Genomic DNA, 52370 nt, shown 5'->3' on the forward strand with positions numbered 1-52370 from the left:
CCCCCCCACCCCCCCCCCCCCCCCCCCGCGCCCCCCCCCCCCCCCCCCGCGCCGCGCCGCCCCCCCCCCCCCCCGGGGGGGGCCGGGGCCTCTCGCGCGCGTCCTACAGGAAGGAGTTGATCTGGATGGTCTCGGTCCGGCCGGGGCCGACGCCGATCGCCGAGATCGGGGCGCCCGACATCTCCTCCAGCGCCTTCACGTACGCCTGCGCGTTCTTCGGCAGGTCGGCGAAGGACTGCGCCTTCGAGATGTCCTCGCTCCAGCCGGGCAGGTTCTCGTAGATCGGCTTCGCGTGGTGGAAGTCCGACTGGTTGTACGGGAGTTCCTCGACCCGCCTGCCGTCGATCTCGTACGCCACGCAGACCGGGATCTGCTCCCAGCCGGTCAGCACGTCCAGCTTGGTGAGGAAGAAGTCGGTCAGGCCGTTGACCCGGGTCGCGTAGCGGGCGATCACCGCGTCGAACCAGCCGCAGCGCCGGTCGCGCCCGGTGGTGACGCCGCGCTCGCCGCCGATCCGGCGCAGCGCGTCGCCGTCGGCGTCCAGCAGCTCGGTCGGGAACGGGCCCGAGCCGACGCGGGTGGTGTACGCCTTGAGGATGCCGATGACCCGGTCGATCTTGGTCGGGCCGATGCCCGAGCCGGTGCACGCGCCGCCCGAGGTCGGGTTCGACGAGGTGACGAACGGGTACGTGCCGTGGTCCACGTCCAGCAGGGTGCCCTGGCCGCCCTCCAGCAGGACGACCTTGCCCGCCTTCAGCGCCTCGTCCAGGACGAGGGTGGTGTCGGCCAGGTACGGCTTGATCTTGTCGGCGTAGCCCAGGTACTCCTCGAGCACCAGCTCGGCCGGGATCGCGCGCCGGTTGTAGAGCTTGACCAGCAGCTGGTTCTTGTCGTGCAGCGCCGCCTCGATCTTCTGGCGCAGGATCGACTCGTCGAACAGGTCCTGGACCCGGATGCCGACCCGGTTGATCTTGTCGGCGTAGGCCGGGCCGATGCCGCGGCCGGTGGTGCCGATCCGGCGCTTGCCGAGGAAGCGCTCGGTGACCTTGTCCAGCGTCCGGTGGTACGGGGTGATCAGGTGGGCGTTGCCCGAGATCAGCAGCTTCGAGGTGTCGATGCCGCGCTCGTCCAGGCCCTTGAGCTCGGAGAGCAGCACGCCCGGGTCGATCACCACGCCGTTGCCGATCACCGGCACCACGTTCGGGCTGAGGATGCCGGAGGGCAGCAGGTGCAGGGCGTACTTCTGGTCGCCGATGACCACCGTGTGACCGGCGTTGTTGCCGCCCTGGTAGCGGACGACGTAGTCGACGGAGCCGCCGAGGAGGTCGGTGGCCTTCCCCTTGCCCTCGTCTCCCCACTGGGCGCCAACGAGCACGAGTGCCGGCACAGGCGTACACCCCTTCCGGTTGGGGCATCCTGCGTAGACCGCAGTCTGGCCCGAGATGGACGAAGCCCCTGGCGCAATGGCGCAAGGGGCTCTTGCACCGAGAGATTACCTGAGGAAGGACCGGTCGTGTCGTCGCTGTCCACGCCCGTATCCCGCCCCCCGGAGGACGCCGAGCGCCCCGGGCCGCTGCTGGTGCTGCTCGATCCGTCGGCCCGGGAGGCCGACGGCGAATCGGTGCGGATCGCCAAGGACGTGCTGTGCGGCGGCGCCGACGTGAAGGTCGCGCTGCCCGAGAGCCCGTCCGAGCTGGACCGGGTGCTCGCCCACCGGGGCCGGCGCCGGGCCGTGGTGATCGGCTCCGACCAGGCGCTCCAGCGGGTGCTCCAGGCCCTGCACCGGCAGCGGGAGTTGGACGCCGACCCGGTCGGGCTGGTCCCGGTCGGCGGCCCGGTGGCCACCGCCACCGCCCGGCTGCTCGGGGTGCCCGCCGAGCCGGTGGCGGCGGCCCGCGCGGTGCTGGCCGGCACCGCCCGCCGGCTGGACCTGCTGCTCGACGACGGCGGCGGCGTGGTCCTCGCCGAGGTGCGCTTCACCGGTCCGGGCCGTCCGGGCCGTGGGGGCCCGCACGGCCGGCGGGCGGGGGAGGGCGGCTGGCGTTCGCTATGGGCGAAATTGGCTGCGACCGAGCAGGCGAGCCCCGCCGGCCCGGAGGAACTGCGCATCGAGGCCGACGGCCGGCTGCTGGCCGACGTGCACCAGCGGGTGCGCCACCTGCGGGTGGCCGTGGTCGACGGCGCCATGGAACTCGCCCTGGACCTCGACGGCAGCCCGCTGCGCCACCGGACCGACCGGCTGACCGTCGCCGGGCGCGGCTTCGGCTACGAGGCGGACGGCTGCCCGGTCGGCCCGGTCCGCCACCGCACCTGGACGGTCCGCCCGGCCTCCTGGCGGCTGCTGCTGCCCGCCGCCTGAGCGCCCGCCCCGCCGCTCCCGCGGCCCTACCCGCCCCGCGATCACCCAGCGTGAGCAGGCTCACGTTCGACCCGCCCGTCCACTGTGCGAAAGCCTGATGACAAGGGCGTGAAGGCGGCCACCCGCTGTGCGGAAAGCTGGTAAGAGGCGGTATCTACGCGCGTACCAGGAGGCTGCCATCAGGCCGTTCGCCCCGGCTGCCCTAGACTCGGAGACGTGCCACGTGGTGACGGACGACTCAATCACGACCTGCTCCCCGGCGAGAAGGGCCCCCAGGACGCTTGCGGCGTCTTCGGGGTCTGGGCCCCCGGCGAGGAGGTCGCGAAGCTCACGTACTTCGGCCTCTATGCCCTGCAGCACCGCGGACAGGAATCCGCGGGCATCGCAGTGAGCAACGGCTCCCAGATTCTCGTCTTCAAGGACATGGGACTCGTCTCCCAGGTCTTCGACGAGACCTCCCTGGGGTCGCTGCACGGGCATATCGCCGTCGGACATGCCCGCTACTCGACCACCGGGTCCTCGGTCTGGGAGAACGCCCAGCCGACCTTCCGCGCGACCGTCCACGGCTCGCTGGCCCTCGGCCACAACGGAAACCTGGTCAACACCGCCGAACTCGCGGCGATGGTCGCCGAACTGCCGGGCGAGGAGCACGTCTCCCGCTCCGGCCGGACCGCGGCCACCAACGACACCGACCTGCTGACCGCCCTGCTGGCCGGCCACCCGGACCTCACCATCGAGGAGACGGCCCGCAAGGTCCTCCCCGGGGTGAAGGGCGCCTTCTCGCTGGTCTTCATGGACGAGCACACGCTCTACGCCGCCCGCGACCCGCAGGGCATCCGCCCGCTGGTGCTCGGCCGGATCGAGCGCGGCTGGGTGGTCGCCTCCGAGACCTCCGCCCTCGACATCGTCGGCGCCAGCTTCATCCGCGAGGTGGAGCCCGGCGAGCTGATCGCCATCGACGAGAACGGCATGCGCACCTCGCGCTTCGCCGAGGCCAAGCCCAAGGGCTGCGTCTTCGAGTACGTCTACCTGGCCCGCCCGGACACCACCATCGCCGGCCGCAACGTGCACCTCTCCCGGGTGGAGATGGGCCGCAAGCTGGCCGCCGAGTCCCCGGTCGAGGCCGACCTGGTGATAGCCACGCCCGAGTCCGGCACCCCCGCCGCGATCGGGTACGCGGAGGCCAGCGGCATCCCGTTCGGCTCCGGCCTGGTGAAGAACGCCTACGTGGGCCGCACCTTCATCCAGCCCAACCAGACCATCCGCCAGCTCGGCATCCGGCTCAAGCTCAACCCGCTCAAGGAAGTCATCCGGGGCAAGCGCCTGGTGGTCGTGGACGACTCGATCGTCCGCGGCAACACCCAGCGCGCGCTGGTGCGGATGCTGCGCGAGGCCGGCGCCGCCGAGGTGCACATCCGGATCTCCTCCCCGCCGGTGAAGTGGCCGTGCTTCTTCGGCATCGACTTCGCCACCCGCGCCGAGCTGATCGCCAACGGCCTCTCGGTCGAGGAGATCGGCCGCTCGCTGGGCGCCGACTCGCTGGCCTACATCTCGATCGACGGGATGATCGAGGCCACCAAGCAGCCCAAGGACCAGCTCTGCCGGGCCTGCTTCGACGGCGAGTACCCGATGGAGCTGCCCGACCCGGCGCTGCTCGGCAAGCTGCTGCTGGAGGCTGAAATCGCCGGTGCGGCGAACTCCGGCCACCAGGCCAAGCAGCCCGTCCGCGGCGGCCAGCAGACCAGCGACCTCGACGGCGTGCAGTCGCTGCTGGGTGGCGCCGGCGCGGCGGACGCGCTGCGCCGCCCGTAACCGTGCGCACCGCCCCCGGCGCCGGACGCCGGGGGCACCCCGTCCCGGCCCCGGCCGGGGAGGCAGCACCACCACTTCGAAAGGGCCACACCAGGTGACCAGCAACGAGACCGGGGCGACCTACGCCGCCGCGGGTGTCGACATCGAGGCCGGCGACCGTGCCGTCGAGCTGATGAAGCAGTGGGTGAGGAAGAGCAACCGGCCCGAGGTGGTCGGCGGGCTCGGCGGCTTCGCCGGACTGTTCGACGCCTCCGCCTTCAAGCGCTACGAGCGCCCGCTGCTGGCCACCGCCACCGACGGCGTCGGCACCAAGGTCGCCATCGCCCAGGCCATGGACAAGCACGACACCATCGGCCACGACCTGGTCGCCATGGTCGTCGACGACCTGGTGGTGTGCGGCGCCGAACCGCTGTTCATGACCGACTACATCTGCGTCGGCAAGGTCGTCCCGGAGCGGGTCGCCGCGATCGTCAAGGGCATCGCCGAGGGCTGCACGCTGGCCGGCTGCGCGCTGATCGGCGGCGAGACCGCCGAGCACCCGGGCCTGCTCGGCCCGGACGAGTACGACGTCGCGGGCGCCGGCACCGGCGTGGTCGAGGCCGACGCGCTGCTCGGCCCGGACCGGGTCCGGGCGGGCGACGTGGTGATCGCGATGGCCGCCTCCGGCCTGCACTCCAACGGCTACTCGCTGGTGCGGCACGTGCTGCTGGAGCGGGCCGGCTGGTCGCTGGACCGCCGGGTCGAGGAGTTCGGCCGGACCCTGGGCGAGGAACTGCTGGAGCCGACGAGGATCTACTCGCTGGACTGCCTGGCGCTGACCCGGGCCACCGAGGTCCACGCCTTCTCGCACGTCACCGGCGGCGGCCTGGCCGCCAACCTGGCCCGGGTCATCCCGGACGGCCTGCACGCCCGCCTCGACCGCGGCACCTGGTCGCCGCTGCCGGTGTTCCGCACCGTCGCCCAGGTCGGCGCGGTGCAGACGCTGGAGATCGAGAAGACCCTGAACATGGGCGTCGGCATGGTCGCCGTCGTCCCGCCGGAGTCGGTCGACGCGGTGCTCGCCGTCCTGGAGGACCGCGACGTGGAGGCCTGGCTGCTCGGCGACGTGGTCGAGCGCACCGCCGAGCACGACGGCGGCGCCGCGCTGTACAACTCCTACGAGTCGTTCTGACCCGAGGCACGGTGAGGGGCCCCGCCGCACCGCGGTGGGGCCCTTCGCACGCCCGGCCCGCCCCCGCGCCTCAGCGCGCCGCAGCGGGACGCCGGAGAACCCCGGGGTGCCGCGGCGGGACGCCGAAAACCGGCCCGGCGCTCACGGGGAGCGCTCGGACCGGCCGGGTCGGAGGGCGTTACGCGCGACGACGAGCCGGAGGGGTGTCCTCTTCCTCGTCGTCGTGGTTGTACTTGTCCGCGTACGCCGCGTAGGGGTCGTCCTCGTCGTCGTCCTCGATCGGCTCAGGCTCGATCGCGGTCGACGGAGATACACCCAGCTCATTCGACAGACGGTTTGCGTCGAACCCGCCGCTGTTGTACTTCAGCTCGCGGGCGACCTTCGTCTGCTTGGCCTTGGCCCGGCCGCGCCCCATGGGTCGACCCCCTCAACGGTGGGGCTCACGGCCCCGAGTCTGACACGTGTTGATGATCAGGTCCGGCCTGCCCGAAGTGGGAAACCGTCCCTTGGAGCATTAACGGTACCTGTTTCCGCCGCCGGACGGTACGTCGCCGGTGTGACGTGGCGCGCACCCGAGCCCCCCCGAACCAGGTCCGCCCAGGTCAGAGGGGAATTACGGGGCTTTGGCAGGCTGTCCGACCCAGGGCCGGTCCCGTCGTTCCTGCAGAGATTATCCCCCGAAGGGGGCGCGGTATCGCCCGATCGGGGGACGGACTGAGAATCCGGTTCCACATCGTGATGCGCGGGGCCGGGCGGTGCCGGCCCCGCGCGCACGGGCGGTCCGGGTCAGCCCCGGCGGGCCCCCGGGAGCAGCACCGAGCGCAGCGCGCTGATCTCCCGCATCCGCTTCTCGGCGAGCCGGTCGGCGGCCACCGCGGGCGGGACGCCGTCGGCGGCGGCCCGGGTGAAGATCTCCAGGGTGGTGTCGAAGATCCCCGTCGCCTTGGTCTTGGCCCGGTCGAAGTTGAAGCCCTCGATCTCGTCGGCGACCTGGATCACGCCGCCGGAGTTCACCAGGTAGTCGGGCGCGTACAGGATGCCGCGGTCGGCGAGGTCCTTCTCGACGCCCGGGTGGGAGAGCTGGTTGTTGGCCGCGCCGCAGACGACCGCGGTGCCGGCCGCGCCCAGCGCGGCGACGGTGTCGTCGGTGAGCGCGCCGCCGAGCGCGCAGGGGGCGTAGACGTCCAGCGCGGAGGCCAGCAGGGCGCCGGTGTCGGCCACCACCTCGACCTCCGGGTGGGTGGCCCGGACCCGGTTCACGGCGGCCTCGGAGACGTCGGTGACGACCACGGTGGCGCCGTCCGCGACCAGGTGGCCCACCAGGTAGTGGCCGACCTTGCCGACGCCGGCCACGCCGACCCGCTTGCCGCGCAGGGTGGGCCGGCCCCAGCGGGCCTGGGCCGAGGCGCGCATGCCCTGGAAGACGCCGAAGGCGGTCAGGATCGAGGAGTCGCCGGCGCCGCCGTGCTCGGGCGAGCGGCCGGTGACGAACTCGGTCTCCCGGGCCACCACGTCCATGTCCCGCACGTAGGTGCCCACGTCGCAGGCGGTGATGTAGCGGCCGCGCAGGGACTGCACGAAGCGCCCGTAGGCGCGCAGCAGCGCCTCGTTCTTGACCTTCTCGGGATCGCCGATGATCACGGCCTTGCCGCCGCCGAGGTCGAGCCCGGCGAGGGCGTTCTTGTAGCTCATCCCGCGGGAGAGGTTCAGCGCGTCCTGGAGCGCCTCCTCCTCGGTGCCGTACGGGAAGAAGCGGGTGCCGCCCAGGGCCGGGCCGAGGGCGGTGGAGTGGATGGCGATGATCGCCTTGAGGCCGGAGGAGCGGTCGTGGCAGAGCACGACCTGCTCGTGCCCCTCGCCGTCCCGGTCGGTGCCGAAGACCCGGCTCAGCACGCCTGGTGCGGTGTGCGTGGTGTGTACGTCGGTCACGGTGGTGACTCCAGTAAGGATGGCCCGCGGCGGTGGTGCGGGCGTCTGAGTGGAAGCCTAGCCTCGGGAACACCTTCGAATCCGCCCTTCGGGGGCCCCCGAAGGACAACGACCGAAGCCGTCCGCGCGACACCCTGACGGTTCCCGCGGGCGCGTGCGACGATGCCGGGCGTGACCGTCTGGCGCACGACCGTGCTTCCTCCGTACACCGCGCAGCTGCGGGTCTACGAGCCGCTGGCCGCCTTCCCCGAGCCCGACCGCGCCCGCTGGCAGGCGTACGCCGCCGAGCACGGCCCCGACGCCGAGGGGCCCGGGCAGCCGGTGACCGCGGCGGCGCTGGCCGAGCAGCGGGCCGCGCTGGCGGGCCTGGCGGCCCTGACGCCCCGTCCGCTGCCCGCCCGGGAGGACGGGCGGGCCTTCGTGCGGGCGCTGGACGGGGTGGTCTACGTCTGCCCCTGGACGACCCGGCTGCGCAGCTGGCTGGCGCTCCAGGAGCTGCAGCGGACGCTGCCCGCGCACCTGGTGGACACCGTGCTGCCGCCGGCCCTGCGGACGGCCGCGGAGGCGGACCGGGCGCGGTGGCAGCAGGAGCACCCCGACGCCCGGCCGTGGATCGCCTCCAGCCGCTGGGAGGTGCCGCTGCGCTGGTTCCTGCCGTTCGGCGAGGAGGACCGCCGGCACGTGCCGGCGGGGGAGTATGGCTCGTCGGGGGAGGGCGAGCGGCCGGAGCCGGCCGCGCTGTTCTACCTGACGCCGATGGTGCAGGCCCGCCGCCGGGTGGCCCGGGCCTACCGGCTGCTGCGCAAGGGGGTGCCCCCGGCCGAGGGCTGGGGGAGGGCGCCGGGCGGGCCGCTGGTGGACGGCGCGGAGGAGGTCGGGCGCTGGCTGGAGGAGTTCCACCCGCGCTCGCTGGTCGAGCTGGACTACGGCGGCCTGGCCCGGCTGCTGGGCCCGCGGGAGCTGGCCGAGGAGCGCTCGGTGGGCGAACTGGCGGACGGGCTGGGCGCCCTGCGGGCCGGGGACACCGCGGCGGCGCTGCGGGCCTACGAGGGGCTGACGGCGCGCTGGCGGCGGGTGCTGGCGCTGCGGCAGGCGTCCTGAGCGGGTCCGGGCGGGTCCGGGCGGTGTGAGGACGGTGTAGGCGGTGTGGGCGGTGTGGGCGCGGGGCGGACGGGGGAGGTGACGGGGCGTCAGAAAATTGCCTCTGGCCGAACTCCGGCGCCCGGGGGAGGATGGTCCATACCATTGGCGCGGTTACCGGGACCATGGTCCCGGATCGGGTCAATCCCCACGGAACGTGATACTACTCACCGTTGACGCGAACTCAGACCTATATGCCAAAATGGGACAACCAGCCCAAGCTCACTCAGGCGTGCCGCACCGTGACCGGACGTCACCGCTGCGTGACTGTCCGCTATGGGGTGGTCCGGGGCCTTCCGTCGCTCTTGAACCCGTGAGGGGTCAATTTTGGCGGTTTGGCCGATGGGGCTGGACGGATGGTGTAGTTGTAGACACCAGGACAAGCCGTTCGTCCTATAACCGACTCGGCCCGTCCGTGCCATTTCGGGCATCGGGGGCCAAGGTGCAGAATTTGAAGGATAGAACCGCCCTGGTTCGGTTCTCCCGAGGAGGCCGCTCATGACCGCTCGTACCCCTGACGCCGAGCCCCTGCTGACGCCGGCAGAGGTCGCCACGATGTTTCGTGTGGACCCGAAGACCGTGACCCGCTGGGCCAAGGCAGGCAAGCTCACGTCGATCCGGACTCTCGGCGGCCACCGCCGCTACCGCGAGGCGGAGGTGCGTGCCCTGCTGGCCGGTATTCCGGCCCAGCGCACCGAGGTCTGATCCCCCCGTTCGTACCGGCAGCCCCCCGACTCCGCCGGGTCGGGGCGCGACCGACAGCTTGAGGGCCGCCGCCTTCCGACTCCGCCGGGTCGGAAGGGGTGGCCCTCCGGCATGTCCGGGGCCGGTCCGTGGGGCGGGCGGGGGAGGGGGTGCGGGTGCTCCGGAAGGGGTTCCGGGCGGAATCCGGCATTCCCTTTCGGATGATCATCGCAGGGGGGGCGTAGCCGGGAAAGGAAGTGCAATTTTATATATTAAATCAGGGCGCTTTGTGGAGATGCTCCCGAAGTGGCATCTCAAAAGCCGTTCAGTGACGGTCGTCACAGTCGCGCGCCTTGCGCCGGGCTCCGGAAACGCGATAAGGCCCGGAACCATACGGTTCCGGGCCTTACGCTACTGCGATCCCGACGGGACTTGAACCCGCGACCTCCACCTTGACAGGGTGGCGAGCTAACCAACTGCTCCACGGGACCAGTGTTCTGATCCTCGCCCGCCTGCTCTCGCCTGCGAACAAGACAGACTGTACTGCATGGCGACCCCCCAGGTCGAACCGGCTCCGGAGCCCCCCGGAGCCGGCTCCCGACCCGCCTCAGAGGGTCGCCGCGGCGGCCTCCATCGCCTTGAGGATCCGCTTCTCCGACACCGGGCTCGGCGTGCCCAGCCCCTGGGCGAAGAAGCTCACCCGCAGCTCCTCGATCATCCAGCGCACCGCCCTGATCTCCGGCGACGGCTCCCGGCCCGCCGGCACCCTCGCCAGCAGCTCCCCGTACGCCTGCTGCACCGCCTGTACCTTCACCAGGTTCTGCAGGTCCCGCTGCGGGTGGTTGGGCAGCGCCTCCAGGCGGCGGTCCACCGCCAGCAGGTAGCGCTTCAGGTCGCCCAGGCGCTGCCAGCCCGTCCCGGCCACGAAGCCCGGGTGCACCAGCGAGGCCAGGTGCAGCCGGACGTCGTTCACCGCGGACAGCAGCACCGGGCTGGAAACCGACTTCAGCCGGGTCGACGCCTTGTGGAAGGCGATCAGCGCCGACGCGGTCTTCAGCGTGGTGTCCGCCGACAGCTCGTACAGGTCCGCCCGGACCTTGTCGTACAGCGCCCCGAACGCCTCCGCCTCCCAGACCACCCCGCCGTTGAGCTCCATCAGGCGGTCGGTCGCCGCCGCCACGATGTCCTCGAACAGGGCCGGGACCGACCCGTGCGGGTTGTACGACAGCGCGAGCTTGGCCTGGTTGCCCAGCCGGCCCTGGATCGACTTGGCCGGGGAGTTCACCCGGAGCATCAGCAGCCGGCGGGTGCCCGCCCACATCGCCCGCTGCTGGGCCTCCGGGGTGTCGAACAGCTTGATGCCCACCGAGGCGCCCTCGTCCACCAGCGCCGGGTAGGCGCGCAGCGAGTGGCCCCGGGAGCGCTGCTCGAAGGTGCGCTGGAGGACCGGCAGGTCCTCCGGCCAGGCGGTCAGGCCGGTGCGCTCGATGCCCCGGCCGGAGGCGGCGCTGGAGAGCGTCGCGGACAGCTTCGGCTGGAGTTCGAGCCGCAGCTCCTCCAGGTCCTTGGACTCGGCGAGCTTCCGCTTGCCGTCCACCACCCGGAAGGTCACCTTCAGGTGGTCCGGGATGCGCTCCTCGTCCCACGCCTCCGGCGGGATCGGCAGGCCCGACATCCGGTGCAGCACCCGCTCCAGCGTCGGCAGCAGCGGCTCCTGGCGGTCCGTCAGCTCGCGCATCGCGGCCCGCGCGTAGTCCGGGGCCGGGACGAAGTTGCGCCGGACCGCCTTCGGCAGCGAGCGGATCCAGGCCGTCACCAGCTCCGCCCGCAGACCGGGGATCTGCCAGTCGAAGCCCTCCGACACCACCTGGTTGAGCACCGCCAGCGGGATGTGCACCGTCACGCCGTCCGCGTCGCTGCCCGGCTCGAACTGGTACGTCAGCGGGAGGCGCAGCTTGCCCTGCTGCCAGAAGTCCGGGTAGTCGGCCTCGGTGATCCCGTCCGCCGAGTCGTTGATCAGCATCGACTTCTCGAAGTTGAGCAGGTCGGGCTGGTCGCGCCGGGTCCTCTTCCACCAGGCGTCGAAGTGCCGCCCGGAGACCACGTCCTCGGGCAGCCGGGCGTCGTAGAAGTCGAACAGGGTCTGGTCGTCCACCAGGATGTCCCGGCGGCGGGCCCGGTTCTCCAGCTCCTCGACCTCGTCGAGCAGCTTGCGGTTCTCCGCGAAGAACCGGTGGTGCGTCTCCCAGTCGCCCTCCACCAGCGCCGAGCGGATGAACAGCTCCCGGCACAGCTGGGGGTCGATCCGGCCGTAGTTGACCTTGCGCTGGGCGACGATCGGCAGCCCGTACAGCGTGACCTTCTCGTACGCCAGCACCGCGCCGGCCTTCTTCTCCCAGTGCGGCTCGCTGTAGCTGCGCTTGATCAGGTGCGCCGCCAGCGGCTCCACCCACTCCGGCTCGATCTTCGCGTTGATCCGCGCCCACAGCCGGGAGGTCTCCACCAGCTCGGCCGACATCACCCAGCGCGGCGGCTTCTTGAACAGCCCCGAGCCCGGAAACACCGCGAACCGGGCGCCGCGGGCGCCCGCGTACTCGCGCTTCTCCGCGTCGAACAGGCCCAGGTGGGAGAGCAGGCCGGAGAGCAGCGCCTGGTGGATCCGGTCCGCGTCCGGTTCGCCCTCCTCCCCGACCGGCACGGTGTCCGCCGGCTCGTCGACGGTGACGCCGAGCTGCTTGGCGATGGTGCGCAGCTGGACGTAGACGTCCTGCCACTCCCGTATCCGCAGGTAGTTGAGGAACTCGGACTTGCACATCCGGCGGAACGCCGAGGAGGACAGCTCCTTCTGCTGCTCCCGCACGTAGCGCCAGACCGACAGGTAGGACAGGAAGTCGGAGGTCTCCGACTGGAAGCGGCGGTGCCGTTCGTCGGCGGCCTGGCGCTTCTCGGCCGGGCGCTCGCGCGGGTCCTGGATGGAGAGCGCGGCGGCGATCACCATCACGTCGCGGACGCAGCCGAGGCGGTCGGCCTCCAGCACCATCCGGGCCATCCGCGGGTCGACCGGGAGCTGGGCGAGCTTGCGGCCCAGCTCGGTCAGCCGCTTGCGGTGGTCCTTCTCCTCCGGGTCGAGGGCGCCCAGCTCGTGCAGCAGGTTGACGCCGTCCTTGATGTTCCGGGAGTCCGGCGGGTCGAGGAACGGGAAGGCGGCGATGTCGCCGAGGCCGGCCGCGGTCATCTGCAGGATCACCGAGGCCAGGTTGGTGCGCAGGATCTCGGCGTCGGTGAACTCGGGGCGGGAGAGGAAGTCCTCCTCCGAGTACAGCCGGATGCAGATGCCGTCCGAGGTGCGGCCGCAGCGGCCCTTGCGCTGGTTGGCGCTGGCCTGGCTGACCGCCTCGATCGGCAGCCGCTGCACCTTGGTGCGGTGGCTGTAGCGGGAGATCCGGGCGGTGCCCGGGTCGATCACGTACTTGATGCCGGGGACGGTCAGCGAGGTCTCGGCGACGTTGGTGGCCAGCACCACCCGGCGCTGCGAGGAGCGCTGGAACACCCGGTGCTGCTCGGCCGAGGAGAGCCGGGCGTAGAGCGGCAGGACCTCGGTGGACCGGAGTCTCAGCTTGGTCAGCGCGTCGGCGGTGTCGCGGATCTCGCGCTCGCCGGAGAGGAACACCAGGATGTCGCCGGGCCCCTCGGCCTGGAGCTCCTCGACGGCGTCGCAGATGCCCTGGATCTGGTCCCGGTCGCGGTCCCGGTCGTTGTCGTCCGCGTCGTCGGAGTCCGGCTCGTCGTCCTCCACGAGGGGCCGGTAGCGGACCTCGACCGGGTAGGTGCGGCCGGAGACCTCGATGATCGGGGCGCCGTCGAAGTGGGCGGCGAAGCGCTCCGGGTCGATGGTGGCGGAGGTGATGACCACCTTGAGGTCGGGGCGGCGGGGCAGCAGCTGCTTGAGGTAGCCGAGCAGGAAGTCGATGTTCAGGCTGCGCTCGTGCGCCTCGTCGATGATCAGGGTGTCGTACTGGCGCAGGTCCCGGTCGGTCTGGATCTCGGCCAGCAGGATGCCGTCCGTCATCAGCTTCACCAGGGTGTCCTGGCCGGCCTGGTCGGTGAACCGGACCTTCCAGCCGACCGCCCCGCCCAGCGGGGTGTCCAGCTCCTCGGCGACCCGCTCGGCGACCGTGCGGGCGGCGATCCGGCGCGGCTGGGTGTGGCCGATCAGGCCCTGGACGCCGCGGCCCAGCTCCAGGCAGATCTTCGGGATCTGGGTGGTCTTGCCGGAGCCGGTCTCGCCCGCCACGATCACCACCTGGTGGTCGCGGACGGCGGCCAGGATCTCGTCCTTCTTCTGCGCGACCGGCAGCTCCTGCGGGTACCGGATCACCGGCACCGCCGCCCGGCGGGCGGCCACCCGGGACTCGGAGCGGTCGAAGTCGGAGGCCAGCTCGGTCAGCACCTTCTGCCGGCCCTCGGCCGACCTGACCTTGCGGGTGCCCTCCAGGCGGCGGCCGAGGTGCTGCGCGTCGCGCAGCATCACGCCGGGCAGCCGGGCGGCCAGCTCCGCGAACGTGGGGGCGGGCTGCTGGGCTACGGGAGAACTCACTGCGGGCATCCCTCTAGGTTGCAAAAAGTGGGGGCCGGGGCGCACCTCGGTTTTCGAGCACATCCAGTGTCACAGGCCCGGCGGCCGGACCGCGAACAGCCGGCCCGGCCCGCGCCCGACCCGCCGCCGCCCGGGTCCGGTCGCTGCCGCCCGGCCGCCGCGCCGGTCCCGCCGACACCCGCCCGCTTCCACCCCGTACCCGCCCGTTTCCCCCGGGGCCCGTACTGACTAGCCTTGGGGGAACAGGCTTTCGGGGAATCCACGGGGAAACAGGGGGACGGTCATGGATCTGTGGGGAGACGTCAAGCACCTCGCCGGTGACGTGGTCAAGGTCGGCGAGGACATCGTCATGGCTCCGGCCGAGATCGCGCACTGGGCGCTCGGCAAGATGTTCGGCGACGCCGACGCCGAGCTGAACAAGATCGCCCAGGAGCTGGCCGAGCTGAGCAAGCAGGTCGACGGCCTCGGCCGCGAGGTCAGCGCGGTGCTCGGCGGGCTGACCTGGCACGGCGCGGCCGCGGACGCCTTCATCTCGCACGCGCAGGGCCGGGTCCGCGAGCTGAACTCCGTCGCGGACGAGCTCGGGCAGCTCGGCGACTCGGTCAAGCAGCTCGCCAACGTCCTGTAGCGCCGACCGACCGTCGACCGACCGCACCGCACCGGGCCCGACCGCTACGGGCCGGGCCGACCACAGGGGGAACAACACGATGGCGGGGAACGAGTTCGGCTTCCAGCCGGGCGAACTGCTGAAGATCCAGCAGGACTTCACGCAGGTCAACCAGCGGATGCAGGAGATGGCCGGGCAGCTCGGCCACATCAAGGCGACCGTCGCGAAGGCGGCCGCCACCGACGTGTTCTCGGGCGGGATCATGGGCGTCCTCGGGGCCGGCCCGATCCTGGCGGAGGTGGCCCGGGACGTGCAGGCCATCAACGCGCGGGCCGAGGCGCTGATGAAGACCAAGGAGAAGCTCACCAAGGAGCTGGGCGAGGACGCGGCCAAGATCAAGCAGCTGATCACCTCGTACGAGGAGGTCGAGCGGAAGATCGCCGAGGACCTCAAGCGCAAGCACTCCGAGGAGAGCAAGCCCAAGTCGCCCGGCACCGGGATCGACAGCGTCGACAAGGGCAAGGGCGGCGCAGGCAGCGGCGGCAGCGGCGGCCACACCGGGCAGCCCTCCTCGCCGCACACCGGGACCGACGGCGGCGGTGGCGGGACGGGCGGCAGCGGCGGCCACGACACCAGCGGCAACGACGGCTCCGGGATCGTCAGCGGCCCCGGCGGCAAGCACGACGGCCCGAAGCTCAAGGACCGCTCGACCGGCGACTGGAAGACCAGGATCGTCAACGGCAACAGCTGGGACGCCTGGTCCGACCACCGGCACCCGCGCAACGGCGAGGGCGGCGGCGCCAAGGCCCAGCCCAAGCTGGACGGGGTCTCCGACGAGCGCAAGGCGATGGTGGAGCGGGCGATGGAGCGGGTCAAGCGCAAGCTCGGCTACAGCCAGGGCGCCGTCACCAACGGCTACCGGGTCGACTGCTCCGGCTTCCTCTCCGCCGCCTGGGGCCTGCCCGGCCCCGGCACCACCACCGGCCCGCTGATCAGCGAGTCGGCCGGCATCGCCCACCACATCGCCCGCAAGGACCTCCAGCCGGGCGACGCCCTGGTGGTCCACCACACCAGCGGCGACCACGAGCAGCACGTGGTGCTGTTCGGCGGCTGGGCGGACGCGGCGCACACCCGGGCGATCATCCTGGAGGACTCCGGCAGCCAGGGCTGCGTCTCGCACGAGGAGCCGATCTCCAAGCTGGCCGAGTACACCCCGATCCGCAAGAACGGGATGTGACCCGCCGCCGGGGCGCTCCTCCCGGACGACCGGCCGTCCGTTCGGCCGGACAGGAGCGCCCCGACACGTGCCCCGACGCGTGCCCCGACGCGTGCTCCGAGACGTGCCCGGGCGGCCGGGGGCGGTGTCGGGGCACCGGGAACCGCGGGCCGTCCGGTTAGGGTGGGCTGATGAACCAGCAGCAGCGGCCGGGATTCGAAGCGGACCCGACGGAGGTCCACCCGGTGGCCCGGGTGCTCTTCGCGGTGGTCGGCGCGGTCCTGATCGTGGTGGGCGTGGTGCTGCTGGTGCTGCCCGGCCCGGGGATGCTGCTCCTGCTGGCCGGCATGGTCCTGGTCGCCCGCGCGGTGCCCGCCTTCGCCCGCTTCGTGGAGCCGGTCCGGGTCAAGGCCATGCAGGGCGTCGAGGCGAGCGTCGCCTCCGGCTGGCGGATCGCCGGCTCGGTCCTCGCCGGACTCGGCCTGATCGCCGCGGGCGTCGTCGCCGGGCTGGTGCCCTCGCTGCCGATGGCCGGCTGGGCGACCGGGTCGAGCCTGATCCTGTCCGGCCTGATCCTGCTCGGCCTGCTGGCCTGGAGCTACCGCCGGGTGCACGGCCCGCGCCGCTGAGCAACCGCGCGGTGCCGCCCGGCCCGCTACCGGGCCGCTGCGCGGGTGCCGTCCCGTCAGCGCAGCAGGCGGAAGGCGAGCCGGGCGGCCGCGCGCAGCGGCAGGGGCGGGCGGGGAACGGCGAAGGCGGCGCGCAGCGGGGGGTCGAGGAGGGCCGCGGCGAAGGCGGGGGCGTGGCGGGCGAGCGGGCCGGGGAGGCGGGCGGCGAAGACCGGTGCGACGGCCCGCCAGAGCCGCCGGCCGGCCTCGCTGGGGGCGAACCGGGCGGTTTCGAACTCCCGCATCCAGGCGGCGGTCTCGGCCAGGGTGGGCCCGGGGAGCGGCGGCAGGCCGAGTGCTCCGGCGAGCGCGGCGGCGAAGGCGGCGGCCGCCTCGCGTTCGGCGGCGGTCCCGGCCGCGTACGTGACCGGGCAGACGGTGAAGCAGGCCAGCACGTAGCGCATCAGCTCCGCGTCCACGCCGGGGAGGCGGTGCAGCGCGGCGAGCGCGGCGACGGTCTCCCGGCCGGCCTGGCTGTCCACGCCGTGGCCGATCAGGGCGAACATCATGGCGCCGGTGGCCTTCGCCCTGGCCTTCGGCGCGGACGCCAACTTCCCGGTGCCGGACAGGACTTCGGCGATCTCGGGGACGGCGAAGGTGCGGACGAAGCCGAGCGTCAGGCCGACCCGGGCGCGCTGCGGGCGCCGGTGCAGGACCAGGGCGGCGAAGGCGTCCCTGGCCGGTGGCGGCGGGGTGGTCACGGGAGGGGTTCCAGCGCCCGGTCGAGCAGCGGGGAGCGCAGGTAGCAGGCGACCAGCACCAGGTGGGCCCGCTCCTCGGCCGGGTCGGTGTCCAGGCCGGGCAGCGCGGCCTGCTCCTCGCGGGGGCGGGGCGGGGTGCCGGCGGCCAGGGCGGCGACGGCGGAGCGCAGCGCGGCGGCGACCACCAGGGCGTCCCGGTGGCTCCGAGCGAGCGAGGCCCGGCCGGCCAGCCGCCGCGCGGCGTCCACGGCGGCGGGGTCGACGAACGGACGGAGCGTCAGCTGGCCGTCGCGGATCTCCAGCCCGCGCCGGGTGGTGCGCCACTCCAGGTCGCGCAGGGCGGCGCGTTCGCGCCAGGCGGGGGAGGGCGGGCCCTCCAGGGCGAGGCGGCGGTCGGCGCGGTAGACCAGGTCCCAGAGCGGGCGCAGGGCGCGGAAGTCGCGGCGGCGGGCGGCCCAGGCGGCGCCGGCCGGGCCGGCGAAACCGCAGGTGATGCCGATCGCGCCGAGGGCGGCGAAGGCCGGGCCGAGGGCGGTGCTGAGCCACTCGGCACCGCCGACGCCCGCGTACGCGAGGGCGATCGCGGCGAGCTTGCACAGCACGTAGCCGCAGGCGGTGAGCGCGCCGAGGGCGAGCAGCCGGATGCCGCGGCGCAGCCAGCCCTCGGGGAGCCGGGCGGCGTGGCCGAGGCAGACCCGGCCGATGTCGATCAGCGCGTAGGCGAACAGGCCCTGGTAGAGCGCCAGGAACAGCGCGGTGGCGGTGCGCGGGGCGAAGGTGGTGTCGAAGGTGAGCGGCGTCTCGGGCCGGTACGGGCCGCCGGCCAGGAAGAGCGCGGCCAGGACGGGGACGAGCGCGGCGAACACCGCGGCGCGGCGGCGCACCAGCTGCCGCAGCCGGTCGTCCAGCGGCGCCCAGATCAGGGCGCCGGCGCGCTCCTCGGGCGGGGTCCAGACCAGGGCGAGGACCACGGCGGCGGCGGAGAAGCCGACGATGCCGAGGTAGACGAACAGGGTGGCCAGGTTGCCGACGCCGGTGAGGTGCCCGACCGCCCGGTACAGCAGCGGGGAGGCCAGCAGGAAGGCGGTGGCCGGGGAGGCGATCGCCAGGGCGACCACCAGCAGCCCGAACGACGGGTCGCGCCGCCAGGCCCGCAGCTTCAGTGCGGCGACCAGCCAGGCGGCGCTGCCGATACCCAAGTAGACCAGGTTGTACGGCAGTTCAGACATGCTGTCCTTTGCGGTGCTCCAACGCGGGGGCGAGCTGCGAGGTGGTGCCGGCGCCCGGGGCGAGCACCAGGAGGCGCATCAGCTCGGCGCCGAGCACCTCGGCCTCCTCCTCGGCGGCGTCGTCGTAGTGCGAGCGGCCGAGCACCAGCCGGAGCATCTCCGGGTCGATGGTGGGCAGTTCGACCCGGGCGGTGTCCGGGTCGAGCAGCGCGGGCTCGGTCAGGTGGCCGCACAGCAGGTGGGCCAGTTCGTGGCAGACGATGTGCGCCCGGTGCAGTCCGGAGGTCTCCTGCTCGACGTGGACGACGTCCTCGGCGGGCAGGCGCTCGACGAAACCGGAGGGCTCGCCGACCCGCATCCGGCGCGGGGCGATCCGGATCGGACGCCCCAGGTGCGCCGAGACCGCGTCGCACAGCTCCTCGACGGTGCTCAGCGGCGGCAGGCGCAGGTCGCGCGCGACCGCCCGCATCCGGCGCCGGGTCCGGCCCAGTCCGCTTCCCACACCCCGCACGTCGACCCCTTCCGGCAGCCGCCAGTGTCCCAGCGGCACCTGCTGGCGCTCCGTCACGTCACCGGGCCGGCCTCGTCCGGCTGCCCGTCGGTCAGGCCCACGGCCCGCCGCAACTGCTCCACAATAGTGAGTGCGGCGTCCTGCATCTCCGGCGGCAGCCCGGCCGCCCGCATGGCGATCCGCTCGACCCTGGCGTCCCGCAGCGCCTCGATCTTGCGCAGGTCCTGCTCCACCGCGCGGGCGGTCTCCGAATCGGAGAAGTAGTCGAGCGGGACGCCGAAGAACCGGGCGATCCGGACAGCGTTCTCCAGGCTCGGCTTCTGGGAGCCCTTGCGCAGGTTGCCGATGTACGTGCCGCTCAGGCCGGTGCCTTCGGCGATCTCACTGTCCCGCCAGGGACGGCCGAGGTCCTTGGGGTAGATCACCGCTATCAGGCGCCGGAAGCGGCTGGCGAAGTCCGGGACTTCGGCGCGGGGGGTTTCCTGGGGCATGTGCCGGATCATAGAGGCTCCTTACCCCCGGGCGTATCCCTCGTCCGTCCTGTTCTGCACGATCGTTGGGGAATCGGTGCCCGAACCGTGGCGGTCGGCCGTCCGACGCTCCGGGCCGTCGTTGAAAAATCCACGATAGTTGACACACCGTGGACTCGGTCGGCAGGATCGGCATCCGGATGCTCGGGCGCCGTTGCCCCACGGGGGTGGGCAGCGGCGCTCGGTTGTTCGGCTGCCCGTCGCGGCGCCCTCCGCCCGGCCGTCGGTTTTGCCCTCTGCTTTACCGTCCGTTCTGTCGCGCTTTTCCGTCTCCCTTCCTGCGGGAGTGCCGCGGACGCGGAATCGGAGCGAATTCCTCCGCTACTTCCGCGCCATCTGACGTTTCCCGCAACGTTGTCGGGGTCGGATACGCTTCGCGCGTTCGCGCCCGGCGGCATTCCTGTCGGCCAATCAGGGTGCCCGTTCCGAAAGGCCGCGCAGCCGATGGCACCCCGCCTCTCCGTCGTCGTCCCGGTGTACAACGTCGAGCGCTACCTCGCCGCCTGCCTGGACTCGATCGCCGACCAGACCTTCAGCGACCTCGAGTGCGTCATGGTCGACGACGGCTCCACCGACACCAGCGCCGCCATCGCCGAGCGGTACGTCGCCCGCGACCCGCGGTTCCGACTGGTCCGGCAGGAGAACCAGGGGCTCGGCGCCGCCCGCAACACCGGCGTCCGCCACCTCGCGCCCGGCACCCGCTACCTGGCCTTCGTCGACAGCGACGACGTGGTGCCGCCGGACGCCTACCGGCTGATGGTCGACACCCTGGACGCCACCGGCTCCGACTTCGCCACCGGCAACGTGCTGCGGCTGCGCACCGCCGGGCTGGAGCCCTCGCACGTCCACGTCCGCCCGTTCGCCGAGACCCGGCTGCGCACCCACGTCAGCGAACTGCCCGGCCTGGTCACCGACCGCACCGCCTGGAACAAGGTCTACCGGCGCTCCTTCTACGCCGCCGCCGGCCTGGACTACCCCGAGGGCATGCTCTACGAGGACGCCCCGGTCAGCGTCCCGCACCACTTCCTCGCCGAGAGCGTCGACGTGCTGTCCGAGCCGATCTACCACTGGCGGATCCGCGAGGACGGCGACAGCTCGATCACCCAGCGCCGCACCGACCCGCGCGGCCTCGCCGACCGGGTCCGCTCCATCGAACTCGTCCGCGCCTGGCTGCTCGACCGGCCCGAACCCGTCTTCCGCGAGCACCTGCGGGCCTACGACCACAACACCCTGGTCGAGGAGATCCCGATGTTCTTCTGGACCGTCCCCGACGGCGACCAGGAGTACCGCTACGCCTACCACCGCCACGTCACCCGGCTGGTCAGCGCGATAGGGGCCGACCGGATCGACGCCCTCCCGCCCTTCCTGCGCCTCAAGTACCGCCTGACCGTGGCCGGCCGGGTGCACACCCTGGCCAACGTCCAGCGGATGCACCGGCGGGTGCGCAACACCCGCAAGGCGATGCGCCGCCGGTAGCGGCCGTCCCGCCGCCGGACGCACTCACCGCCGCCGACGCGATCCGCATCGCCGACGCCGACGGGCTGGACGCCGTCACCATGCGCCGGGTCGCCCAGGAACTCGGCCTCTCCCCGATGGCGCTCTACACCTACGTCCCCGGTAAGGCCGAACTGCTCGACCTGATGCTGGACACCCTCTACGCCGCGATGCCCCGCACCACCCCCGCCGACCCCGGCTGGCGCGCCCGCGCCGCCGCCGTCGCCGACGACAACCGCGCCCTGTACGCCGCCCACCCCTGGACCGCGGCCGTCCCGACCACCCGCCCGCCGCTCGGCCCCGGCCTGATGGCCAAGTACGAGTACGAGCTCTCCGCCCTCGAAGGCACCGGCCTCGACGACGTCCGCCTCGACGCCGCCCTCACCCACCTGCTCGGCTTCGTCCAGACCTGCGCCCGGATGGCCGCCGACGAACGCGCCGCCCAGCAGGACAGCGCGATGAGCGACCGACAGTGGTGGGAGGCCAACGCCGACCTCCTCGCCCGCGTCCTCGACCCCACCCGCTACCCCGTCGCCACCCGCGTCGGCACCGCCGCCGGCCAGGCCCAGGGCGGCGCCTACCACGCCGACCGCGCCTACGAGTTCGGCCTCCCCCGCATCCTCGACGGCCTGGCCGCCCTGATCGAACCGCCGACCCGCTAGGGCGCGCACGCGGCCGCGATCGCCCCGGCGAGCCGCCTCCCCGGGAGGAGACTCCGGCCGAACGCGACCCCGCCCGGACGCTCCGGGGGCGGGCGGGCCGCAGTCCATCCCGTGCTGGGGAAGGTTCGGGTCGGCGGGCCCGTCAGCCACGACGCCGAGCCCCACCGGGACCGCGGCACCGTCGAGGGCCTGTTCAACAAGCCGAAGCCTCGGCGGGGCACGGCCTCGCAAGCTCGGACCGTACTCGGTGGGCCGATCGACGGTTCCAGGGTCGGCCCGGGGGTGGAGGGGCCGCAGCGTCTCCGCATCCCGAGCCGGAGCGGAGGGGATCGGACGGTCCGGACAACGCGAGAGGCCCCGGAGCCTGTGCTCCGGGGCCTCTCGTTCGAACTGTGGCCAGGGCCGGGGTCGAACCGGCGACCTTCCGCTTTTCAGGCCAAGCCGGGGCGGTGAGATGCCCCAGTTTGGGTGATTCTGCCATCCGTGGAAGGCTGCCGTCGGACGCCATCGTTCGGGTCGGTTGGCGTCAGCGTTGGCGTCAACCGGCGCGTGGGCGGATCAGTGGTTCAGGAACGGCCAGGGGTAGGCGTGGGCGTTCTGTGAGCCGAGGTAGGGTGCGAGGTTCTGCCGGCTGGGTGGCGGGTCGGGCGGCAGGGCCACACCAGCGATCACTGGGTCGATGGAGGCGGCGTGCGACTCCGCCCAGCGAAGCCACTCGATGGTCGCGTCGCTGGGGGTACCGGTGGCGCTCTCGCGTACCGCGGCGCAGAGGGCGCGGATCTCGTTGGCCGTCCGCCGGGTTTCCAGTTGCTGTTCGAGCGCCTTGATCCTGTGGTCGCGGATCAGCCTCTGGTGAGCTTCGTCAACGGCTTCGAGCCAGCGCTGTTTCCGTAGCTGCTCTGCTTGCTCGGCCTGGATCCGCTTCTCTTCGGCCCGTTCAGCCCGCTTCTCGATGGCTGCGAGGAGGTGGCCCAGGCGGGATTCGAGGGTCCAGCGCGTCCCGTCCGAGCAGTCGTACTGGCGATATCCGTAGGTTTGGTCATGACCAGGAGCGTCGATCATGAGCCGTCCGTCGGGCACGTGGTCGTACTTCGGGATGCGCTTGCGCATCCACGCCGGCTCGCGCTCGGCGTCGCGCAGCTCCCTGGCCGTCGGCTCATGCGGTTGCTTGGTGGTGCGTTCGCAGATCTCCAGCGGGAACGCATGCCCCTTCACGGTGATCACGACCGCGCTCCTTGGCTCGTCCCGTCGCCGGGATGCCTCTATCGGGCGAGCCTCCACTGTGTAGCCCCGCTGCTCGGCCTCGCTGAGGAGGCCCTGCATGATCCGCAAGGCCCGGTCGACGAGCGGCCTGGAGACATGGATCGGTATGACCCCCTGCTGTCCACGAGTGTCGGCCGTTCCCGTTTGGCGTCGCCCGAGAGCCTTGCGCGTAGCGGTGATCAGGGGGTGTGCATGCGCGAGATCGGCAGGTACCTCGACGACTGGCACCGGCGGGGGCGGTGGAGGCTCCTTCGCGGGGTCGACGAGCCGCAGCTTGAGGTCCCCCTTCTCACGACCGGTGAGTCTCAACTTCTGCCCTGGTGGCAGGAGGTCGTTGTTGACCGCGTGGTAGAACGCCCTGGTCCACCGACCACGGGTCATGACGCCTGGGTCCGGAACGGTGATGTTTCCGTCGGCGACTTCGAGTCGGCGAATCAGCTCGGGCCCGTCGGCCGGGGCATCCTTCGCCGTATCCGGGTCACGGGCGTTGCGCTGGGCCTCGCGTTCGACCTCCTCCGGGTGCCGTCCGTGCTTCAGGTAGTACTTGCCCTGCTCGGTGACGGCCGCGGTCTGGACTTGATAGCCCTGCTTCGTGATGGAGAACTTCCGCTTGACGAGCTTCCGCTGCTCGAGAGCCCACAAGGTGGTCGACTTGTGTGACTCGATCTCGGCACCAGGATTGGCGGCGACCCAGCGCAGCAGTTCGGCCTGGATCTCGGTTGGAGCCAGTGAGGACTTCACCTGCCGCACCATACGGAGAAGCTGGGGCAGCGGACGACTTCCGACTAGCCTGCGGAGCGAGCCAGGGTGGTATCGGGGCGGTGTCCGTGTGCTGCGACATGGCGCAGCGCACGGACACCGATCACCTCTGGAGGTGACGTATCGCAGGGGCAGCTGTGGTCACGCCTCGGCGATGACTTCCTCAGCAGAGATGTCCAGCTTCACCTCGCTGCCGAGAGCCTCGGCGATTGCTTCGAACTCGGCAAGGGCTGCCTGGAGGTCTTCCACGATCTCCTGCGCAATGACTTCGGGGGGGAGCATGCTGTCCGCATCGTCGAGCGCGGGGTCCTTCAGCCAGGTGATGTCGAGGTTGACCTTGTCGCGGGCGATGAGCTCGTCATACGTGAAGCGCTTGAAACGGCCGTCCTCGGTCTCCTTGCGAGCCGAGCGGTCGTCCGGCTTGTACGCCTCGATGAAGTCGGCCAGGTCGGCGAGGCGCAGAGGGTGCTGCTTGAGTGTGAAGTGCATCCCGGTACGGAAGTCGTACACCCAGACATCTGAGGTGTTGGGGACGTCGTCGGATCGCGGGGGCTTCTTGTCGAGGAACAGGACGTTGGCCTTGACGCCGCCGGCGTAGAAGATGCCGGTGGGCAGGCGCAGGATCGTGTGGAGGTCAAACTCCTGGAGGAGACGGCGCCGGATCTTCTCACCAGCCCCGCCCTCGAACAGCACGTTGTCGGGCAGGACGACAGCTGCGCGGCCGTCCATCTCCATAAGCGACATGATGTGCTGCAGGAAGTTCAGCTGCTTGTTAGTGGTCGTCGCGCGGAAGTCCGAACGGTCGTATGTGATGTCCTCGCGGTCGCTTTTCCCGTCTGTTCCCACGACCGTGATCGCTGACTTCTTGCCGAACGGGGGGTTCGCGAGGACGAGTGAGGCCCGGCGGGAGGGAGCCTCGGCGAGCGCGTCGCTGGTGGAGATGAGGGAGTCTCCATCGGCTTCGCCGATGCCGTGAAGCAGCATGTTCATCGCGGCGAGACGAGCAGTTCCGGGGACGAGCTCGTTGCCCCAGATACTGCCCTGGCCGAGCGCTAGACGCTGCTCGCGGGAGAGATCCTTGAGGTGGTGTTGGCGAATGTAGCTGTGTGCGGCGATCAGGAAGCCAGCGGTGCCGCAGGCCGGGTCTGTGATCCGGTCGTCCGGGCGTGGCTGCATCACTTGCACCATGGCGTCGATCAGCGGGCGGGGTGTGAAGTACTGGCCAGCGCCGGTCTTGGTGTCTTCGGCCCCCTTGGCGAGCAGGCCCTCGTAGGCGTCGCCCTTGAGGTCGGCGCCTTCCATGACCCAGTCAGTCTTGCCGATCAGGTCGACGACCAGCTTCTCGAGGAGGGCGGGCTCCGTGATGCGGTTCTGGGCCTTGGCGAAGACAGTGCCCAGAGTGGTGCCAGGGTGCCTGCCAAGCTCGGTGAGGATCCTGCGGTAGTGCGCCTCCAGTTCCTCGCCACGCTTGGAGACGAGCGACTGCCAGTCGAAGGTAGGCGGGACAATCGGATCGGCGGTCTCCTGGGCGAACGGGTCGGCAGCCAGCTCGTCGGCCATCTTGAGGAAGAGCAGGTACGAGAGCTGCTCGACGTACTCGATGGTTGACAAACCGTTGTCACGCAGGACGTTGCAGTAGTTCCAGAGCTTGGCGACGAGCGAGTTGGTCTGTGCTGCGGAATTGGTGGGGACGGCTGTGCTCATCAGAGCTCGAACTCCTGCTGAGTGGCGTTACTGGGCAGCGATGTGGTTCCGGGTGGGGTCAGGGATGACGCGCCTGCGATGACAGCAGCCCGCTTTCGTGGGCGGCGGGCGCTAACGGACTTACCCTTGGCACTCATCTCCCGTTCGGTCCGGATTCTGTCTAGAAGTACGGATGCGGGCTCGTCGTTGGGATCCTGCGCCGCGAGAGTGCCGTTAATGGCCTGCCGGAGGATGGAGCGCCGAAGAAGTCGGCTGCGGGTAACTGCGTTTTGTAGCGCGACCTGAGCGACTTGGGTGTAGGCCTCCCAAGCATCGGCATCGTCCACAAGTACTTCCTGGGCCGCGAGTGGCGGCACGGGAATTTTGATACCCTTCACTTTAGAAGTGTTAAGTGTATGCAGGCCGCTCGTCGACCTGGAAACTTCCCGAAGCTGGTCAATGACGAGTGGAGAGTTCCAGACTAGCTCCAAGTACCTGGGCAGGAGTCGTTCACCAGGCCGAACTCGAATCAGGTGATTCTGGTGGACGGCGTCCGGAATCTCTCCACGCCAGGTGGCGGCGCGTCCAATCTGATCAGGGCTGCCATTTCCCTCCACGACAAGGAGATCGCCGCGCTCCAATCTGAAACGCTCCAACTCGCCCTCAAAAAGCTCAATTTGGTGGATCTCGTCCAGCTGGAGGCTCCCGCGAGCGACGTTGGCCACGCGTAGGAATGGAAACGGGTTTTGGGCGGGACGCCGCTTCTGCTGCTTCTGGATTCCACCACTCACCTCGGCAACCTCTGACACCAGGCTGAGATTGCCCCGAATGGTGCGCCCGTTGAGGCTGCCTCGCGCCACGGAGTTGAGCACTGACGCCCAAACATGGCTAGAACGCTTCAAGCCCCGACTGATGCTTGCTTCTGCCGCGTCAAGGCGGGAGAGATGGCCTTCGAGCGCCTCAACGATGCGGTGCTGTTCCGTAAGCGGCGGAACGGCGATCTGCACCTTCTCCAAGTTCTTCCTGGAGATCCGCCTTCTGGTCGTGCCGGTCTGAAAACTGTGGATCTGCTCTCGCACTTGCGGAGAGCTGATGGCCCACATGAGCCACCGATTGTCGACCCCATGGCGGCCAGGCCTGATGATGCAAACATCGACCACGGTCACCGCAGGTCGGTCTGAGCCCAGATAGATGCACGACCGGCCCAGAGGGTCCGGCATTCGGGCAACGAGAATATCGCCGCCCTGTATGAAGGTGCATCGAAGATCGTCGGCCTTAGCCAGGGTCAGTGACCGATTACTTCGATCACGAAAGTATCCGTCCCCCACGTCTGCAAGCTGAACAAGTCGGACTTCCCCGTCGGGATTCTGGTCCTTGCTTTCTACCCAGTCGCCGTCTTTAAAGATGCCATCCGGGGACACGAGATCCGCCAGCGAAGCGAGGCACCACCCCGTCGGGAGTTCCGTGTTACTCAAGCCAGTTCTCGATTCAGCTCATTCAGGAGGTCGTGCGGGTCGCGCCCCGGGAAGGCCAGGGCCAAGCCCCTGCCGCCGCCTCGTGCGGTGAAGGGTTCGGCGCGGAAGTCTGCTGGAGCGATGCCGACGTCGTTGGCTACGACGTCGCGGATGGCATCCAGCCACCACAGCTGCTCGTCCGTGAACTCCGCTCCTGCCTGCCGTTGCCGCAGCAGCCAGCCCTCGAAGCGCTCGTCTACGGTCTCACGGTAGGGCCTGAGCTCCGAATCCACGCCGAGCTCGTACCGAATCAGCGAGATCAGGTCGGGCACGCCTGCGTCCCTGCCCGACCGGTGGCTGGCATGGCCGAGATCCTCGTAGTAGGTCCACAGGACCTGCGGCGTCCAGGCGAAGTCGGGACGGCGGATCTGGTCAGCCAGTTCCTTCAACGCCGCGAACGCTTCGGTGGGGCCTACCGAGCGCGGGCTGGTGAGCGCGATGGAGACGGCGGCAATCTTGTCGCGCTCTTCCTTGAGTAGGCGGCTCCACCGGTCGACCTCCTCCCGCGCGCGCTCTTCCCGAGGAATCGCTTGGACCTCGGTCACCGAGACCGCGGTGGTCTCGTCCATCACGTAGTCCTTGTCGCGTCGGATCTCGATAATCAGCTTCCGCAGGTCGGGGCTGGCGGTGAGCGGAGCGATGGCCTGTAGCAGCTCCTGGCGGGCCACCTTCTCGCCGACTTCTTCCTGGCGGTCGGGAGCGGCTGCCCTGATGATGTCGCCCGCGATCTCGGACAGTGCGCGGCCACTGGCGGCCTGGGTGAGCTGATCCCGCTCGCGATCGTTGAGTTGCTGGTTGAGGCGGGCCAGGCGGCCAGCGAGGATCTCCGCTTCCGAGGTGCTGATCGACCTTGTGCCGGCCTTGTCGAGAAGCTTGGCCAGCGAGATCTGGCGCTCCCCAGCAGGGACGAGCGGGCGGGCGTCAACGAGCGGCGAGTCGGTGACGCCCACCGCATCGACGAGGACAAAGTGATCCTTGCGGACCCGCTCGTCGCTGTCTGGGGTCACCTCGCGGAGCTCGGTCGCGGGAATCGTTCGGGCACCGCGACCCTTCATCTGCTCGAAAAGGACCGCGCTGCGGACCTCCCGCAGGAAGATCACACATTCCAGGGCCTTGATGTCCGTCCCAGTGGCGATCATGTCGACCGTGACGGCGATCCGCAGTCGCGGGGACGTCCGCATTTCGCGGATCAGCTCGTTGGGATCATCGCCGGCTTGGCGGCTCTTGTAGGTGATCTTCTTGGCGAAGTCGTCGCCACGACTGAAGACCTCCTTGGCCTGGCCGAGGACGTCCTCGGCGTGGTCCTCGCCGACCGCGAAGATCAATGTCTTGGGGACCTCGCTACGGCCGGGAAACCAGCTCTGCCAGTTGTCCCTGTACGCGGTGAGCACGGCTCGGATCTCGTCGATGGCCACCACCGAGCGTCCGATCTGACGGGTGGTGTAGGTGAAATCGTCCTCCAGCTCCTGGTAGCGCTGGTGCCGGGTCTTGCGGTCCCGGATCCTGACCGTCGTCCCTTGGTCTATGGTCGCGCCGCCGTTCTCCCGCAGGTCCGTATGCATGCGGACAACATCGAAGTCGACGTTCACGCCGTCTGCGACGGCTTGCGGATAGGTGTACTCGGAGACGAGGTTCCGGCCGAAGAAGCCAAGGGTCTGCAGCGTCGGGGTAGCGGTAAGCCCCACCAGGTGGGCGTCGAAGTATTCGAGAACCCCGCGCCACAGGCCGTAGATGGACCGGTGACACTCGTCCACGATGATCAGGTCGAAGGACTCGATCGGCACAGCCGGGTTGTACCCGACCTCGACGGGCCTCTCAGCGGCGTACGACTGCTCATATGCAGCATCGTCGTTCGCCTCGTCGGCCGGGTCATCGTCAACAAGTTGCTCGCCGGTCAACAGTCGGTACATCTTCTGGATGGTGCAGACCACCACCGCAGCGGTGTCCTGCAGGCCGGCGGCGCCCAAGCGTTCGACGTTGTAGATGTCGTAGAACCTGCGCCCGTCATCTGGGGTCGGGAACCTTCGGAACTCGTCCAGCGCCTGCTTGCCCAGGTTATTGCGGTCCACTAGGAACAGCACTCGACGGGCGCGGGCATGCTTCAGGAGCCTGTACGTCTGGGCGACGGCGGTGTAGGTCTTGCCAGCGCCGGTTGCCATCTGGATAAGGGCCCGCGGCTTGTCCACAGCCAGCGAGCTCTCCAAACCGGTGATCGCCTCGATCTGGGCTGGGCGCAGGCCGTCCCGCATCAGGGTCGGCATCTCGCGCAGAGCTGCGCGGAACGTGGGCGTCCCGGGGTGCTCATCGACGCGTCGCATCCACGCGGCGATGGTCTCCGGCCTGTGGAAGGCGAACACTTCACGGGAACGCGCGTCGGGGTCGAGACGGTTGATGAAGTACGTCTCCGTGCCGGTAGTGGCGTATCGGAACGCAAAGGGCTCGTCCTCGCGCCACACCGCCAGCCGGTGTTCCCTGAGCACACCGCCGGCGTACCGGTCGTTCTGTGCAACCGCGCTCGCCAGGTGAGTTCCCTCGCGCTTGGCCTCGATGACGCCGACGATGCACCCGTTGACGTACAGCACGTAATCGGCGCGGCCGTTGGCGAGCGTGAACTCTCGCACCGCCACACCTTGGTCGGCCATCGGGTTGACCGCGTCTCGGTCCTGAACTACCCAGCCTGCAGCTGCCAGCAGCTTGTCGACCTCCTCGCGGGCCTGTACCTCGTTGAGCGGAGCTGGCCGGTGAGCGCGGTGGATGATCGCATCGCGCGCCGCCGGGTCCACGGTTCGCGGCGTCCTCTGAGCCTGCGCGTAGTCGGCTTGCTGGGTGACGCGCAATGCTTCCAGCTGAGCGTTCAGCTGGTCGATCTGAACCTGCAGCGCGGCGTGGTTCGAGCTCGCGCTCGCGATGAGGTTCTCTGCCTCGGCACGCGCCTTGCGTTCGGCCTCCAGCACGCTCGCGGACTCCGCGAGACGGGTACGGGCCCGGGTGAGGGCCTGACGGTGGCCATCCAGCGCCTCGTTCAGCTCTGCGAGCTCAGCGGGGTCGGTGATGACGGCGGTCGGCTCGGCGGGCGGTACGAATTCGGCAACGGTACGGCGGCCCGAGACGGCATCATGAAACCAGAGGCCGAGCTTGTAACAGACGCGGACGGCTACCAACGCCCTTGAGGTGTCGAAGAGATGAGCGTGCGCGGCCTGGTTGCGGTCCAAGCGCAGCCGGTCGAAGTCGTTCCGGATCTCGGGAACGATGGCTCCGACATTGGTGAGCGCATTCAACCGGTCGAACTGCCGGTTCCCTTCCACACGCATGCCCATGCGGGTGACGAGCTCTTCGGTCAGTACCTCACCGAACTGGCCAGCCTGAACGAGCGCGGAGTTCGGGTTCGTGAAGACCGTTGCCTCAGCCTGGGCCCCGTAGAGGGCGAGCAAGGGTTTCAGCGGGTACAGGATGCCGAAGTTGGGGGAAGACTTCGCCAGTTTCTTCAGCCGCTCGTCCATGTCCCCCTGTTACTCCGTCCTCGTAGCGCCGGGCCGTTGTTCCGCTCTGCAGTGACGTGCTGGCGCTAAGTGTAGGAGTGATGAGGCCGAATGGAGAGGGAACGATCAAGGTGGTGCCGCAGGGCAGGGCGCGCGGCACCCATCGCGCCTCTGCTTACGGGCGGATCGCTCCGTGCTCCAGATAGACGGTTGCGGACTGCGCCCTGGCGTCGCAGGCGGCGTGGACGCGGCGGGCGAGGCGCGGGATGAGGAGTGCGTCGAGCTGGTCGGTGGCGTAGAAGGCGTACTCGCCGATCTCCACTTGGTCGACGGCGATGTAGTCGAGCTCGTGGGCCGGGAGGACTCCGCCGTCAAAGACGAAGAGGAGCTTGTCGCCCTCGGCGGGGTGCGGTGCCCAGTCGGCGACGAGGAGGCGGCCGATCGGCGGGGTGATGCCGAGTTCCTCCTTGACCTCCCGGGCGGCGCCCTCGCTCGGGGTCTCTCCGGCGTGCAGGTAACCGCCGGGGATCTCCCAGCCGGGCTTGTAGGTGGGCTTCACGAGCAGGACGCGGTCGTCCTCGTCGAAGAAGAGGACGCCGGCGGCGGTGCGGGGCTGGGCCACGACCTCTTCGGGCTGGGAGTCGCTCATGGCAACGACTGTAGTCGTCCGCTCCGGTCAGGCGACGATGCTGAGCCGTTGGGCGACGCCGGCGAGCAAGTGGCTGGGGTTGCCTCGCTGTTGGCGGACCCAGGCGGTGACGAGGTGTCGCGGGATGAAGTGGTAGCGGACTTGCTCGGGGGCGAGTTCCTCGGCGTCCAGGACGAGGGCGAGCGCCTCGTCCATACGGTTCTGCGCACTGTAGGCGCGGGCAATTTCGAGCGTGTGCCGGACACGGCGTTCGAGCGGGAGGGCTGAGGAGTCCACGCGGGGGCCTTGGTCGGCGGCGATCTGGATGTCGCCGAGTTCCATCGCGGTCGAGATCCGGTGGATGGCCACGTTGGTGGGACCGAAGGCCGTCCACATGTGGTTTGCGTCGTGGCCGAGGCGCTGCGCGGCCCTGTTCGCTTCGGCGAGGAACTCGCGGACGGTGCTGCGGTCCTCGGTCCTGGCGGCGGCCATCGACCCGACCAGGAAGAGGGTGCCGTAGATCGAGAGGTAGGTCGGGGAGGCGTCGTCGAGGCCGGCTTCCAGGTAGGTCGCGGAGTCCACGACTAGGTCGCGGGCAGCCGTGAGGCGTCCGTTGGTGAGCAGGCAGTGGGAGACCGAGCGGAAGAGGGAGCCGGTGACGACGGTGTTGCCCGACTCCTGGGCGGCCGTGAGGCCGCGGTCGGCAGCGATCCAGGCGAGGTCGGCTTCGCCTATCTTCGTCAGGACCATGGCGGCGCCCTGGTAGGCCATGGCGAGCAGGGCCTTGGCCTGGAGTTGCAGGTCGCCCTCGTACATGCGAACCGCGCGTTGGGCCTGGGCGAGGATGTCGGGGACGAGTCGGGTCGCTCGGGAGTACCTGGCGTCCTGGTAGGCGGACCAGGCGGAGCCGACCTCGGCACGCAGGATGTCGAGGTCGGGTGGCTGCTCGACATCGTCGGCGGCCAGCAGGGGCGACATGTGTTTGTAGTCCATGAGCGCTTCGCGGAGCTTCGTGACCGCCCCGCCCTGGGAGTCGGCGGTCCCGTCGAGGAGCGACGGTTCGGCCAGCAGGTCGCCGAGTTGGACGTCGAGTGCGCTCGCCAGTGACTTGATGACCGTGAGCCGGTCGAGTTCGATCCGGCCGTTCTCGACCTTGCTCAGCCAGTCGGCCGTCCGCCCGACCAGGCCGGCCAAGACCTCCTGCGGCATGCCACGTCGGCGGCGGTACCAGCCGACGCGCTCGCCGATGGTCAGCGTCTCCGTCATCCCTCGCATGCTCTCAGCCTGGGGGAAACTCGGCTCCTTACCCCGGAAGGATTTTCCGGGTTCCCTTCCCCGCATCCTCCTAGCGTTCTGACTTGCCATCAAGCAGCTCTGTCTGATGGGTCGTTGAGCGATGCGGAGGGGTGATCACCGTGGTACCTCGGTACCTGCGGGTCGGTGCGACCACCGAGGAGAGACCGGCATCCGCCGACCGTCTTCGCCCAGTGTCCCCTCGGGGCGGTGATGTGGGCACGGCCCCGCCGCGTACCGGCGAGTCCGAGGCAATCGGTGCCTGGGCGGACGGCTGCACGGCGGTGCAGATGAGCTTCCTGCGCGCTCCTGCCTCGGTGCCCCAGGTTCGGACGTTGGTTCGGGGGATCGTCGGCATCTGGGAATTCGGCGAACTGTTCGTTCAGGACATCGAACTCGTGGCATCCGAACTGTCCACGAACGCGGTGCGCCACGGTGTGATGTCGAGCCTGGGGTGCTTCGACGTTCGGCTGGTGCCGCAGCCCAACGGGCTTCGGATCGAGGTCGCGGACGCGGGGACCGGGACGGCAGTCGTGCAACCGGAGTGCTCGCCGGCGGCCGAGGGCGGTCGGGGGCTGCTCCTCGTCAACTGCTTGTGCGAGCACTGGGGTGTCGACGAGACCCGCGACGGCACCGTGGTCTGGGCCGAGCTCAGAGCCGATGCGGCATGACCGATTACCGGCTGCACCACGGCATCCACCGTCGGACCGGCCAGGATTCCTTCGGCCAGAAACTCACCTGGCTCTGGGCCCTCGGCCACCTGATCGTTTTCGCCTTGCTCGGTGTGACGGCCTACCACCAGCTCACCTTCGACCGCTTCGGCCCCGCCCTGGCGGCTGACCACGAGCCCGACTGCGGCTTCGAGGACTGTGCCGCAGCCGATGACGGGACCTGACGACGGACTCGCGCTTCGTCAGCACATGCGCCACCGAAGAGAGAAGAGAAGGGAGTACAGCCCTGTTGCTCACCGCGCGTCTTCGGACGCCACAGCCACCCCCTCCGCCCCCTCCGGCCCCACCACCGCCGACTCCACCGACCCCGCCCTATCCGGGGCGCTGAACCGAGGAACCGGGTGGGCCTGCCGGACGGATACCGGCAGGCCCACCCGGCCCAGCCTCGGACCGAATCGCAGGGGAAACGCGACAGACCAGTAGAGAAGGACGCCGGTGGCAGCATCACCCGGCCGAGACAGCTACGGAGAGTGGATCATGAAGGCGGCGCTCGACGGCACACCGGCAGCGGTGCTCACACTGCCGACCGTCAGGGAGATGGCGGAGCAGCACGGGGTGCCGGTGGAGGACGCCCTACTCATCGCGATCAACTTGTACGGGATCTCTTCTGTCCACGGCCGACACCGGGCCCGGATCTCCGTCTGCCTCATGACCCGGCCGGACGTTGCCTGGATGGTGATCGTTCCGCTCAACGCCGGGGCATCCCCGTTCCGTCTGATCGGTGAGGAACTGTCGCTGGGCAGCGAGGTCGTCGGCACCATCGACCGGGTCGCCGCCGACGAGGCGGTCGGCGGGTACTTCCGGAACGGCGGGCGGGCCGCGACGCTCAACCCCAACGCCCGGAGCCGCTGTGTGGGGTGCGCGTTCTGCCCGAACACCCTGGAGGCCGCCGCCGATCCGCGGCTCGCCGAGGAGCGGGAACTGAACGAGTTGCTGGCCGCGCTGGTCGAGCAGCACCCCCGCCACGACCTGACTGAGCTTCGGGAGGTCACCGTGTCGACGGGGTGCTTCGAGCGGGAGCGAGCGGCGGTCGACCACCTGACAGGGCTGCGCGAGGTGCTCTCCGCCCATGGGATCGGCGCCCGGATCGGGTTCCTCACCTCGGTCATCCGCAGCAGCGGGGCGTTCGAGGAACTGGCCGAGCGCGTCGCTCCGTTGGTGCTGCGACTCACCGCCGAGTGCTTCAGTCGGCGCGACCTCCTCCTCAAGGCCAGCAAGGCGGCCCTCACTGCTCAGGAGATGCCGCACGTCCTGGAACGGGCGATGCGTGCGGGCCACGCGACCTCGTTCACCTACATCGTGGGCCTGGACAGGCTCACCGAACTCCGCTCCGGCGTGGGTGAGTTGATGCCGTTCGTCACTGATTTCCCCAACTTCCAGGTGTACCAGGCGCACAACTCGATCATGGCGGGGCTTCGAACCGGCGGGTCCGAGTCCTTGGACTACTACCTGCGGGCGCGTCGGGACATCGAGGACATCATCGGGCCGACCGGCCTCCGGCCCGTGGCGTGGGAGTGCTACCGGCCGCTGTGGTACTTCACGTTCGGCGAGGAGCAGTTGGTGCCGCCGTGCTGAACCGTGCCGATGCGTTGTGGAGGGCCGCCACGTACGTGGCGGTGGCGCTGCTGCACCTCGACGACAACCAGCTGCTGGCCGAACCGCTCAAGGCCGAGCACGTGAAGCCCCGTCCTGCAGGGCACTGGGGCACCGTTCCCGGTACGGCATGGGCGCTCGTCCACACGGTTCTCGCCGCCGGTGAGGTGGGGCCCGGTCGCGAGCTGGTCCCGGTGATCGGGGCCGGCCACGCCGGGGTGGTTCAACTGGCCTGCGCCTGGCTCAGCGGCCAGTTGGCCTCCGTACGGCCCCAGTACTCCCGTGACGCGGCAGGGCTGCGTCGCCTCGCCCGCGACTTCCCGCACGTCGACGGCCTCGGCTCCGAGACCCACCCCCTGCTGGTGGCGGGAGCAGCACCCGGAGGCTGCCTCGGTGGCGCACTCGCGTTCAGCCACGGCCTGGCGCTCGACGTCCCCGGGCGGATCGTCGTGCCGATCATCGGCGACGGCGAGTGCGAGACCCCTACGACGGCGGCCTCGTGGCTCGCGGCCCAGGCCCTGGAGTCGAGTGCGGTCATCCCGATCGTGCACGTCAACGGCTTCCGGATGGGTGCCCGATCGCTGCTCGGGATGATGACGGACTCCGAACTCGTCGCCTATGCAGCCGGGTTGGGGTGGCGAGCCCATGTCGTGCATGTCGAGGCGGCCACGGTGGACGCGCACGGGGCGTTTCGGGATGCCTTGGCAGGGGCGGCCGATGCGGTTGCCGGCGGCGTGCGGACGGTCGTGTTCCTGCGCTGTGCGAAGGGCTGGAGCGGGCCGGAGTCGGTCAGCGGACGGCCGGTGCTCGGTACCGCTGCGGCGCACAAGACGCCCCTCGGCGGCGCCCACTCGGACGAAGGTCAACGTGCCCAGTTGGAAGGGTGGTTGGCGTCGTACCGGCCTGCCGAACTCTTCGACCGCGACGCCCGGCCGATCGGCGCACTGGCCGAAGCCATCGACTCGGCCGCCTGGCACTCCGCCGAAGGCGCCGGACGCGCCCCGCTCGAAGCGCCGAGGCAGGTCGTGCCCGTTCGTGCCGACCGGTTCGGTGAAGCAGTGGGCGGTGTGCTCCGCAGGCATGCCGAGGCCGGCGGTTTCCGGGTCTTCAGCCCGGACGAGCTCTCTTCAAACCGTCTCGGCGCGCTGCGGGACGAGCCGTGGGTGTCCGAGGTGCTGGCCGAGGAGGTGCTCCTGGGCTGGCTGTCCGGCTGGATCAGCAGCGGCCGTCACGGTGTCCTGGTGTCCTACGAGGCGTTCGCGCCGCTCATGACCTCCGGGATCGTCGGCCATCTCAAGCACCGGCGGCTCGCCGGGGAACAGGAGGCCCCGAGCCTAAACCTGCTGCTGACCTCGTACGGGTGGCACAACGTCTTCACACACGGCGACCCCTCGCTGTCGACCGCGCTTCTCGCGACGGAAGACCCCGCGGTGAGTGTGCTGGTGCCGGCCGATGCCCGGCGCACCGCCGCCGCGCTAGACGCGGCGCTGAACTCGACGGGCCGGGTCAACGTGCTGATCGCGGGCAAGCACAGCGAACTGCAACTCCCTTACGAGACCGTCGAGCAGGAGTTGGGGCGGGGGCTCGCGATCTGGCCGCACCTGAGCGATCGGGAGGCGCCCGACCTCACCATCGCCGCGGCCGGGGACCTTTCGGCCGAGGTGGTCACGGCGGCGGTGCCTCTCATCCGCGCCCAACTGGACTGCAGAGTGCGGGTCGTGGGTGTTCTCAACCTGACCGTCCTCGGCGATCCGCTGCACTGGCCAAAGGGCCTGACCGAGGCCGAGGCCGGTCACTACTTCGGTGAGCGGGCTGCGCTTCTGGTCGTCACGCTCGGGCACCCGGCAGCGGTGTGGGGGCTGCTGGCGGGGCGACTGCGGCGGCAGGTCGAGGTGATCGGCTGGCGGGAGCCCTCCGGACCGATTCCGCAGGACGTGCTCGCGCATGAACTCGGCTTCGGAACAGAGGGATTGCTCCAGGCAGCCCTTCGGCTGACCGGCACTTCGGAGGCAGCGCGATGACGGACCTGCTCATCGACAAGGTGGAGACGCTGTTGACTGGCGGCGGGACGGAGACCGGGGACGACACCGTGTTCGTCGCGGTCCACGGCGGCGGGCAGACAGGGTGGTACGGGCCCGTGAGCCTGGCAGTCGCCCAGGCGGTGGAAGCGATCGGGCCCGCAGTTGCTGGGGCCTCCCTGCTCGACCACCACGCTCTCCGGCCGCGACTTCGGGCCGGCGCCCCCGCAGTCTCGGACTGGGCGGTCGGAGCAATCGACTGCGCTGCGTGGGACCTTCACGGCCGCCTGGTCGGCAGGCCGGTGGCCGACCTGCTCGCGCCGGGACGGAAGGCGCGGGCCGTACCGGCGTACGCCTCCTGGCTGCGAATGGACCTCAGCGGTCCCGCCACCCGCAGTGCGCTCACTCAAGTCCTCGACGAGGGATGGGCGTTCACCAAGTGGGGACTGCGCCGCCGCCCGGGCCCGAGCATCGCGGCCGAGGCCAGGAACCTGGTCGAGGCACTGGAGCGCGCCGCTTCGGTCATCGACGCGCCCTTCGCCGTCGACGCGGTGGGCACCTGGAGCCCGCAACTCGCTGCCGCTGTCGCGCCCCTCCTCGGCCAGCCCTACCTCGCCTGGCTGGAGGATCCCCTGCCGGAGCACTATTTGCGCACATACAGTCAGTTGGCCGCTGCCGGAGTGCCGATCGCGCTCGGTGAACGCCTCAGGCCCGATGAGGACCTGAACGCCCTCCTCGGCGCTGCCCGACCCACCGCCCTGACCATCGATGTCGTCGGCTGTGGCGGTCTCACCCGCGCCGTCGAAATCACCGCAGCGAGTCACGGCGTCGGCGTTCCCGTCTACCCCCACGGCCGCTCGATGGCGCCCGGCATCCACCTCGCGGCGGCGTACCCCGACATGGTTCGAGCCGTCGAGTACCGCCGTCAGTGGGAGCCTCGCCGCCAACTCCTCTATGCCGAGCCGTGGATACCCGAGAACGGCAGATTCCCCGCCCCTGAGGCCCCCGGGCTCGGTACCCAACCCCGGAGCACCCGATGACCCGAACCACCGACCACCTCCCCGTTCACGGAACGACCCGGCACGACGAACACGGCCTGCTGCTCGTCCTGGCCCAGCGGCTCGACGGCCACGACACCTTCCTGTCCGGCCGCCTCGACCTCGGCCAGGGACCGGCGGCCGTCAGGATCATCACCCTCGACGATGTCACCGTCCTCCGCCCGATGGAGACGATCGAGGTGACCATCCCGTCCTGGTCCGGAACTCTCCACCTCCCGCACGGACTTCGCCCGCGCAGCATCCCCGAGGACCTGACCGCCGCCGCCCGGACCACCCACCGTGACCTGGACGCGATCGACGCGGCCGAACTGCGGTACGCGCTGACCTTCCTGGGCGAGTCCACCACGGAGCAGATCCGCATCGCCCGGCTCGAGGCCATCGTCTCCGCCCTGCCCGCTGTGGAAGGCGACGCGGAATGAGGGAGACCGTCCGTCCGCTGGTCAGCCTGGACATCGGTGGAACGCTGGGTACCGCGCAGGGCCCCGGAATCGCGGCTCGACTCGCGGCCCTCTCGCCGCTCGGGCCGCAGCAGGCCCGGCGCGTCATGCGGGACGTCCTGCACACGGCCCCCGAGATCACCGAGGACGTGATCGAGAAGGTCAGCGCCGCGCTGGGCATCGACCCGTCCGACTTCCCGACGGACCTGCCCGTCCCCCCGCTCGTCCTGTTCCCCGGAGTCGTCGAGGCGCTCCAGCAGTTCAGTGACTGGGCCACCGTGGTCACGCTCTCGAACGTCACCTGCACCGAGGCCGACCCCGACCGGCTCCTCGCCCTGCTCTCCCCGTGGGTCAGCGCCCACTTCCCTTCCTGCCGCACCGGCTTCGCCAAGCCCGACCACCGCGCGTTCCGGGCCGTCACCGACTCCTGCCAGGTCCCGGCCTCGGACGTGGTCCACGTCGGCGACGACTGGGAGTGCGACATCCGCGGCGCTGCGGCAGCCGGATTCGCCGCCGTCTGGCTCTCGCACGGCCGCGCGGTCCCCGACGAACACGTCCTCGTTGAGCACGACGTACTCGTCGCCCACGACCTCCCCGACGCAGTCCACCACGTCCGCCACCTACTCGACATGAGGCACCCATGAGTCTTTTCGCCGGCACCTCCAGCTACTACCGCCAGTACCGTCCCGGCATCCCCGAGGAGGTCGCGACCGTCCTCGACCGGGCCGTCGCGCCCGGCTGGCCCCGCCGGCTCCTGGACGTCGGCACCGGCACCGGACTCGTCGCCGAGGCTCTCCTCGGCCGGTTCGACGACATCATCGCCATCGACAACGACCCCGACATGCTCGCCGCTGCCGAGGAAGCCCTCCGGCCCCAACTCCCTGGCGGAGCAAGCCTGGCGCTCGTCGAGTCGACGGCCGAGAACTTCAAGCCCCCGACCGGCTGGCAGGCCGACCTCGTGACGATCTGCCGGGCCTTCCACTGGCTCGACCAGGCCACCGTCCTCGCCCTCCTCGACGAGCAGGTCGCCCCCGGCGGCGCCGTCGCCATCTTCGGCGACAACAGCTTCTGGGCTGCCGACAGCCCCTGGAAGCAGTCCGTGCGCGTGGTCGTCCAGAGCTTCCTCGGCGAGGAACGGCGGTCTGGCAACAGCACTTTCAAGCACCACGACCGGCCCTACAGCGAGATCATGGAGGAGTCGCCCTTCAACCAGGTCGAGGAGATCCGGGTACCCGTCCACCGGACGTGGAGCACGAAGGGCATTCTCGGCTACCTCTACTCCACGAGCTTCGCCGCGCCGCACCTCTTCGGCGACCGCCTCGGCGAGTTCGAGGCGGCCGTGGAGAACGCCCTCGCGCAGCACAGCACCGAGGACGTGTTCCTGGAGGACAACGAGTTCCTCATCCGCATCGGTCGGCGGGGCACCGCGTGATACCGAACGGCGGACCGGCCGCCCGCCAGTTCGGGCGGCTGGTTGCACCCGCGGTCCTCACCGAGCTCACCGCCGAGTCCGTGCTCTGCCTGCCCATCGGCTCCCACGAACAGCACGGCCCCCACCTGCCGCTCAACACGGACACCGTGATCGCGGAGCAGTTCACCCGCCTACTGATCGAGCGGTACGGCGAACAGCACGACCTGTGGGCCCTGCCGACCATCCCGTACGGGCTCTCACTCGAACACGCTTGGTCGCCGGGCACCGTGTCGCTGCGGATCGCCGGCTTCGTGGCTCTGCTCGAAGCCGTGGTCACCGAGTACCTGCGGGCGACCCCGGCCCGAAGACTCCTGATCGTCAACGGCCACGGCGGAAACCGAGGAATCCTGGCGTCGGCACTCTACGAGCTGGAGCGTGCGCACGGGTTCTCGGTCTGCGCCATCCACCCGACATCGCTGTCTTCCGTTCCGATAGTCGGCGGGACCGTGCCGGAGGTTCACGCGGGCATCCGCGAGACGGCCATGATGCTCGAACTCGACCCGGACGACGTCCACCTCGACTGCTTCCTGGCGGACTTCACCACCAGTGGCAGCAACGTGCAGCGACTCGTCATGGAGCGCGGTACGACCTGGCCGTGGACGTCCGACGACAGCCGCATCGCCACCTGCGGCGTCATCGGGGGCGACCCCCGCGAGGCCACCGCCGACGCAGGCCGGGCCGTTCTCGACAGCGCCCTCGACGCGGCCGGGCCTGTCCTTGCGCACCTGACCGACCGCCGCCAGTAGCAGTCCTACGCCCACCTGGAGATCCAGTGGCCCTCAGCTCAGACGAGAAGCGCGACTTCATGCGCGACGGCCTGCACATCAAGCGCCGTGCCGTCGCCCCCGACCGGATCGCCCGGGCCCGCGATCTGGTCACCGCCTGGTACCGCGAGTCGATGAACCCCGAACTCATCAGCGCCTACACGCAGCGAACCTTCGCCCCGGAACTCGGCAACCACCCCGACCTGCTCGCCCTCTTCGCCGAATCCCCGGCCGCCGAACTCGCCCAGGACCTGCTCGGCGACGTGCGGCCCGTCTCCATCGTTCAACTCCAGATCCGCATCCCCGACGGCCAGTTCGAACAGGGCCAGCCGGAGAAGGCGATGCACGTGGACGGCGTCGCCTGCCCACACCTCGACCCCGAGGAACTGCGGACCTTCTCGCTGCTGGTCGGCGTGGTGCTGTCCGACATCACCAACCCGGAGGCTGGCGCTCTGCGCTACCAGCCGGGCGGGCACCTGGCCATGGCCGAGTGGTTCCGCACCCAGTGGTCGCTCGGCATCACCGAACAGGTCCCGCCGGACCTCGACACCCAGGCCGGCACTCCGTTTCTCGGCCGTCCGGGAGACCTGCTGCTGATGCACCACCTCGTCCCCCACGCCGTCGGCCGCAACCTCGGCACCCAGCCCCGGCTCATGGCGTACTTCCGCGTCGAGCACCCCGACCACGCGCGGAGACGGCTGCAGGCGCTGCAGAACCCGTGGCTCGATTACCAGGGACTGCCGCAGGCGGTGTGAACGCCGAGCAGAGCCGGAACCTGCTCATCCACTGATTCCCGAGACGGAGGGACACCTGTGAGACCGATCCCAGCAGAACAACTCACCGCCGCCGCCCGCGCGCTGGAAGCCGGAGGGCTCGTCGTCGTGCCCACCGAGCGCTGGTACATGATCTGTGCCGACGCCACGAACCCGGCCGCCTGCAACAGCATCTTCGACGGCAAGCAGCGCCCCCGCACCAAGTCCCTCGTACTCGTACTCCCCTCCCTGGAGGAGTGCGAGAAGCAGTTCGTCGTCCACCCCGAGGCCCGACAACTGGCCGACGCCTTCTGGCCCGGCGATCTCGCCATGCTGCTTCCCTGGCACAGCACCGAGATCGGCGAACACCACCCCGCCGTCGGGTCGCCCGCGCTCACCACCCTCTCGTCCGGCCCGCTCGGCGCCCTCGCGGCGGCGGCCCACACTCCGGTGGCCGCGACGACCGTCAACATCTCGGGCGACGCCGGTACCGATGCGCCGGGACCGGCGATCACCGCCGAGGAGGTCCGGGGCTTTCTGGAGTCCACCGGTGTCAGGGCGACAGTCCTCCTCGACGGCGGGGTCTCGCCAGCCGCGAATCACCTCACCATCGTCGACTGCTCGACGCCCACCACACGCCTCGTCCGCCCCGGCCTCGTCCACGAGCGGGCGCTTGCCGCTGTCCTCGGACGCAAACTGACCTGACCGGACGGCCTGGCCGGGTAGTGGCGCGGCCAGGCCGGAGCAGAGCAACGCCCTGTCGAGGCCAAGCTGTTCAGCGTGGCCCCGACAGGGTTGTCCGACTAATCCCACGTGGTGCCCGCGAGCAGGCCGTCGAAGGGCCTGTCCAATGAACGGTGTAACTCGGATGGGTTGAGTTAGCGGCGGCCGATGGAGAGTCGGCCGTCGAAGGCGATCTCGAAGGCGTTCAGGGCGGCCTTCCAGCGGGTTGTCCAGCGTTTGCGGCCGGCCCCGGTCGGGTCGAGCGACATGATCGCCATGTAGACGCACTTCAGGGCCGCCTGCTCGTTCGGGAAATGCCCGCGCGAGCGGACGGCCTTGCGGATCCGGGCGTTCACCGACTCGATCGCGTTCGTGGTGCAGATGACCCGGCGGACCTCGGCATCGAAGCTCAGGAAGGGCACGAACTCGGCCCAGGCGTTCTCCCAGAGCCGCACGATCGCCGGATACTTCCTGCCCCATGCCTCGGTGAACTCCACGAACCGCTCGAGTGCGGCGTCCTCGGTCGGCGCGGTGTGGACGGTTTTGAGGGCCTTGGAGATCTTGTCCCAGTCCTGCCGGGCCGCGTAGCGGAACGAGGCCCGGATCAGGTGGACGATGCAGGTCTGGGTGACGGCCTGCGGCCAGACCGCGGTGATGGCGTCCGGCAGGCCCTTGAGGCCGTCGCAGACGACCATGCGGACGTCCGCGACGCCGCGGTTCTTGATCTCGGTCAGCACGTGCAGCCAGTACTCGGCGCCCTCGCCGCCGTCACCGGCCCAGAGCCCGAGGATCTCGCGGGTGCCCTCGACCGTGACCGCGAGGGCGACGTAGATCGGCCGGTTGGCGACCTGGCCGTCGCGGAGCTTCACGTGCACGCAGTCGATGAACACCACCGGATAGACCGGGTCGAGGGGCCGGTTCTGCCACTCGGTCATGCCCTCGATCACCTGGTCGGTGATGGTGGAGATGGTCTGCTTCGACACGTCCGCGCCGTAGACGTCGGCCAGGTGCGCGGAGATCTCACCGTGCGTCAGGCCGCGGGCCGACAGCGACAGCACCATCTCGTCGACGCCGGACAGGCGCCGCTGCCGCTTGCGGACCAGTTGCGGCTCGAACGAGCCCTCCCTGTCCCGGGGGACGTCGATCTCGACCGGGCCGACCTCGGTCAGCACGGTCTTCGACCGGACGCCGTTGCGCGAGTTCCCGCTGCCGGCCCCGGCCGGGTCGTGCTTCTCGTAGCCGAGGTGGTCCGTCATCTCGCCTTCGAGCGCGGACTCCAGGAGCTTCTTCGTCAGCTGCTGGAGCAGGCCTCCGGCGCCGGTGAGCTGCGGCCCGCTCGCGCGGGCCCGGTCGACCAACTGCCCGATCAACTGGTCGTCCAAGGCGTCCGACTGCAACTCCACCGGCCGCACGGCCTCCACGGCCTCGGCCGAGACGGTCACGTCTGTCATCAGGTGCTACTTCCTTGATCGGGAGTTACACCGTTCTTTTTACAGACCCGCACCAAGCGGCTGCGCGACCTGCGCGCCCAGGAGGTCCGGGTCTGGCTGAACCGGGTGCGCGCCGAGTGCCAGTGCTGCAAGGGCGGCTGGGACGCGCAGCGGCCCAAGCCGATCTGCTGTGCCGCAGGCGAGTGCTGCAAGCGGCTGCTGTCCGCGCGGATGATCCAGTCCGTGCACGCCGTGCTCCGCAACGCGCTGGAGCACGCCGTCCGAGAGGAGCTGATCCACAAGAACGTGGCCAAGCTCGTGAAGGTCCCCGCGCCCGACTACCGGATCGGCAAGGGCCTGACCACCGCTCAGGCCAAGCTCGTGCTCAAGGAGCTGAGCGGCCACCGCCTGCACACCCTGTACGTGCTCGCGCTGATGCTCGGCATGCGCCGGGGCGAGCTGCTCGGCCTTCGCTGGAGCTCGGTCGACCTGGAGCGCGGCACTCTCACAGTGAGCACCAACCTCCAGCGGGTCGAGGGCGAGCTGCGGCTCGTCCTGCCGAAGACGCTGTCCTCCGAGCGCACCCTGCCGCTGCCCGCGCCGGTCCTCGCCGCCCTGGTGGACCACCGGGAACGTCAGGCCGTCGAGCGCGCCGCTGCCGGCATGGACTGGCAGGAGAACGACCTCGTCTTCCCGTCCCGGATCGGCACCCCGTACGAGCCGGACAACCTGCGCCGCAGCTGGCACGCGGTCCGCGGTCGCCTCGGCCTGGACGACCTCCGCTTCCACGACCTCCGCCACACCTGCATCACCCTGCTGCTCGACCTCGGCGTGCCCCCGCACATCGTCCGGGAGATCGCCGGCCACAGCGACGTCGGCGTGACCATGAAGGTCTACGCGCACGCCTCCCTCACCGAGCGCCTCAAGGCCCTGAGCCGCCTCGGAGAGGCGCTCTCCTAGTCTCGCGCTCTGGCTCATCAGTTCGTCCGGTGCCCGGCAAGACCCAGGTCTTGCCGGACACCGCTGTCTTACGCGGTTGGTAGCTTGCGGCCTGCCCCGGACCGAGGGGTCATCGTTCTGGAGAGGGGCCGACACGTGGGAGCCAAGACCGGACTGCTCGTCTACATGGACACTGCGTCGTCCGGCCCGCTGCGGCTGCCGGCGGAAGCGGATCCGGAGCGGACAGCGGAGCTGGTCGGCCGTCTCTACCCCGGGTGGGAGGTCACGGAGGCGGCTGGGTGCGAGCTCGGCGACGCGACCTACCCACCGGACGGGACCGCTTACCTGGGCAGCTTTCCCGGAGTGGACGTTGTCTGCGACCGGCACTGGATGAGCGACTACCCCTCACGGTTGCCGCAGCACCTGATCGACGCGAGCGCGGGGCGTCGGCTCGTCGTGCACTGGATGCACAGCGTGGTGGACTTTCTGGCCTTCGCGGTCTGGGAGGACGGGCAGCTGGTCCGCTCGCTCAGCCTCTCGCCCGACAGCGGGGTGGTGGAGGACATCGGCGAGCGCCTCGCGTTCGAGGCGCCGTTCTGGGCCGGGGAGCACTCGGTGGAGCTGGACGAGGCATGGGGCGAGCAGGACCCGTACCCCTTGGCGTTCCATCCTCTCGAACTCGGTGAGGAGGCACTGCGCGCCTTCTTCGGCTTCGTGCTGGAGGGTATGCCCGAGCCCGACAACATCGACCCTTACGAGGTGGCGCTGCGAGGCTTCCACCTCGCGGTGCCGGGTGGGCCCAGGCTAGGGGAGAAGGAGGCCGTGCTGCGGGCAGCCGTCAGCAGGATGCGGCCGCCGCAGATGTTGACCTACGGTCCCGATGGCACCCTGATCGTGGTCGACCGGCGGTGACCGACGTGGGTCCCACAGCGCGACGAGTGGATGGAGCCGGTCCTGCATGAGCAGGCGGTCACGTCGAGACGGTCTCCTCCTCGGCGGGGACATATCCGCAGTGCTCAGGGCCGCAGTGCGTCTTGTGGTCCCGGCCCCAGAGGCCGGTGTCCCGCTCGGTGGCGCGGGCGATGTGGGCGAGATGACGCTGCCTGAAGCGCGGCACTGTTGAGGGCAGGGCAATGAAGGTCTCGGGAAGTACGGCCAGCATGCTGCTGACCTGCTCGCCGTCGAACATCGTCAGGAGCACGCGGCACTGCCACCAGCGTCGCCCCGCCTCCGGGTCCGGCCAGTAGTAGTCGGCCGGATCAGGGAGCAGGTAGTGGGGACCGCCGGGCGCCAGGTGAGCTTGGAACCACGGACTGCTCCCGCCCAGGCCGAGCCGCAGGCGCCCGGCTTCCTCGTGGAGGGCGAAGACCGCGTCGTTGCCCAGAGCCTTCAGGACCCGCGCCTCGCGGGGCAGGGGCCGACGGCCGGCAGGGGTTTTCACCGGCCAGCCTGCCAGCAGGCCCAGGCGTTGCCGCGCGCTGAGCGGGGAGACTCCCGGGCGCGGGGTCGGGAGCGGAGGCGGGGGAGTCCAACGGAGTCCGGCCTTCTCGAGTTGCGAAACGATCCAGGCTCGCTTCTCCGGGCCGGCAGTGTTCCAGAGCCAGCTCATCGGCCGCTTCCTCATCGCCCGTTCCCGCCTGCCGTCGTGCGTCCCACGGGCGGGACGTCGAGCGCGCGGCCGGGTTCCTACGGGCAGGTTGTGGCCCAGGTCGGCCAGGAGCCTGATGCGGTCGAGGGCGTCGTCGGACGGGAGCTCCTCCGGAAGCCGCCGAGCGCGACTGGCCAGGTACCGGATCTCGATGAACGCCTGGATCGCCAGGTGCTCGGCCAAGTCCCGGTCGTCGACCTCCCCCGAACGGGTGCTCCCGGTCGCGGGTGTCGACTTCGGCGCTGCCGGCGGCAGCTGGCCGTCGTGGGCACCCGTCATATCTGCGACTTCGTGGAATTCCCGGCCACCGTTGAACTCCCGGGATCGCGGTGGTCGCCGAACGACTGCTTGGCGCGGAGTTCGGACCGGACGAGCTCAAGGAGACGGCCCATCCAGTTCCGCCCGCGGCTGTCAGGAGCGTCCCGCCAGAAGGGTGAGTCCGAGAAGCCGGTGTAGCTGATCGTCGCGTCCCCGGTGGAAAGCAGGATCTCGGCGAGCTCGGGGTGCTGGGTGAACTTCGCGCGCAGCAGGCCGCCCATGACCGCGAGCCGGACGGCAGGCCAGTCCGCTCGTTGGACCGCCCGGCCGCCCAGGTCTTGTGCCTCCCGCCCGGACGGCATCTCCTGGACCAGCCGATGATCGGCCGTGTCGGCAGCCGACATGGCCCAGTAGCCGTGGAGCACGGACGGGTAGATCTCGCTGGCGAACGTGATCTGCGCCGGGTAGTCGTTGCGGAGTACGAACAGGCCCAGCGCCTCGGGCCAGCCCTGCGGGTAGACGGTCTGGTGGGAGATGACGGCCGCCTGGCCGGGCCCGCTCGGATCGTCGGCGTACTGGACAGCGCGCCTCTCCTGCTCGCGGGCCACGCCTTCGTCCCCGCGGCGGAAGTAGTCCAGCGACTCCTGATGCATGTCCGCCGTCACGACCGGGCCATCCCCGTCCACGGCCTCACCCAGGTCGGTGAGCAGGATGCGCAAGGGGCGGTCCTGAAGGTCCATGTCGCCGAGCACGTAGATCCTGCGGTGAGCTGGGACTGCCAGGTAGGCGTCTCGAAGGAGTTCGCGATTCCGCTCCTCGGGCTCCTGCTGGTAGCGGCGGATCGCCTCCCAGCAGCGCTGCCCGGTGGTCGGTCGGCCGTTGAGTTCCTCGATCTTGTCGGCGACCTCGCTCAGGAAGCCCTCCGGGGTCAACGGTTCACCGCGGCGGGAGCGCCACTTCGAGGGTTCGTCAGGAAGAGCAGGCGCGCCGGGCCGTGTCACGGAGATTCGGCCCGAGGCCAGGAGCTTCTCCAGGCCGGCCAGGTCAGTCCGGTCCTGACACCTGACGGCGCCGTCCGCGAAGACGATCAGGTCGTCGAGGTAGTACTCGGCATCCCATCGACTCCGCTGCCAGACGTGGCACCAGGCCCCGTCGATTCTCTCCCCGTCCACCGTTCGATACGTCGGTCCCCGCCACGTCATGGGTGCACGCTACTCGGTGGGGCTGTCTTGGAACTCACCGACCGCGAGCTTGGCTGGTTGCCTTGGCCAGCCAGTCCAGGTACCACTCGCTGAAGCTGACGCGGTGACCGGCAGCGGAGAGCGGTTGGAGGGGGCCGTCGCAGGCCCGCAGGTCCTTCCAGAGGGTGCCACACTCTGGCCCGGTCACGACGAGCCATGTGTAGTAGCCGCATCCCTCGTGGCTGAGACATACCGCCCCGGCGGTCATCTCGTCGTTGAGCTTCTCCCACTTGTCGTCCCAGGCGCGGTACGCCGCGAGATAGGACTGCTCGTCGGCGAAGCGGTCCTTGACGGGCTCGCGAGCGTCGAGTTCCTCCGCCCAGCGAGCCCGCTCCTCCGTGGAAGGGAACGGCTTCCCCAGGTGCGTGTTGTCGCTTCGGACCTTGCCGTCCAACCAGTGCCAGCCTTGCTCGTCACGCCGCAGAGGGAAGACCCCGTAGAAAGGGCCCGCTCCGCCCGCGCCCACTTCGAGGAGGAAGGTGCGGTAGTCCGGCGGAAGGGACACGCCGAGTTCTTCCTCGGCTTCCGCCAGCTCAGTCTCGCTGAGGGGCGGCTCCACCAGGAAGTCATGCCCGAAACCCTGCCAACGAGCCCCGAAGACCTCGCCCGCGAACGGGGCGTCCCGCAGGGCCAGAACCTGCTCACGAACTCCCGACCAGTCCACTCCTGAGTCGGCGATCTCCGCCCCTTGTGCATTGCCCGTCATGATCGAGTCTCCCCATGATCCCCGGTTGTTTCGGGACTGATCTTTCGAACGCCCGTGCAGGCTGCCAGCGAACCGTCAGCGGCGAGGAAGACCACGAAGTGCCATGAGCCGTCCGGACTGTCGATGGACCCCAGCTGGACCGGCTGAGCGCCGTGCTCCCTCAGGGCCGCCACGGTCTCGGGCAGCCCGATAGTCTCAATGTTCGCGGCCCTGGTGTGTTCGAGCCGGACAGCGTAAGTACCGGCCAGCACCTCCGCGGGGACCACTCCGTCCCCGATCCTGCAGGCACCGCCTGTAAGTACTGCCTCCCGTGCCGCCCTGCAGACCTGAGTCTGCTCCGCAAGGATGCGGAGCATGACCTCGGACGCCGGGTCGGTGTCCGGTGGATCAAGAACCAGGTCGTCTTCCCAGTTCCCCGGCAGCCTGGCTGTCGTGACGACCAGGTCATCAGCCAGAGCGAGGATCCGGACACTTCCAGCCCGGAGGGCCATCTCGAAGCCGACGCGGCTGTCGATGGACCGTTGTCGGATGTGTTGGATGGAGACGACCCTGCTGCCTATGAACGGTGCGAGGGGGAACTCATCCGGTGCGTCGCCGACCGTGACGTTCCCGAGCGTGTCCATGTCGTAGGAGTCGTGGGGCTCATCGATCCGGAGATCGAGTATGTGGTCCAGCGTGTGGAACCGGACCGGGCCGAGGTTCTCCACGTGCAGCCACATGTGCAACAGCTCGGGCTTGCCACCGCCGTCGTGAGCGTTGAACCGCGAGCACGTCACGCGTTGCACTTGCCGACCGACGAGGTCCTCCGGAGTCACCACCGGGCGATCGTGTCAGTCTCGGCTGGAGGGGATCAACGGGATTCCGCCGACGCCGGTCACCCCTGCGGAGCAGCGTCCTGTGATTGGCGTCACGCGCCTCCATAGCCGGGGCCAGCCATCTTGGCTGCTCAGATCCAGAGCTATGCGGGGCCGTTGGCGTCAGCGTTGGCGTCAAACGGCACGAAAATGCCCCCGAAGCGAGCTGCTTCAGGGGCATCGTGCCTGGTCAAGGCTGGTGGCCAGGGCCGGGGTCGAACCGGCGACCTTCCGCTTTTCAGGCGGACGCTCGTACCAACTGAGCTACCTGGCCGTACTGCACCGCCTCTTGCGAGACGAGCGATCCCGACGGGACTTGAACCCGCGACCTCCACCTTGACAGGGTGGCGAGCTAACCAACTGCTCCACGGGACCTCGTGCGGATTGCTCCGCACAGGACCTTACTACGGTACTGCGTACCCCCAACGGGATTCGAACCCGTGCTACCGCCTTGAAAGGGCGGCGTCCTGGGCCACTAGACGATGAGGGCTTGCGGCCCTTCCGGCCGGATCATCCGGCGTTCGGGGACGTCGAGAAGCATATGGGATGCCGGGCGGGAACGCCAAAACGGTTTCCGGTGGTCGGCGCGGCGGGGCGGGGTGGCGGACGCCGGGTGGGCGAGGGGAGGGCCGGGGGGAGGTCAGGACCAGCCGAGTTCGTGGAGTTCGTCGTCGTCGAAGCCGAAGTGGTGGGCGACCTCGTGGATCACGGTGGTGCGGATCTCGTCGACGGCCTGTTCGCGGGTGTCGCAGTGGCGGAGGGTGGGGCCCCGGTAGACCATGATCCGGTCGGGGAGGACGCCGGCGTACCACTCGCCGCGTTCGGTGAGGGGGATGCCCTCGTAGAGGCCGAGCAGGTCGGGGGTCGCGGGGTCGGGTTCGTCCTCGACGAAGACCGCGACGTTGTCCATCATCGCGGCCAGCTGCGACGGAATCTGGTCCAGCGCGTCGGACACCAGTGCCTCGAACTCGTCCCGGGTCATCTCCACGCGTCCCATTGTCGGAGTTCCGCTGACGGCGCGCCAGGTCATCCGGGGGACGGCGGCGTGTTCGGCGCGCGGGGAGCGGGGGAGCGGGGGCGGGGGAGGAAGGGGCGCGCGGGGGGCGTGGGACGGGGGTGGGAGCCGGTGGGGTGGTACCCGTGTCCAGGCGGGGCGGACGCGCGTTGGGCACCGGGAACGGTGGCGGCCCCTGGCGGGTCGTGCGGGAGGTGGCTCGATGGTGGTGGGTTGGCCGGTGCGCCGGCGGCGGACGGCGGCGGGTTCGGTGGCGGCGGCGCTGGCCGTGCTCGGGCTGAGCGGGTGCATGGCGGTGGGCGCGGACGCCCCGGGCGGGAGGACGGAGGTGAAGCCGTCCGGGACGGGGGCGCCGGCGAGTGCCCGGCCGGGCGGCGGGCAGGGCGCGCGGCAGACCGTCCAGCACGGGGAGCACGGCGGGGCGTTGAGCCTTGACGGCGCGTCACCGGGCGCGTCGTCGGCCGCGGGCGCCCCGGTGCCGGGGTCCACGCCGCCGCCGGTGTCGCAGGGCGTGCCGGGTGCGCCCGTGCAGGTGCCGGCGGCGTCGGCGAGCGGCGCGGCCCCGTCCGGGACGGCGAGCGCGCCGGTCTCGGCCCCGCCCAGCCCGCCCGTCGGCGGTGGCGGCAGCGGTGGCGGCGGGACGGGCGGCTCGCCGAGCCCGCAGGGCAGCCCGTCGGCGCCCGCGCACTCGGCCGGGCCGTCGGCGACGCCCAGTGGCGCGGGATCGGAGGGGCCGAGCGAGTCGCCCTCGGCGCACTGAGCGGGCGGGGGAAGCCGGGAGGGCCGATCGGGCCTTCGTTCGAGGTGCTGACCAGGGGATTTGCCTCTGATCCCCAGGTTCCCCTATGGTGGTAGATCGTTCGTTTGATCCTATTTGGCTGGCGCTCCTCATACACCTTTGAGCGCCCTTGGCGCGTTCCGGCGATCCGTGGCTGACCGCATAGAGGCGGTTTTTCAACAGACCCCCGGACTTTGGCGCGTGCCACTTCCGGAAGGTTTTGCATGTCTCTCGTTGACGACGCCCGCTTCGCCATGCCCGCGAACGGGTCCGACGCCGACTCCCTCGACACCGACACCGACACGCTGGACGCGGAGCTCGCCGAGCTGACCGACGTCGACAGCGACCTCGACGCGGACACCGACGCCGCGGACGACACCGACGCCGACACCACCGCGGACGCCGACGCGGACACCGATGACGACGCCGAGCCCACCATCACCTTCGGCGACCTCGGTCTGCACGACGACGTGGTCCGGGCCCTCGCCAAGCGCGGCGTCACCACCCCGTTCCCGATCCAGGCCGCGACCATCCCGGACGCGCTGGCCGGCAAGGACGTGCTGGGCCGCGGCCGCACCGGCTCCGGCAAGACCCTGAGCTTCGGCCTCCCGCTGCTGACCCGCCTCGCCGACGGCGAGCGCACCAAGGCGAAGCACCCGCGCGGCCTGATCCTGGTCCCGACCCGCGAGCTGGCCATGCAGGTCGCCGACGCGCTGGAGCCGTTCGGCTCGGTGCTCGGCCTGCGCCTCAAGGTGGTCTGCGGCGGCACCTCGATGTCGAACCAGATCTACGCGCTGGAGCGCGGCGTCGACGTCCTGGTGGCCACCCCCGGCCGCCTGCGCGACCTGATCAACCGCGGCTCCGCCAAGATGGACGAGGTCGAGATCGCCGTCCTGGACGAGGCCGACCAGATGGCCGACATGGGCTTCCTGCCCGAGGTCACCGAGATCCTCGACCTGGTGCCGGCCGGCGGCCAGCGCCTGCTGTTCTCCGCCACCCTGGAGAACGAGATCGACAGCCTGGTCAAGCGCTACCTGAAGAACCCGGTCACCCACGAGGTCGACCCGTCGGCCGGCGCCGTGACCACCATGACCCACCACATCCTGGTCGTGAAGCCCAAGGACAAGGCGCCGATCACCAACGCGATCGCCGCCCGCAAGGGCCGCACCATCATCTTCGTCCGCACCCAGATGGGCGCGGACCGGGTCGCCCAGCAGCTGATGGAGGCCGGGGTGAAGGCCGACGCGCTGCACGGCGGCATGACCCAGGGCGCCCGTACCCGGGTCCTCGGCGACTTCAAGGACGGCTACCTCAACGTGGTCGTCGCCACCGACGTCGCCGCCCGCGGCATCCACGTCGACGGCATCGACCTGGTGCTGAACGTCGACCCGGCCGGCGACCACAAGGACTACCTGCACCGCTCCGGCCGCACCGCCCGGGCCGGCCGCTCCGGCATCGTCGTCACCCTGGTGCTGCCGCACCAGCGCCGCGGCGTGTTCCGGCTGATGGAGGACGCGGGCGTGGACGCCTCGCGCCACATCCTCGACCACGCCTTCGACGCCGAGGTGGCCCGGATCACCGGCGCCCGCTCGCTGGTCGAGGTCCAGGCCGAGAGCGCCTCCGGCATCGCCGGTGCCGCCGAGCGCGAGGTCGCCGAGCTCACCCGTGAGCTGGAGCGCGCCCAGCGCCGCGCGACCGAGCTGCGCGAGGAGGCCGACCGGCTGTCCGCCCGGGCCGCCCGCGAGCGGGCCGAGCTGGGCATCGAGGACGAGGAGCCGGCCGTCGAGGCCGACACCGAGGCCCCCGTCGCGGCGGTCGCCGCCGCCGAGGCCGAGCCGGTGACCGAGGAGCGCGCCCCGTCCTACCGCGACGCCCGCAGCAGCGAGCGCCCGGCGTACAACAACCGGGACCGCGGCGAGCGCGGTGACCGCGAGCGTGGCGGGTTCAACCGTGACGACCGCGGTGACCGTGGCGGCCGTTCGTTCGGCGACCGTGAGCGCGGCGGGTTCAACCGTGACGACCGTG

The 52370-nt window shown here is 70.4% G+C and carries 44 protein-coding genes and 4 tRNA genes; 24 read left to right on the forward strand and 24 right to left on the reverse strand.

Annotated elements, in window-relative coordinates:
- Nucleotides 1-103 precede the first annotated feature (103 nt).
- Nucleotides 104-1387, reverse strand: coding sequence for an adenylosuccinate synthase (locus ACIQVD_RS23600; RefSeq protein WP_100837095.1), 1284 nt, complete (start codon nucleotides 1385-1387; stop codon nucleotides 104-106).
- A gap of 126 nt (nucleotides 1388-1513) precedes the next feature.
- Here ACIQVD_RS23600 and ACIQVD_RS23605 point away from each other — a divergent pair, with 126 nt between their 5' ends.
- From ACIQVD_RS23605 to purM, 3 genes are all read left to right on the forward strand, one after another.
- On the forward strand, nucleotides 1514-2359 hold the full coding sequence (locus ACIQVD_RS23605) for a diacylglycerol kinase (protein WP_402291594.1): 846 nt from the start codon (nucleotides 1514-1516) through the stop codon (nucleotides 2357-2359).
- A gap of 216 nt (nucleotides 2360-2575) precedes the next feature.
- Entirely contained in the window at nucleotides 2576-4171 is a 1596-nt protein-coding gene (gene purF / locus ACIQVD_RS23610; protein ID WP_402291596.1) for an amidophosphoribosyltransferase, read from the forward strand.
- 94 nt (nucleotides 4172-4265) lie between these two features.
- A complete protein-coding gene (gene purM, locus ACIQVD_RS23615; RefSeq protein ID WP_400691736.1) occupies nucleotides 4266-5342 on the forward strand; it encodes a phosphoribosylformylglycinamidine cyclo-ligase in 1077 nt (358 codons plus the stop codon).
- A gap of 178 nt (nucleotides 5343-5520) precedes the next feature.
- Here purM and ACIQVD_RS23620 read toward each other — a convergent pair whose 3' ends face one another.
- Nucleotides 5521-5757 carry a DUF3073 domain-containing protein gene (locus ACIQVD_RS23620; protein WP_100837092.1) on the reverse strand — a complete coding sequence of 79 codons (237 nt, stop codon included), beginning with the start codon at nucleotides 5755-5757 and terminating at the stop codon, nucleotides 5521-5523.
- Between the two features lie 371 nt (nucleotides 5758-6128).
- Nucleotides 6129-7271 carry a Glu/Leu/Phe/Val dehydrogenase dimerization domain-containing protein gene (locus tag ACIQVD_RS23625; RefSeq protein ID WP_400691739.1) on the reverse strand — a complete coding sequence of 381 codons (1143 nt, stop codon included), beginning with the start codon at nucleotides 7269-7271 and terminating at the stop codon, nucleotides 6129-6131.
- Between the two features lie 171 nt (nucleotides 7272-7442).
- Here ACIQVD_RS23625 and ACIQVD_RS23630 point away from each other — a divergent pair, with 171 nt between their 5' ends.
- Both ACIQVD_RS23630 and bldC read left to right on the forward strand, forming a co-directional pair.
- Nucleotides 7443-8372 (forward strand): hypothetical protein, encoded by a 930-nt coding sequence (locus ACIQVD_RS23630; RefSeq protein ID WP_400691742.1) that lies wholly within the window; start codon nucleotides 7443-7445, stop codon nucleotides 8370-8372.
- A gap of 537 nt (nucleotides 8373-8909) precedes the next feature.
- Nucleotides 8910-9116, forward strand: coding sequence for a developmental transcriptional regulator BldC (gene bldC, locus ACIQVD_RS23635; RefSeq protein ID WP_030459248.1), 207 nt, complete (start codon nucleotides 8910-8912; stop codon nucleotides 9114-9116).
- Between the two features lie 396 nt (nucleotides 9117-9512).
- Here the strand turns inward: bldC and ACIQVD_RS23640 are convergent.
- A tRNA-Asp gene (locus ACIQVD_RS23640) sits at nucleotides 9513-9586 on the reverse strand.
- A gap of 116 nt (nucleotides 9587-9702) precedes the next feature.
- Nucleotides 9703-13701 carry an ATP-dependent RNA helicase HrpA gene (gene hrpA, locus ACIQVD_RS23645; RefSeq protein ID WP_402291599.1) on the reverse strand — a complete coding sequence of 1333 codons (3999 nt, stop codon included), beginning with the start codon at nucleotides 13699-13701 and terminating at the stop codon, nucleotides 9703-9705.
- 274 nt (nucleotides 13702-13975) lie between these two features.
- Between hrpA and ACIQVD_RS23650 the strand changes: the two genes are divergently transcribed.
- The 3 genes from ACIQVD_RS23650 (at nucleotide 13976) to ACIQVD_RS23660 (ending at nucleotide 16144) form a co-directional block, all read left to right on the forward strand.
- Nucleotides 13976-14320 (forward strand): WXG100 family type VII secretion target, encoded by a 345-nt coding sequence (locus ACIQVD_RS23650; protein ID WP_400691749.1) that lies wholly within the window; start codon nucleotides 13976-13978, stop codon nucleotides 14318-14320.
- Nucleotides 14321-14399: 79 nt separating this feature from the next.
- A complete protein-coding gene (locus ACIQVD_RS23655; protein WP_400691752.1) occupies nucleotides 14400-15536 on the forward strand; it encodes a hypothetical protein in 1137 nt (378 codons plus the stop codon).
- A 170-nt stretch (nucleotides 15537-15706) separates the two neighbouring features.
- Nucleotides 15707-16144: a PGPGW domain-containing protein gene (locus ACIQVD_RS23660; protein ID WP_400691754.1), complete on the forward strand. Its 438-nt coding sequence runs from the start codon at nucleotides 15707-15709 to the stop codon at nucleotides 16142-16144.
- A gap of 56 nt (nucleotides 16145-16200) precedes the next feature.
- On the opposite strand, the gene ACIQVD_RS23665 is transcribed toward ACIQVD_RS23660, so the two are convergent.
- From ACIQVD_RS23665 to ACIQVD_RS23680, 4 genes are read right to left on the reverse strand one after another with little or no spacing between them, the layout of a single operon-like run.
- On the reverse strand, nucleotides 16201-16884 hold the full coding sequence (locus ACIQVD_RS23665) for a DUF2236 domain-containing protein (protein ID WP_402291602.1): 684 nt from the start codon (nucleotides 16882-16884) through the stop codon (nucleotides 16201-16203).
- Nucleotides 16881-18113: an MAB_1171c family putative transporter gene (locus ACIQVD_RS23670; protein WP_100837084.1), complete on the reverse strand. Its 1233-nt coding sequence runs from the start codon at nucleotides 18111-18113 to the stop codon at nucleotides 16881-16883. The genes ACIQVD_RS23665 and ACIQVD_RS23670 overlap by 4 nt, the downstream gene beginning before the upstream one ends.
- A complete protein-coding gene (locus ACIQVD_RS23675) occupies nucleotides 18106-18624 on the reverse strand; it encodes a hypothetical protein (protein WP_159073117.1) in 519 nt (172 codons plus the stop codon). The genes ACIQVD_RS23670 and ACIQVD_RS23675 overlap by 8 nt, the downstream gene beginning before the upstream one ends.
- Nucleotides 18625-18677: 53 nt before the next feature.
- Nucleotides 18678-19115 carry a helix-turn-helix transcriptional regulator gene (locus ACIQVD_RS23680; protein WP_158585451.1) on the reverse strand — a complete coding sequence of 146 codons (438 nt, stop codon included), beginning with the start codon at nucleotides 19113-19115 and terminating at the stop codon, nucleotides 18678-18680.
- Between the two features lie 483 nt (nucleotides 19116-19598).
- On the opposite strand from ACIQVD_RS23680, the gene ACIQVD_RS23685 reads away from it, so the two are divergent.
- Nucleotides 19599-20630 carry a glycosyltransferase family 2 protein gene (locus ACIQVD_RS23685; protein ID WP_400691764.1) on the forward strand — a complete coding sequence of 344 codons (1032 nt, stop codon included), beginning with the start codon at nucleotides 19599-19601 and terminating at the stop codon, nucleotides 20628-20630.
- An 80-nt stretch (nucleotides 20631-20710) separates the two neighbouring features.
- Entirely contained in the window at nucleotides 20711-21310 is a 600-nt protein-coding gene (locus ACIQVD_RS23690) for a TetR/AcrR family transcriptional regulator C-terminal domain-containing protein (RefSeq protein WP_402291605.1), read from the forward strand.
- A gap of 558 nt (nucleotides 21311-21868) precedes the next feature.
- On the opposite strand, the gene ACIQVD_RS23695 is transcribed toward ACIQVD_RS23690, so the two are convergent.
- From ACIQVD_RS23695 to ACIQVD_RS23720, 6 genes are all read right to left on the reverse strand, one after another.
- A complete protein-coding gene (locus ACIQVD_RS23695) occupies nucleotides 21869-23314 on the reverse strand; it encodes a hypothetical protein (RefSeq protein WP_402291607.1) in 1446 nt (481 codons plus the stop codon).
- A gap of 159 nt (nucleotides 23315-23473) precedes the next feature.
- Complete coding sequence (locus tag ACIQVD_RS23700; RefSeq protein ID WP_402291608.1) at nucleotides 23474-25036, reverse strand: N-6 DNA methylase; 1563 nt, start codon at nucleotides 25034-25036, stop codon at nucleotides 23474-23476.
- Nucleotides 25036-26181: a restriction endonuclease subunit S gene (locus ACIQVD_RS23705; RefSeq protein ID WP_402291609.1), complete on the reverse strand. Its 1146-nt coding sequence runs from the start codon at nucleotides 26179-26181 to the stop codon at nucleotides 25036-25038. Before ACIQVD_RS23705 ends, ACIQVD_RS23700 begins: the two co-directional genes overlap by 1 nt.
- 305 nt (nucleotides 26182-26486) lie before the next feature.
- Nucleotides 26487-30029, reverse strand: coding sequence for a DEAD/DEAH box helicase family protein (locus ACIQVD_RS23710; RefSeq protein ID WP_402291610.1), 3543 nt, complete (start codon nucleotides 30027-30029; stop codon nucleotides 26487-26489).
- A gap of 154 nt (nucleotides 30030-30183) precedes the next feature.
- Nucleotides 30184-30657, reverse strand: coding sequence for an NUDIX domain-containing protein (locus ACIQVD_RS23715; RefSeq protein WP_402291611.1), 474 nt, complete (start codon nucleotides 30655-30657; stop codon nucleotides 30184-30186).
- A gap of 27 nt (nucleotides 30658-30684) precedes the next feature.
- Nucleotides 30685-31902, reverse strand: coding sequence for a helix-turn-helix domain-containing protein (locus ACIQVD_RS23720; protein ID WP_402291612.1), 1218 nt, complete (start codon nucleotides 31900-31902; stop codon nucleotides 30685-30687).
- Between the two features lie 317 nt (nucleotides 31903-32219).
- On the opposite strand from ACIQVD_RS23720, the gene ACIQVD_RS23725 reads away from it, so the two are divergent.
- The 11 genes from ACIQVD_RS23725 (at nucleotide 32220) to ACIQVD_RS23775 (ending at nucleotide 41458) form a co-directional block, all read left to right on the forward strand.
- Nucleotides 32220-32600, forward strand: a complete 381-nt coding sequence (locus tag ACIQVD_RS23725; protein WP_402291613.1) for an ATP-binding protein — start codon at nucleotides 32220-32222, stop codon at nucleotides 32598-32600.
- Nucleotides 32597-32824 (forward strand): hypothetical protein, encoded by a 228-nt coding sequence (locus tag ACIQVD_RS23730; RefSeq protein WP_402291614.1) that lies wholly within the window; start codon nucleotides 32597-32599, stop codon nucleotides 32822-32824. The genes ACIQVD_RS23725 and ACIQVD_RS23730 overlap by 4 nt, the downstream gene beginning before the upstream one ends.
- 313 nt (nucleotides 32825-33137) lie before the next feature.
- Nucleotides 33138-34235, forward strand: a complete 1098-nt coding sequence (locus tag ACIQVD_RS23735; protein ID WP_402291615.1) for a hypothetical protein — start codon at nucleotides 33138-33140, stop codon at nucleotides 34233-34235.
- On the forward strand, nucleotides 34229-36274 hold the full coding sequence (locus ACIQVD_RS23740; protein WP_402291616.1) for a hypothetical protein: 2046 nt from the start codon (nucleotides 34229-34231) through the stop codon (nucleotides 36272-36274). Before ACIQVD_RS23735 ends, ACIQVD_RS23740 begins: the two co-directional genes overlap by 7 nt.
- The gene (locus ACIQVD_RS23745) at nucleotides 36271-37311 is read left to right on the forward strand and encodes an enolase C-terminal domain-like protein (RefSeq protein ID WP_402291617.1); all 1041 of its coding nucleotides are present in this window, start codon (nucleotides 36271-36273) and stop codon (nucleotides 37309-37311) included. Before ACIQVD_RS23740 ends, ACIQVD_RS23745 begins: the two co-directional genes overlap by 4 nt.
- Complete coding sequence (locus ACIQVD_RS23750; protein ID WP_402291618.1) at nucleotides 37308-37748, forward strand: hypothetical protein; 441 nt, start codon at nucleotides 37308-37310, stop codon at nucleotides 37746-37748. The genes ACIQVD_RS23745 and ACIQVD_RS23750 overlap by 4 nt, the downstream gene beginning before the upstream one ends.
- Nucleotides 37745-38410: an HAD family hydrolase gene (locus ACIQVD_RS23755; protein WP_402291619.1), complete on the forward strand. Its 666-nt coding sequence runs from the start codon at nucleotides 37745-37747 to the stop codon at nucleotides 38408-38410. Before ACIQVD_RS23750 ends, ACIQVD_RS23755 begins: the two co-directional genes overlap by 4 nt.
- A complete protein-coding gene (locus ACIQVD_RS23760) occupies nucleotides 38407-39198 on the forward strand; it encodes a class I SAM-dependent methyltransferase (protein WP_402291620.1) in 792 nt (263 codons plus the stop codon). The genes ACIQVD_RS23755 and ACIQVD_RS23760 overlap by 4 nt, the downstream gene beginning before the upstream one ends.
- Entirely contained in the window at nucleotides 39195-39983 is a 789-nt protein-coding gene (locus ACIQVD_RS23765) for a creatininase family protein (RefSeq protein ID WP_402291621.1), read from the forward strand. Before ACIQVD_RS23760 ends, ACIQVD_RS23765 begins: the two co-directional genes overlap by 4 nt.
- A gap of 26 nt (nucleotides 39984-40009) precedes the next feature.
- Nucleotides 40010-40756, forward strand: coding sequence for a phytanoyl-CoA dioxygenase family protein (locus ACIQVD_RS23770; RefSeq protein ID WP_402291622.1), 747 nt, complete (start codon nucleotides 40010-40012; stop codon nucleotides 40754-40756).
- A gap of 57 nt (nucleotides 40757-40813) precedes the next feature.
- Nucleotides 40814-41458, forward strand: a complete 645-nt coding sequence (locus tag ACIQVD_RS23775) for an L-threonylcarbamoyladenylate synthase (RefSeq protein WP_402291623.1) — start codon at nucleotides 40814-40816, stop codon at nucleotides 41456-41458.
- 173 nt (nucleotides 41459-41631) lie between these two features.
- Here the strand turns inward: ACIQVD_RS23775 and ACIQVD_RS23780 are convergent, their stop codons facing one another.
- A complete protein-coding gene (locus tag ACIQVD_RS23780; RefSeq protein WP_402291684.1) occupies nucleotides 41632-42918 on the reverse strand; it encodes an IS256 family transposase in 1287 nt (428 codons plus the stop codon).
- Nucleotides 42919-43032: 114 nt separating this feature from the next.
- Between ACIQVD_RS23780 and ACIQVD_RS23785 the strand changes: the two genes are divergently transcribed.
- Nucleotides 43033-43866, forward strand: coding sequence for a tyrosine-type recombinase/integrase (locus ACIQVD_RS23785; protein WP_402291624.1), 834 nt, complete (start codon nucleotides 43033-43035; stop codon nucleotides 43864-43866).
- A 135-nt stretch (nucleotides 43867-44001) separates the two neighbouring features.
- Nucleotides 44002-44757, forward strand: coding sequence for a DUF6928 family protein (locus ACIQVD_RS23790; RefSeq protein WP_402291625.1), 756 nt, complete (start codon nucleotides 44002-44004; stop codon nucleotides 44755-44757).
- A gap of 58 nt (nucleotides 44758-44815) precedes the next feature.
- Here the strand turns inward: ACIQVD_RS23790 and ACIQVD_RS23795 are convergent, their stop codons facing one another.
- The 8 genes from ACIQVD_RS23795 to ACIQVD_RS23830 all read right to left on the reverse strand — a co-directional run bounded on the left by ACIQVD_RS23795 (nucleotide 44816) and on the right by ACIQVD_RS23830 (nucleotide 49534).
- On the reverse strand, nucleotides 44816-45676 hold the full coding sequence (locus ACIQVD_RS23795) for a hypothetical protein (protein WP_402291626.1): 861 nt from the start codon (nucleotides 45674-45676) through the stop codon (nucleotides 44816-44818).
- A 92-nt stretch (nucleotides 45677-45768) separates the two neighbouring features.
- A complete protein-coding gene (locus tag ACIQVD_RS23800) occupies nucleotides 45769-46953 on the reverse strand; it encodes an NADAR family protein (RefSeq protein WP_402291627.1) in 1185 nt (394 codons plus the stop codon).
- Between the two features lie 34 nt (nucleotides 46954-46987).
- Complete coding sequence (locus ACIQVD_RS23805; protein WP_360220443.1) at nucleotides 46988-47698, reverse strand: SMI1/KNR4 family protein; 711 nt, start codon at nucleotides 47696-47698, stop codon at nucleotides 46988-46990.
- Nucleotides 47695-48516 carry a hypothetical protein gene (locus tag ACIQVD_RS23810; protein WP_402291628.1) on the reverse strand — a complete coding sequence of 274 codons (822 nt, stop codon included), beginning with the start codon at nucleotides 48514-48516 and terminating at the stop codon, nucleotides 47695-47697. Before ACIQVD_RS23810 ends, ACIQVD_RS23805 begins: the two co-directional genes overlap by 4 nt.
- A gap of 233 nt (nucleotides 48517-48749) precedes the next feature.
- Nucleotides 48750-48826, reverse strand: a tRNA-Phe gene (locus ACIQVD_RS23815).
- A gap of 27 nt (nucleotides 48827-48853) precedes the next feature.
- Nucleotides 48854-48927 (reverse strand) — tRNA-Asp (locus ACIQVD_RS23820).
- 42 nt (nucleotides 48928-48969) lie between these two features.
- A tRNA-Glu gene (locus tag ACIQVD_RS23825) sits at nucleotides 48970-49042 on the reverse strand.
- A gap of 150 nt (nucleotides 49043-49192) precedes the next feature.
- Complete coding sequence (locus ACIQVD_RS23830) at nucleotides 49193-49534, reverse strand: metallopeptidase family protein (protein ID WP_100838566.1); 342 nt, start codon at nucleotides 49532-49534, stop codon at nucleotides 49193-49195.
- Between the two features lie 1035 nt (nucleotides 49535-50569).
- On the opposite strand from ACIQVD_RS23830, the gene ACIQVD_RS23835 reads away from it, so the two are divergent.
- A partial coding sequence (locus ACIQVD_RS23835) for a DEAD/DEAH box helicase (protein WP_402291629.1) occupies nucleotides 50570-52370 on the forward strand: 1801 nt, incomplete at its 3' end.

This window comes from Kitasatospora sp. NPDC090308 (assembly GCF_044769485.1).
GTDB lineage: Bacteria > Actinomycetota > Actinomycetes > Streptomycetales > Streptomycetaceae > Kitasatospora > Kitasatospora fiedleri.

Bases quoted from the DNA above. Each gene is read 5' to 3' on its own strand.
- ACIQVD_RS23620 (WP_100837092.1), bottom strand. From the start codon at position 5,757: ATGGGGCGCGGCCGGGCCAAGGCCAAGCAGACGAAGGTCGCCCGCGAG.
- bldC (WP_030459248.1), top strand. From the start codon at position 8,910: ATGACCGCTCGTACCCCTGACGCCGAGCCCCTGCTGACGCCGGCAGAG.
- hrpA (WP_402291599.1), bottom strand. From the start codon at position 13,701: ATGCCCGCAGTGAGTTCTCCCGTAGCCCAGCAGCCCGCCCCCACGTTC.
- ACIQVD_RS23650 (WP_400691749.1), top strand. From the start codon at position 13,976: ATGGATCTGTGGGGAGACGTCAAGCACCTCGCCGGTGACGTGGTCAAG.
- ACIQVD_RS23655 (WP_400691752.1), top strand. From the start codon at position 14,400: ATGGCGGGGAACGAGTTCGGCTTCCAGCCGGGCGAACTGCTGAAGATC.
- ACIQVD_RS23660 (WP_400691754.1), top strand. From the start codon at position 15,707: ATGAACCAGCAGCAGCGGCCGGGATTCGAAGCGGACCCGACGGAGGTC.
- ACIQVD_RS23670 (WP_100837084.1), bottom strand. From the start codon at position 18,113: ATGTCTGAACTGCCGTACAACCTGGTCTACTTGGGTATCGGCAGCGCC.
- ACIQVD_RS23680 (WP_158585451.1), bottom strand. From the start codon at position 19,115: ATGCCCCAGGAAACCCCCCGCGCCGAAGTCCCGGACTTCGCCAGCCGC.
- ACIQVD_RS23685 (WP_400691764.1), top strand. From the start codon at position 19,599: ATGGCACCCCGCCTCTCCGTCGTCGTCCCGGTGTACAACGTCGAGCGC.
- ACIQVD_RS23690 (WP_402291605.1), top strand. From the start codon at position 20,711: ATGCGCCGGGTCGCCCAGGAACTCGGCCTCTCCCCGATGGCGCTCTAC.
- ACIQVD_RS23700 (WP_402291608.1), bottom strand. From the start codon at position 25,036: ATGAGCACAGCCGTCCCCACCAATTCCGCAGCACAGACCAACTCGCTC.
- ACIQVD_RS23710 (WP_402291610.1), bottom strand. From the start codon at position 30,029: ATGGACGAGCGGCTGAAGAAACTGGCGAAGTCTTCCCCCAACTTCGGC.
- ACIQVD_RS23715 (WP_402291611.1), bottom strand. From the start codon at position 30,657: ATGAGCGACTCCCAGCCCGAAGAGGTCGTGGCCCAGCCCCGCACCGCC.
- ACIQVD_RS23720 (WP_402291612.1), bottom strand. From the start codon at position 31,902: ATGACGGAGACGCTGACCATCGGCGAGCGCGTCGGCTGGTACCGCCGC.
- ACIQVD_RS23725 (WP_402291613.1), top strand. From the start codon at position 32,220: ATGAGCTTCCTGCGCGCTCCTGCCTCGGTGCCCCAGGTTCGGACGTTG.
- ACIQVD_RS23730 (WP_402291614.1), top strand. From the start codon at position 32,597: ATGACCGATTACCGGCTGCACCACGGCATCCACCGTCGGACCGGCCAG.
- ACIQVD_RS23735 (WP_402291615.1), top strand. From the start codon at position 33,138: ATGAAGGCGGCGCTCGACGGCACACCGGCAGCGGTGCTCACACTGCCG.
- ACIQVD_RS23745 (WP_402291617.1), top strand. From the start codon at position 36,271: ATGACGGACCTGCTCATCGACAAGGTGGAGACGCTGTTGACTGGCGGC.
- ACIQVD_RS23750 (WP_402291618.1), top strand. From the start codon at position 37,308: ATGACCCGAACCACCGACCACCTCCCCGTTCACGGAACGACCCGGCAC.
- ACIQVD_RS23755 (WP_402291619.1), top strand. From the start codon at position 37,745: ATGAGGGAGACCGTCCGTCCGCTGGTCAGCCTGGACATCGGTGGAACG.
- ACIQVD_RS23760 (WP_402291620.1), top strand. From the start codon at position 38,407: ATGAGTCTTTTCGCCGGCACCTCCAGCTACTACCGCCAGTACCGTCCC.
- ACIQVD_RS23800 (WP_402291627.1), bottom strand. From the start codon at position 46,953: ATGACGTGGCGGGGACCGACGTATCGAACGGTGGACGGGGAGAGAATC.
- ACIQVD_RS23805 (WP_360220443.1), bottom strand. From the start codon at position 47,698: ATGACGGGCAATGCACAAGGGGCGGAGATCGCCGACTCAGGAGTGGAC.
- ACIQVD_RS23830 (WP_100838566.1), bottom strand. From the start codon at position 49,534: ATGACCCGGGACGAGTTCGAGGCACTGGTGTCCGACGCGCTGGACCAG.